The organism is Aestuariibius insulae, from assembly GCF_040783535.2.
GTDB classification, from domain to species: domain Bacteria; phylum Pseudomonadota; class Alphaproteobacteria; order Rhodobacterales; family Rhodobacteraceae; genus Aestuariibius; species Aestuariibius insulae.
In genome coordinates, this window is sequence record NZ_JBFONW020000006.1 from 114,007 (window position 1) to 169,087 (window position 55,081).

At 62.7% G+C, this 55,081-nt stretch carries 57 protein-coding genes (2 of these 57 running past the window's edge); 29 read left to right on the forward strand and 28 right to left on the reverse strand.

Going from position 1 to position 55,081, the window contains the following annotated elements; translation table 11 throughout:
- The 4 genes from AAD018_RS16320 to AAD018_RS16335 form a co-directional block, all read right to left on the reverse strand.
- On the reverse strand, positions 1-969 hold the 5' portion of the coding sequence (locus AAD018_RS16320) for a putative DNA modification/repair radical SAM protein (RefSeq protein ID WP_367315780.1). 261 nt of this gene lie to the left of the window's left edge; only the first 969 of its 1,230 coding nucleotides appear in the window; the start codon lies at positions 967-969; its stop codon lies off the left edge, out of view.
- An 82-nt stretch (positions 970-1,051) separates the two neighbouring features.
- Complete coding sequence (locus AAD018_RS16325) at positions 1,052-1,804, reverse strand: LamB/YcsF family protein (protein WP_367315779.1); 753 nt, start codon at positions 1,802-1,804, stop codon at positions 1,052-1,054.
- The gene (locus AAD018_RS16330; RefSeq protein ID WP_367315778.1) at positions 1,801-2,802 is read right to left on the reverse strand and encodes a 5-oxoprolinase subunit C family protein; all 1,002 of its coding nucleotides are present in this window, start codon (positions 2,800-2,802) and stop codon (positions 1,801-1,803) included. The genes AAD018_RS16325 and AAD018_RS16330 overlap by 4 nt, the downstream gene beginning before the upstream one ends.
- On the reverse strand, positions 2,799-3,536 hold the full coding sequence (locus AAD018_RS16335; RefSeq protein WP_367315777.1) for a 5-oxoprolinase subunit B family protein: 738 nt from the start codon (positions 3,534-3,536) through the stop codon (positions 2,799-2,801). Before AAD018_RS16335 ends, AAD018_RS16330 begins: the two co-directional genes overlap by 4 nt.
- 316 nt (positions 3,537-3,852) lie before the next feature.
- Between AAD018_RS16335 and AAD018_RS16340 the strand changes: the two genes are divergently transcribed.
- The 3 genes from AAD018_RS16340 to AAD018_RS16350 are packed head-to-tail and all read left to right on the forward strand — an operon-like array spanning position 3,853 to position 6,070.
- Positions 3,853-4,557: an ABC transporter permease gene (locus AAD018_RS16340; RefSeq protein ID WP_367315776.1), complete on the forward strand. Its 705-nt coding sequence runs from the start codon at positions 3,853-3,855 to the stop codon at positions 4,555-4,557.
- Complete coding sequence (locus tag AAD018_RS16345) at positions 4,551-5,264, forward strand: ATP-binding cassette domain-containing protein (protein ID WP_367315775.1); 714 nt, start codon at positions 4,551-4,553, stop codon at positions 5,262-5,264. The genes AAD018_RS16340 and AAD018_RS16345 overlap by 7 nt, the downstream gene beginning before the upstream one ends.
- On the forward strand, positions 5,264-6,070 hold the full coding sequence (locus tag AAD018_RS16350; protein ID WP_367315774.1) for an ABC transporter substrate-binding protein: 807 nt from the start codon (positions 5,264-5,266) through the stop codon (positions 6,068-6,070). Before AAD018_RS16345 ends, AAD018_RS16350 begins: the two co-directional genes overlap by 1 nt.
- 2 nt (positions 6,071-6,072) lie before the next feature.
- Here AAD018_RS16350 and AAD018_RS16355 read toward each other — a convergent pair whose 3' ends face one another.
- The 5 genes from AAD018_RS16355 to AAD018_RS16375 all read right to left on the reverse strand — a co-directional run bounded on the left by AAD018_RS16355 (position 6,073) and on the right by AAD018_RS16375 (position 10,556).
- Positions 6,073-6,564 carry a DUF6505 family protein gene (locus tag AAD018_RS16355; RefSeq protein WP_367315773.1) on the reverse strand — a complete coding sequence of 164 codons (492 nt, stop codon included), beginning with the start codon at positions 6,562-6,564 and terminating at the stop codon, positions 6,073-6,075.
- Positions 6,561-7,259, reverse strand: a complete 699-nt coding sequence (locus tag AAD018_RS16360; protein ID WP_367315772.1) for a biotin/lipoate--protein ligase family protein — start codon at positions 7,257-7,259, stop codon at positions 6,561-6,563. The genes AAD018_RS16355 and AAD018_RS16360 overlap by 4 nt, the downstream gene beginning before the upstream one ends.
- Positions 7,256-8,314, reverse strand: a complete 1,059-nt coding sequence (locus AAD018_RS16365) for an Mrp/NBP35 family ATP-binding protein (protein ID WP_367315771.1) — start codon at positions 8,312-8,314, stop codon at positions 7,256-7,258. Before AAD018_RS16365 ends, AAD018_RS16360 begins: the two co-directional genes overlap by 4 nt.
- 3 nt (positions 8,315-8,317) lie before the next feature.
- Positions 8,318-8,509: a DUF6494 family protein gene (locus tag AAD018_RS16370; protein ID WP_367315770.1), complete on the reverse strand. Its 192-nt coding sequence runs from the start codon at positions 8,507-8,509 to the stop codon at positions 8,318-8,320.
- Between the two features lie 97 nt (positions 8,510-8,606).
- The gene (locus AAD018_RS16375; protein WP_367315769.1) at positions 8,607-10,556 is read right to left on the reverse strand and encodes a 4Fe-4S binding protein; all 1,950 of its coding nucleotides are present in this window, start codon (positions 10,554-10,556) and stop codon (positions 8,607-8,609) included.
- A gap of 260 nt (positions 10,557-10,816) precedes the next feature.
- Here AAD018_RS16375 and AAD018_RS16380 point away from each other — a divergent pair, with 260 nt between their 5' ends.
- From AAD018_RS16380 to AAD018_RS16415, 8 genes are all read left to right on the forward strand, one after another.
- Positions 10,817-11,380 carry a DUF3305 domain-containing protein gene (locus AAD018_RS16380; protein ID WP_367315768.1) on the forward strand — a complete coding sequence of 188 codons (564 nt, stop codon included), beginning with the start codon at positions 10,817-10,819 and terminating at the stop codon, positions 11,378-11,380.
- The gene (locus AAD018_RS16385; protein ID WP_367315767.1) at positions 11,377-12,009 is read left to right on the forward strand and encodes a DUF3306 domain-containing protein; all 633 of its coding nucleotides are present in this window, start codon (positions 11,377-11,379) and stop codon (positions 12,007-12,009) included. The genes AAD018_RS16380 and AAD018_RS16385 overlap by 4 nt, the downstream gene beginning before the upstream one ends.
- Positions 12,006-12,617 carry a TorD/DmsD family molecular chaperone gene (locus AAD018_RS16390; protein WP_367315766.1) on the forward strand — a complete coding sequence of 204 codons (612 nt, stop codon included), beginning with the start codon at positions 12,006-12,008 and terminating at the stop codon, positions 12,615-12,617. Before AAD018_RS16385 ends, AAD018_RS16390 begins: the two co-directional genes overlap by 4 nt.
- 51 nt (positions 12,618-12,668) lie before the next feature.
- A complete protein-coding gene (locus AAD018_RS16395; protein WP_367315765.1) occupies positions 12,669-12,866 on the forward strand; it encodes a twin-arginine translocation signal domain-containing protein in 198 nt (65 codons plus the stop codon).
- A gap of 98 nt (positions 12,867-12,964) precedes the next feature.
- A complete protein-coding gene (locus AAD018_RS16400) occupies positions 12,965-16,015 on the forward strand; it encodes a formate dehydrogenase subunit alpha (RefSeq protein ID WP_367315764.1) in 3,051 nt (1,016 codons plus the stop codon).
- Positions 16,016-16,028: 13 nt separating this feature from the next.
- Positions 16,029-16,622: a formate dehydrogenase FDH3 subunit beta gene (gene fdh3B, locus AAD018_RS16405; protein WP_367315763.1), complete on the forward strand. Its 594-nt coding sequence runs from the start codon at positions 16,029-16,031 to the stop codon at positions 16,620-16,622.
- Positions 16,623-16,744: 122 nt separating this feature from the next.
- Positions 16,745-17,989: a formate dehydrogenase subunit gamma gene (locus AAD018_RS16410; RefSeq protein WP_367315762.1), complete on the forward strand. Its 1,245-nt coding sequence runs from the start codon at positions 16,745-16,747 to the stop codon at positions 17,987-17,989.
- A gap of 37 nt (positions 17,990-18,026) precedes the next feature.
- Entirely contained in the window at positions 18,027-18,158 is a 132-nt protein-coding gene (locus tag AAD018_RS16415) for a hypothetical protein (RefSeq protein WP_367315761.1), read from the forward strand.
- 266 nt (positions 18,159-18,424) lie between these two features.
- Here AAD018_RS16415 and AAD018_RS16420 read toward each other — a convergent pair whose 3' ends face one another.
- From AAD018_RS16420 to AAD018_RS16435, 4 genes are all read right to left on the reverse strand, one after another.
- On the reverse strand, positions 18,425-18,814 hold the full coding sequence (locus AAD018_RS16420) for a cytochrome-c peroxidase (RefSeq protein WP_412005304.1): 390 nt from the start codon (positions 18,812-18,814) through the stop codon (positions 18,425-18,427).
- On the reverse strand, positions 18,811-19,470 hold the full coding sequence (locus AAD018_RS16425; protein WP_412005315.1) for a cytochrome-c peroxidase: 660 nt from the start codon (positions 19,468-19,470) through the stop codon (positions 18,811-18,813). The genes AAD018_RS16420 and AAD018_RS16425 overlap by 4 nt, the downstream gene beginning before the upstream one ends.
- A gap of 140 nt (positions 19,471-19,610) precedes the next feature.
- Positions 19,611-21,596 (reverse strand): putative bifunctional diguanylate cyclase/phosphodiesterase, encoded by a 1,986-nt coding sequence (locus tag AAD018_RS16430; RefSeq protein WP_367315759.1) that lies wholly within the window; start codon positions 21,594-21,596, stop codon positions 19,611-19,613.
- 183 nt (positions 21,597-21,779) lie between these two features.
- Complete coding sequence (locus tag AAD018_RS16435; protein ID WP_367315896.1) at positions 21,780-22,826, reverse strand: ABC transporter ATP-binding protein; 1,047 nt, start codon at positions 22,824-22,826, stop codon at positions 21,780-21,782.
- A 205-nt stretch (positions 22,827-23,031) separates the two neighbouring features.
- Between AAD018_RS16435 and AAD018_RS16440 the strand changes: the two genes are divergently transcribed.
- The 3 genes from AAD018_RS16440 (at position 23,032) to AAD018_RS16450 (ending at position 26,255) form a co-directional block, all read left to right on the forward strand.
- Positions 23,032-24,276: an ABC transporter substrate-binding protein gene (locus AAD018_RS16440; RefSeq protein WP_367315758.1), complete on the forward strand. Its 1,245-nt coding sequence runs from the start codon at positions 23,032-23,034 to the stop codon at positions 24,274-24,276.
- 64 nt (positions 24,277-24,340) lie between these two features.
- Positions 24,341-25,372: a carbohydrate ABC transporter permease gene (locus tag AAD018_RS16445; RefSeq protein ID WP_367315757.1), complete on the forward strand. Its 1,032-nt coding sequence runs from the start codon at positions 24,341-24,343 to the stop codon at positions 25,370-25,372.
- A gap of 1 nt (position 25,373) precedes the next feature.
- A complete protein-coding gene (locus AAD018_RS16450; protein WP_367315756.1) occupies positions 25,374-26,255 on the forward strand; it encodes a carbohydrate ABC transporter permease in 882 nt (293 codons plus the stop codon).
- A gap of 647 nt (positions 26,256-26,902) precedes the next feature.
- On the opposite strand, the gene AAD018_RS16455 is transcribed toward AAD018_RS16450, so the two are convergent.
- Entirely contained in the window at positions 26,903-27,868 is a 966-nt protein-coding gene (locus tag AAD018_RS16455; RefSeq protein ID WP_367315755.1) for a cupin domain-containing protein, read from the reverse strand.
- A 135-nt stretch (positions 27,869-28,003) separates the two neighbouring features.
- Between AAD018_RS16455 and AAD018_RS16460 the strand changes: the two genes are divergently transcribed.
- The 6 genes from AAD018_RS16460 (at position 28,004) to trhA (ending at position 34,052) form a co-directional block, all read left to right on the forward strand.
- The gene (locus AAD018_RS16460) at positions 28,004-29,206 is read left to right on the forward strand and encodes a hypothetical protein (RefSeq protein WP_367315754.1); all 1,203 of its coding nucleotides are present in this window, start codon (positions 28,004-28,006) and stop codon (positions 29,204-29,206) included.
- A 95-nt stretch (positions 29,207-29,301) separates the two neighbouring features.
- A complete protein-coding gene (locus tag AAD018_RS16465) occupies positions 29,302-30,207 on the forward strand; it encodes a ring-cleaving dioxygenase (RefSeq protein WP_367315752.1) in 906 nt (301 codons plus the stop codon).
- Positions 30,204-30,842 (forward strand): alpha/beta hydrolase, encoded by a 639-nt coding sequence (locus AAD018_RS16470; RefSeq protein WP_367315751.1) that lies wholly within the window; start codon positions 30,204-30,206, stop codon positions 30,840-30,842. Before AAD018_RS16465 ends, AAD018_RS16470 begins: the two co-directional genes overlap by 4 nt.
- A 41-nt stretch (positions 30,843-30,883) precedes the next feature.
- Entirely contained in the window at positions 30,884-32,263 is a 1,380-nt protein-coding gene (gene rimO, locus AAD018_RS16475; RefSeq protein ID WP_367315750.1) for a 30S ribosomal protein S12 methylthiotransferase RimO, read from the forward strand.
- Between the two features lie 96 nt (positions 32,264-32,359).
- Positions 32,360-33,226 carry a hypothetical protein gene (locus tag AAD018_RS16480; RefSeq protein ID WP_367315749.1) on the forward strand — a complete coding sequence of 289 codons (867 nt, stop codon included), beginning with the start codon at positions 32,360-32,362 and terminating at the stop codon, positions 33,224-33,226.
- Positions 33,227-33,404: 178 nt separating this feature from the next.
- Positions 33,405-34,052 (forward strand): PAQR family membrane homeostasis protein TrhA, encoded by a 648-nt coding sequence (gene trhA / locus AAD018_RS16485; RefSeq protein WP_367315748.1) that lies wholly within the window; start codon positions 33,405-33,407, stop codon positions 34,050-34,052.
- Between the two features lie 15 nt (positions 34,053-34,067).
- On the opposite strand, the gene AAD018_RS16490 is transcribed toward trhA, so the two are convergent.
- Positions 34,068-34,814 (reverse strand): M48 family metalloprotease, encoded by a 747-nt coding sequence (locus tag AAD018_RS16490; protein WP_412005316.1) that lies wholly within the window; start codon positions 34,812-34,814, stop codon positions 34,068-34,070.
- A 107-nt stretch (positions 34,815-34,921) separates the two neighbouring features.
- On the opposite strand from AAD018_RS16490, the gene AAD018_RS16495 reads away from it, so the two are divergent.
- The 3 genes from AAD018_RS16495 to AAD018_RS16505 all read left to right on the forward strand — a co-directional run bounded on the left by AAD018_RS16495 (position 34,922) and on the right by AAD018_RS16505 (position 36,531).
- A complete protein-coding gene (locus tag AAD018_RS16495; protein WP_367315746.1) occupies positions 34,922-35,161 on the forward strand; it encodes a hypothetical protein in 240 nt (79 codons plus the stop codon).
- Positions 35,162-35,260: 99 nt separating this feature from the next.
- Positions 35,261-35,839 carry a nitroreductase family protein gene (locus AAD018_RS16500; protein ID WP_367315745.1) on the forward strand — a complete coding sequence of 193 codons (579 nt, stop codon included), beginning with the start codon at positions 35,261-35,263 and terminating at the stop codon, positions 35,837-35,839.
- The gene (locus AAD018_RS16505) at positions 35,836-36,531 is read left to right on the forward strand and encodes an EI24 domain-containing protein (protein WP_367315744.1); all 696 of its coding nucleotides are present in this window, start codon (positions 35,836-35,838) and stop codon (positions 36,529-36,531) included. The genes AAD018_RS16500 and AAD018_RS16505 overlap by 4 nt, the downstream gene beginning before the upstream one ends.
- Here the strand turns inward: AAD018_RS16505 and AAD018_RS16510 are convergent.
- Both AAD018_RS16510 and mce read right to left on the reverse strand, forming a co-directional pair.
- Entirely contained in the window at positions 36,528-36,812 is a 285-nt protein-coding gene (locus AAD018_RS16510) for a DUF1467 family protein (RefSeq protein ID WP_367315743.1), read from the reverse strand. The two genes, AAD018_RS16505 and AAD018_RS16510, sit on opposite strands and share 4 nt — an antisense overlap.
- Positions 36,813-36,869: 57 nt before the next feature.
- Positions 36,870-37,274, reverse strand: a complete 405-nt coding sequence (gene mce / locus AAD018_RS16515; protein ID WP_367315742.1) for a methylmalonyl-CoA epimerase — start codon at positions 37,272-37,274, stop codon at positions 36,870-36,872.
- 132 nt (positions 37,275-37,406) lie between these two features.
- Here mce and AAD018_RS16520 point away from each other — a divergent pair, with 132 nt between their 5' ends.
- Positions 37,407-38,123, forward strand: a complete 717-nt coding sequence (locus AAD018_RS16520; RefSeq protein ID WP_367315741.1) for a response regulator transcription factor — start codon at positions 37,407-37,409, stop codon at positions 38,121-38,123.
- A 6-nt stretch (positions 38,124-38,129) separates the two neighbouring features.
- Here AAD018_RS16520 and AAD018_RS16525 read toward each other — a convergent pair whose 3' ends face one another.
- The 3 genes from AAD018_RS16525 to aspS all read right to left on the reverse strand — a co-directional run bounded on the left by AAD018_RS16525 (position 38,130) and on the right by aspS (position 42,580).
- Complete coding sequence (locus AAD018_RS16525; protein ID WP_367315740.1) at positions 38,130-39,347, reverse strand: DUF1501 domain-containing protein; 1,218 nt, start codon at positions 39,345-39,347, stop codon at positions 38,130-38,132.
- 2 nt (positions 39,348-39,349) lie between these two features.
- Positions 39,350-40,729, reverse strand: coding sequence for a DUF1800 domain-containing protein (locus tag AAD018_RS16530; RefSeq protein ID WP_367315739.1), 1,380 nt, complete (start codon positions 40,727-40,729; stop codon positions 39,350-39,352).
- Positions 40,730-40,801: 72 nt separating this feature from the next.
- Positions 40,802-42,580, reverse strand: a complete 1,779-nt coding sequence (gene aspS / locus AAD018_RS16535) for an aspartate--tRNA ligase (RefSeq protein ID WP_367315738.1) — start codon at positions 42,578-42,580, stop codon at positions 40,802-40,804.
- Positions 42,581-42,747: 167 nt separating this feature from the next.
- On the opposite strand from aspS, the gene AAD018_RS16540 reads away from it, so the two are divergent.
- On the forward strand, positions 42,748-43,947 hold the full coding sequence (locus tag AAD018_RS16540; protein WP_367315737.1) for a class I SAM-dependent methyltransferase: 1,200 nt from the start codon (positions 42,748-42,750) through the stop codon (positions 43,945-43,947).
- On the opposite strand, the gene AAD018_RS16545 is transcribed toward AAD018_RS16540, so the two are convergent.
- On the reverse strand, positions 43,932-44,606 hold the full coding sequence (locus AAD018_RS16545; protein WP_367315736.1) for an HAD-IA family hydrolase: 675 nt from the start codon (positions 44,604-44,606) through the stop codon (positions 43,932-43,934). The two genes, AAD018_RS16540 and AAD018_RS16545, sit on opposite strands and share 16 nt — an antisense overlap.
- Before the next feature lie 250 nt (positions 44,607-44,856).
- Between AAD018_RS16545 and carB the strand changes: the two genes are divergently transcribed.
- Entirely contained in the window at positions 44,857-48,159 is a 3,303-nt protein-coding gene (carB, locus tag AAD018_RS16550; protein ID WP_367315734.1) for a carbamoyl-phosphate synthase large subunit, read from the forward strand.
- A gap of 196 nt (positions 48,160-48,355) precedes the next feature.
- On the opposite strand, the gene AAD018_RS16555 is transcribed toward carB, so the two are convergent.
- Positions 48,356-48,580 carry a hypothetical protein gene (locus AAD018_RS16555; protein WP_367315733.1) on the reverse strand — a complete coding sequence of 75 codons (225 nt, stop codon included), beginning with the start codon at positions 48,578-48,580 and terminating at the stop codon, positions 48,356-48,358.
- On the opposite strand from AAD018_RS16555, the gene AAD018_RS16560 reads away from it, so the two are divergent.
- Entirely contained in the window at positions 48,575-49,693 is a 1,119-nt protein-coding gene (locus AAD018_RS16560) for a beta-ketoacyl-ACP synthase III (protein ID WP_367315732.1), read from the forward strand. The two genes, AAD018_RS16555 and AAD018_RS16560, sit on opposite strands and share 6 nt — an antisense overlap.
- On the opposite strand, the gene arsH is transcribed toward AAD018_RS16560, so the two are convergent.
- Entirely contained in the window at positions 49,690-50,418 is a 729-nt protein-coding gene (arsH, locus tag AAD018_RS16565) for an arsenical resistance protein ArsH (RefSeq protein ID WP_367315731.1), read from the reverse strand. The two genes, AAD018_RS16560 and arsH, sit on opposite strands and share 4 nt — an antisense overlap.
- A gap of 81 nt (positions 50,419-50,499) precedes the next feature.
- Here arsH and AAD018_RS16570 point away from each other — a divergent pair, with 81 nt between their 5' ends.
- Positions 50,500-51,072 (forward strand): thymidine kinase, encoded by a 573-nt coding sequence (locus AAD018_RS16570; protein WP_367315730.1) that lies wholly within the window; start codon positions 50,500-50,502, stop codon positions 51,070-51,072.
- 2 nt (positions 51,073-51,074) lie between these two features.
- Here the strand turns inward: AAD018_RS16570 and AAD018_RS16575 are convergent, their stop codons facing one another.
- The 5 genes from AAD018_RS16575 to AAD018_RS16595 all read right to left on the reverse strand — a co-directional run bounded on the left by AAD018_RS16575 (position 51,075) and on the right by AAD018_RS16595 (position 54,237).
- Positions 51,075-52,022 carry a 2-hydroxyacid dehydrogenase gene (locus tag AAD018_RS16575; RefSeq protein ID WP_367315729.1) on the reverse strand — a complete coding sequence of 316 codons (948 nt, stop codon included), beginning with the start codon at positions 52,020-52,022 and terminating at the stop codon, positions 51,075-51,077.
- Positions 52,019-52,357, reverse strand: coding sequence for a tRNA-binding protein (locus AAD018_RS16580; RefSeq protein ID WP_367315728.1), 339 nt, complete (start codon positions 52,355-52,357; stop codon positions 52,019-52,021). The genes AAD018_RS16575 and AAD018_RS16580 overlap by 4 nt, the downstream gene beginning before the upstream one ends.
- On the reverse strand, positions 52,350-53,165 hold the full coding sequence (proC, locus tag AAD018_RS16585; RefSeq protein ID WP_367315727.1) for a pyrroline-5-carboxylate reductase: 816 nt from the start codon (positions 53,163-53,165) through the stop codon (positions 52,350-52,352). The genes AAD018_RS16580 and proC overlap by 8 nt, the downstream gene beginning before the upstream one ends.
- 38 nt (positions 53,166-53,203) lie before the next feature.
- On the reverse strand, positions 53,204-53,707 hold the full coding sequence (locus AAD018_RS16590) for a type III secretion system chaperone family protein (RefSeq protein ID WP_367315726.1): 504 nt from the start codon (positions 53,705-53,707) through the stop codon (positions 53,204-53,206).
- Positions 53,708-53,985: 278 nt separating this feature from the next.
- On the reverse strand, positions 53,986-54,237 hold the full coding sequence (locus AAD018_RS16595; protein WP_367315725.1) for an accessory factor UbiK family protein: 252 nt from the start codon (positions 54,235-54,237) through the stop codon (positions 53,986-53,988).
- A 95-nt stretch (positions 54,238-54,332) separates the two neighbouring features.
- On the opposite strand from AAD018_RS16595, the gene lgt reads away from it, so the two are divergent.
- On the forward strand, positions 54,333-55,081 hold the 5' portion of the coding sequence (gene lgt, locus AAD018_RS16600) for a prolipoprotein diacylglyceryl transferase (RefSeq protein ID WP_367315724.1). It continues 160 nt past the right edge of the window; 749 of the gene's 909 nt are visible here — the first part of the coding sequence; its start codon is at positions 54,333-54,335; its stop codon lies beyond the right edge, outside the window.

Below are 55,081 nucleotides of genomic sequence, written 5' to 3' on the forward strand. Positions count from 1 at the left end.
ATGCCGGTTCTGTAGCGCCCAGGACAGCTTCGGATCGACTGCGAGGTCCAGCATATCCCCTTGTTTTTCGGTAATCTCATCAGCTTCGAAGCCATAGAACCGCATCAGCCAATCCGCCTGATAAAGCCTGTGTTCGCGCATTAAAGGCGGTTTGATCAGCGGCAAGGCGGTCGAGGCGTCGGGGATCGGCGAGAAGGCGGAGTAATAGACCCGCTTGAGCTTGTAAGCGCCGTAAAGGCGGGTGGAGTTTTGCAGGATCGTGGCATCCGAAGCCCCATCAGCGCCAACAATCAACTGCGTCGATTGACCGGCGGGCGCGAACTTCGCCTTACGGCGACCGGTATGGGTTTTCTCTGAATATTCCGCCTTTTTCAGTCGCAGATCGCCCATGGCACGGCGGATCTGATCGGGGTCCTTTTCGGGGGCATAGGCTCTGACGCCCTGATCGGTCGGAAGCTCTACGTTAATTGACAGGCGATCGGCGAAGAGCCCCGCCTCTTCAATGAGTTCGGGGGACGCATCCGGGATCGTTTTGAGATGGATATAGCCGCGGAAAAGATGCTCCTGACGCAGCGATTTGGCGATGCGAACCATCTGCTCCATCGTGTAGTCGGGCGAACGGATGATGCCGGAAGAGAGGAACAGACCTTCGATGTAGTTGCGGCGGTAGAATTCCGTCGTCAGATGCACGACCTCGTCCGGTGTGAAGCGCGCGCGTTCGACGTTGGAGCTGACGCGGTTGATGCAGTAGGCGCAATCATAGATGCAAAAGTTGGTCAGCAGGATTTTCAGAAGGCTGATGCAGCGCCCGTCCGGTGCATAGGCATGGCAGATCCCGGACCCCTCGGTCGAGCCGAGACCTCCCTTGAGCGAATTACGTTTGGATGTACCGGAGGACGCGCAGGAAGCGTCGTATTTGGCGGCATCCGACAGGATCGCCAGTTTGTCTTGGAGCGTGCGCTTGGCCATGGCGTTCACTTTATGTTCACATGCCGTATGGCACAAGGTCGAGGTTGTCGCAGTGGTTTAAGAAAGGAGGAACAAAGTGGGCTTAAAGACGCGCGACGGTCACGTCGGCCGCTTCAAGTGCGTTTCGAACCGATCTGGCGATGGCCAGCGCCTCGGGTCCGTCTCCGTGTACGCAGATTGTATCGATTCGCGCGGGAATGCGATTGCCGCTGGCCGTCAGGATCTTACCGGTCTTGACCATGTCGACCATTCGGCTTGCCGCTTCGGCGGGATCGTGAAGCACGGCACCCGGCAATGATCGGTCGACGAGGGTTAAATCATCGTTATAGGCCCGGTCCGCAAAAATCTCTGCCGCCCATTGGCAGCCGAGATCCGTCAGGACAGGCTCCATCGCCGTGCCGGGAAGAGCGACGATGACAATGTCGGGATCGACCTTGAGCGCGGCCTCGAACAGCGTGCGGGCCAGCGCCTCGTTCTCGCAGGCCATGTTATTGAGGGCGCCGTGGATCTTGAAGTGACGGACTTGCCCGCCTGCTGCGCGGGCCATGCCTTGGGCGGCGCCAAGCTGGTAGGTCATTGCATTTACAAGCTCTTTCGCCGGGATCGGCAGACGGCGGCGTCCGAAACCCTTGAGATCGGCAAAGCCGGGATGGGCGCCGATGCCGACGCCTTTCTGAACCGCGAGCGCCATGGTGAGGGCCATGACATCGGGATCGCCTGCATGGAAGCCACAGGCGATGTTAGCCGAGGTCACGATGTCGAGCAGTGCCGCATCGTTGCCCATGGTCCAGGCGCCGAAGCTTTCGCCCATATCCGCGTTGAGATCGACTTTCATGGCTCCTCCCGCCCGGCTGTAATGCCGCTAATCAGCTGATATGACAGCAGATCCGGAATATCCCGCGGATCGCGCAGACGCGGGCCGATCTGCTTGGGAAGCGTCTTGCGACGCGCCATTTCAGTCCGGTGGAGGGTGAGCGCCTCCTCGCGGGAGACGAAGCGGAAGGTTAGCGGCTTACCCGGCGGCGTCTGAACGAGGCGCGGCATATCGGTAGGGATCACGGCCGCAATGCGGGGATACCCGCCGGTCGTCTGGCAGTCTGGCATCAGGACATAGGCGGTGCCGTCACCGGTGATCTGGATGTCGCCGGGAAGGGTCGCCTCGGAGAGGATATCGAGCTGGCCGTTGGCCTCAAAGCCCTTGGTATCGTGCGATAATCTGAGGGCGCTGCGGGTCGATCTGGGATCAGGCGTGAAGCGCGTGGCCTCGAATCGGACGCGCTCCTCTTTGGCGAAAAGGGCGGTCTGGACCGAGGAGAGGATGCGGATGGGGGCGTTCTGATCCGGACGGTTGGTATTAAGAACAAGGTCGGCGGTCGCGTTGGTTTTAGGGTCGTAGGGAAGGCGGTCTTCGGCTTGCAGGGGCTGGCCGATGCCTGCCTTGAGGTGAATCGAGCGGCTGCCGAGGACAAGATCGGTGCGGAAGCCACCTGCTATGTGGAGGTAACTGTAGATCCCGTCGCGGCCCGGCTGGAGCGTCAGCTCGGTCTCCGGAGGGAGGAAATGCGTGGCGTTCCAGGCCAGATCGGTCCGCATCGGCGCGCCGGAAAGTGCAATAATCGCAGGATGTTGGCCGGTGCGCAGCGTGATCGGTGTTGTTGCAAGCTCGATGGCGGCGGCGTCGGTGTCCTGCCCCAAAAGGAGCGCACCTTCAAGAAGCGCCAGAGGATCGACCGCGCCGCCTCGTGAGACGCCTCCGGCGAGTTGGCTGGGGCGGCCCCTGTCCTGCAGGGTTGCTCCGGGGCCGGCCTTGGTGAGTGTCAGATGCGCGGTCATGGTGCGGGCTCGTGGGTAGCGCCGCCCATGGGATCATCCCGTAGGCTCTTGATTTCATAAGCTGAAACAGAACGCCAGCGGACCTCGTCACCTGCGCTGAGGGGGAATGGACGCTCCGCCTTGGGCTGAAACGGGCGGAAGGCGGTTTGGCCGATATGACGCCAGCCGGTGGGTCCGGGGGCGGTGAAGAGCGTGATCTGGCGAACGGCGCAGACCAGTGCTCCGGCGGGGACCTTGGGGGTCAGGTCGGTCTGGCGGGGGAGGTTCAAATGCCCCGGCAGAGCGCCGAGATAGGGCTGGCCAGGGGCGAAGCCGATGGTCAGAACGCGCAAGGGGGCGGCCAGAATCTCGGTGGTGAGATCCGAGACAGACATATCTAAAAGAGCCGCCATTTCAGGTAGTTGCGGGCTAAGTTCCGGATCGAAAGCGGCGGGGATGTGCCAGAGTTTGCGGGTTTTGGGCAGGCCCTCGGCGTACCAGTCGACGGCTTTGACGCGAGCGCGGAGGGCTTCGAGAAGATCGTCTGGATCGGTGACGGTTGCGTCGCAGCAGACAAGGACGGAAGCGAGGGAGACGGAGGTCTCGGTGACGCCATCGGGGCGGTCCGCCTCAAGGGCCGATCGGAAGGCGATGGCGGCGGAATTTGCTTTAAGATCAAGGCGATCGGCAAAGCTGACCAGCACGCCTTCGAGGCCGAGCGGAGCGATGCGGGGGAAGTCGGTGGCGGGTGTCATCGCCCTCAGAATTGCCGAGCCGGGAGGGAAAGGCCAGTGCGGAGGCCGTCTGGTAGAGGCAACGACCGCAAGAGCCTGCGAATCGGTAGTTAACAAAGGCGATTTGCTGAGATCGGGCGTTCGGTATCGGGTCGGTATTACGTCGGTATCTGGTCGGTGGATTTTCGGCATGGGCCCGGGTTAACGATGCGTCCGCTCTCCGGCGCAACACCGCTCAACAATCCGCGCGGGATGAGCCTGATTGTTGAGGCGAACCGGCTGGCCTTGGGGCGCAGCTTCTGCGATGACGCGGCGGCCAAGGAGACCGGGGCGGGGAATGACCGAGATTTGGGAAGGGATGAAAGCGGCGGTCTGGCTGATCGTCACGCTCGACCCTGAATTGATCGACATCACGCTGCGGTCGCTGCAGGTGACGGTGACGGCGGTGGTGATTGCGAGCGCAATCGCTCTGCCGCTTGGTGCGCTGCTGGCGATCCAGCGGTTTCGGCACCGGCGGGCGACGATTGCGGTTCTGAACGCGCTGATGGGTCTGCCGCCTGTGGTGGTCGGGCTAATTGTTTACCTGATGCTGTCGCGGTCAGGGCCGTTCGGGGTGTTCGGGCTGCTCTTTACGCCGGCGGCGATGATCATCGCGCAAGTCATCATCATCACGCCGCTGATCGCGTCGATTGCGCATCAGGCGATCCGGGATCTGTGGGCTGAATATCACGACCTCATGATCTCGATGAACACGACGAAGGGGCAGCGCATCCGGACGCTGCTTTGGGACGGGCGGCGGGCGCTGATGACCGCCTCGCTTGCCGGGTTCGGACGGGCCATCGGAGAGGTCGGGGCGATCATGATCGTCGGCGGCAATATCGACAATGCGACGCGGGTTCTGACGACGGCGATTGCGCTGGAGACCGGGAAGGGCGATTTCGGGCTGGCTTTGGGGCTGGGGTTCGTCCTGATCGGGCTGGCGATCTTTGTGAACCTGGCGATCCATTGGGTCGGGCGCACGGAAAGCGAGGGGCGATGGTGACATCGATCCTTCCGCTGGAGTTGCGCGGCGCGGTGGTGCGGCGGCGGGGAAAGCGCCTGCTGGGGCCGGTCGATCTAACCGTGGGGTCCGAGGGGTTTACCATCGTCATGGGGCCGAACGGGTCGGGCAAGACAACCCTGATGCGGGCGCTGCACGGGCTGCAGCGGCTGACCGAGGGAGAGGCCGTCTGGGCCGCCGGAATGGAGGCCGTCCGCAAGCGGCAGGCTTATGTGTTCCAGCAGCCGGTGATGATGCGGCGGTCGGTGCGGGATAACCTTGCCTATCCGCTGCTTTTGCACGGGGCGAAGAAGGCTGACGCGCGTGCGGCGGCCGAAGGGTGGGCAGCGCGGATCGATCTGACCGAAGCGCTGGACCGGCCCGCGACGCAGCTGTCGGGCGGGGAGCGGCAGAAGCTGGCCTTGGCGCGGGCACTGATCCGCGAGCCGGAGCTTTTGTTTCTGGACGAGCCTTGCGCCAATCTCGACGGGAGAGCGACGCGGGATATCGAAGCACTCTTGAAGGTTGAGCACGAGCGCGGTACGCGGATCGTGATGGCGACCCACGATATGGGTCAGGCGCGCCGATTGGCGACCGACATCGTGTTCCTTTTAAACGGTAAAATTCACGAAATGGGACCGGCGGAGCCTTTCTTTGCGGGTCCGGCAACGCCCGAAGCCGGGGCGTTCCTGAAAGGGGATATCGTCTGATGAAACTGCCTGTCCTGTCCGCTGTTCTGGCTGCCGGTCTTGCCGTCTGTGCTGCGGCCGAGGAGATGAAGATGGCGGTGACGACCTCGTTCCACAATTCGGGACTGGCCGAGATCCTGCTGCCCGCGATTGAAGAGGAGACTGGGATCACCGTCGAGCTTCTCGTCGTCGGAACGGGTCAGGCGCTGCGGCTTGGCGAGGCGGGTGATGTCGATGCGATCCTCGTCCATTCGCGGGCGGCCGAGGACGCCTTTGTCGAGGCGGGATACGGCACGCATCGGCGGGAGATCATGTATAACGATTTCGTTCTAATCGGGCCGCAAGGCGATCCGGCGGGCGTCGCGAAGAAGGACGGGATCGTCTATGCGATGCAGGCTATCGCGATGGCCAAGGTGCCATTCGTCAGCCGGGGCGACGAAAGCGGCACGCATAAGCGCGAGCTGGATCTGTGGGAGCTGGCCGAGATGGATATCCCGCGCTTCGGCGACTGGTATCGCGCGGTGGGCGCGGGCATGGGCGCGGCGCTGAACACGGCGTCGGCGATGGACGCCTACATTCTATCGGACCGGGCGAGCTGGCTGAACTTTGGCAATAAGGGGAACCTGGCGGTCCTCTTCGACGGCGATGCGATGCTGTTCAACCAATATGCCTATATCCCGGTCAATCCCGCGCGGCATGATCATGTGAAGGCGGATCTGGCTAGGCAGGTCGAGGCCTGGCTTGTCAGCGAGAGTGCGGCGCGGTTGATCGACCTCTATACGATCGAGGGTGAAAAGCTCTTTACTTTCAACGCGCAGGGCAGCTGAGATCAGTGCTGGTGCGGCTCGTCGAGTGAGCCGTGGACGGCGAACTGGTCGAGCGTCGCCTCGGGCGCGTCGATTATGCTGAATGCCTCGCGCACGCCCGCCTCGGTCAGCTCGCGGCCCACGGTCAGGACGGTATTGGGCGCGTGGTCTTCGCAAAGCTCGATCATGTCGTTGATCTCTTGCGTCGCGGTCGGACGGGCGGCGTCCGTATCGGGCGCGCCATAATAGGCGACGAAGTGATGCGCGAGCAGCGCGATCAGGGTCTCGCGTTCATGCGGTTCGATCTGGGCGACGGCGACGAAGGTGACGCGGCCGAAGGTTTCGATGCCGAGCCAGCCGTTGGTGAAGGCCTGCTTGGCCTTGCCCGTCAGGTCTGCCTCGGACCAGTTGGAGAACTCGAAGCCGCCCGGGATGCACCATTCTCCGGTGCGGGCGGGCGAGTGGAAGACGCACTGGTCGCTTTCGTCGAAATGGATCGCGCGGGCGAGTTTCATGGCGTCTCCAGACAAGTCGTGAGCGGGATGAGGTGGGTGGTTTTGGCGTCCTTCAGGAGCATGCCGAAGTCTTCGTCGACGCCGGTAAAGGTGCCGGTGAGGCCGTTTTGGGTGATCTCCTCACCCAGCCCATGGGCGAGCGGGCGCCATTCGGAATGGAGCGGTCTGGTCCCCTCGTCGGTCCAGCGGTTAATCCAGACGAGGGTGTGGCGGACCCAAGCCTCGGTCAGGCGGGCGGGGTCCACGTCCGCGCAGCCTTCGGCATAGAGCGTGGTCTCGTCGGGGGTCGCGGGGCTGTCGTTTTCGGGCCAGAGCGGCAGGTGCAGACCGACGGTGAGCCAGTCCGGGATCTTTTGCAGGGCGCCGGTAGAGGCGGCGATGCGCAAGGCCCCGCACGCGCCGCCGTTAAGGCGGATCCCGCCAGTCCAATCGAGATGGACGGCCACTTCGGGCGGGGCGAGTGCGCCGAGCGCGTTCTGGAACCCGATGCCGCAAAGCGGCAGCATCGCCATCGCCTTGAGCAGCGGGACCTCGGGGGCAAAGACCATGGCCGCGCGCAGATCGGTATCGGTGATGGCGTGGGTGACGAGACCGGCATCGCAGCCGAGTGCGGCCTGTGCGCAGGCGCGCTCGAACGGGTCTGCGCCGGGGACCGCCTCGGCGCTGAAGAGCGGCGGAACGGTCAGCTGGGTCATGCGTGGCCGCCTGCGATGAGTCTGCGGGCGACGGCGCGGAAGCCCTCGGCTTGGGGGCTGTCCGGTTTGGAGACGACGATGGGCGCGCCGCCATCCGCCGCCAGCCGGATGTCGAGATGGAGCGGGATCTCGGCCAGAAGCGGGATGCCCAGCTTTTCCGCCTCAGCCGCGACGCCGCCATGGCCGAAGACATGCTCCTCGTGACCGCATTCGGAACAGATATGAGTCGACATATTCTCGATCATGCCCAGAAGTGGGGTCTGGAGCTGGTTGAACATGTCGATGCCCTTGCGGGCGTCCATCAGTGCGACGTCCTGCGGGGTGGAGACGATGATCGCGCCGTCGACCTCGGCCTTTTGGGCAAGGGTCATCTGGACGTCTCCGGTGCCGGGCGGCAGATCGACGATCAGCACATCGAGCGCGCCCCACTGGACCTGCATCATCATCTGCTGCAGCGCGCCCATCAACATCGGGCCGCGCCAGACGACCGCCTGGTCGTCGTTGGTCATTAGGCCGATCGACATCAGGGTGACGCCGTGATTGCGTAGGGGCAGGATCGTCTTGCCATCGGGCGAGGCCGGGCGGCCCGAGATGCCGAGCATCCGGGGCTGCGAGGGGCCATAGACATCCGCATCGAGCAGACCGACGCGGCGGCCTTCGGCGGCGAGCGCGCAGGCCAAATTGGCGGAGACGGTGGATTTGCCCACGCCGCCCTTGCCCGAGGCGATGGCAAGGATCCGGTCGACGCCAGGGATCTTTTCGGGGCCTTTCGGCTGCGCCGCTTTCTGCGGTTTGAGATCGGGCGGCGGCGGGGTCGAAGCGGTCATGACCGCCGACACGGAGGCGATGCCGTCCAGCGCTTTCACCTTGGCCTCGGCTTCGGCGCGGACGGGTTCGAGTTCCTTGGCGCGGCTGCCGTCGATGTCGAAGACGAAGCGCACGGCCCCGTCATTCACGGTCAGCGCGCGCACCATGCCGGCGGCGACAATGTCCTGACCGGTCGCGGGATCGGTCAGGGTCTTCAGCGTCTCGAGGACGTCGTCACGGGTGGTCACGGATCAGCTCTGCCCTTTGATGGTGCCGGTCACGACATGTTCCAGATCGAGACCGTCCACGGTCAGAACGACCTTCGCCTCGTAGGTTTTCCCGGCGCTGTCCGCGTCGCGCATCGCCCCTTCGATGGCCTGCTGCGAGGTGACGCCCACCTGCTTGAGGAACTTGCGCATGCTCATGTTGAAGTCTTCGTCCATCGGGCTTTTCCTTTTCTTTCGGTCGGTTGAGACCAGATCCGCACTCGCTACCCCGTACCATGGCAGGACATAAGGCCCCGGCGGGGGCGCGCCAGTGTCAGTGATCCTTGCGCTTGCTCAGGTAGTCTTCGGTCGTGCGGACCTTGGGGCGGTCGCCCGCGGCGAAGGGGTTATTGTCGGAGTGATATTGCGCGTTGATCCGGCACTTGTCGCACATCTGGATCATGCGCGCGGCCTCGGGGTTGGAGAACATCGAATGCTTGCCCGCGAGTTTCTCGGTGATGCGCTCGACCGTGGATTTGGAGCCGAAGAGCGTGCCGCATTCGATGCAGGCGAAGGGTTCTTCCTCGTAGAGCACCTTTTGATCGAAGGCCTCGTCGGTGAGGTTAAAGCGCGGCTCGAGCGTGATGGCCGTCTCGGGGCAGATATTGGCGCAGAGGCCGCATTGCAGGCAGGCATCCTCTTGGAACCTGAGCTGCGGCAGGTCGGGATTGTCGCCCAGCGCGCCCGAGGGGCAGAGAGAGACGCAAGAGAGGCAGAGCGTGCAGGCGTCGGTATCCACGAGGACGGCGCCGTAGGGGGCGCCTTCGGGCAGCGGCAGGATTTCGGCGCCGGGGTTGAGGGCCTTGGCCGCCATGCGGGCGACCTGACGGCGCGAGCCCATGGGCAGGACGGGATCGGCTGTGACGGGCGGCTGCGCATCCTTCAGCAGGTCGGTGAGCGCGTCGGGATCGGCAGGGTCGAGCAGGCGGACGGGCTGGCCCGCGATGGCTTCGGCCAGGGGGATCTGGCGGTCCAGCGCGTCGCGTTCGGTGCGGGGGGAGAGCAGCAGATCGACGGAGGCAAAGCCGCTGGCCAGAGCCGCGAGGATCTCGGCATGGCCAAAGCCGGAGAGCGCTTCGACCTCGAGCGGGATGACGTCTGCGGGCAGACCCGCGCCATAGCGGGCGGCAAGCGCGATCATCTCGCGGCCATGGGATGCGTCATGGACCAGAAGGCGCGGCGCCGTGCCGCCTGCCTTGCGGAAGGTGGAGGCGAGCGTCTGGACGCGGCGAAAGATCGTGTCGACGGGCGGCGCGTCGTAGGTAATGGCGCCCGACGGGCAGACGGCGGAGCAGCCGCCGCAGCCCGCGCAGATCATCGGATCGATAGCGACATGTTCCCCGGCGGAGGTGATGGCGCCGGTCGGACAGACGCCGATGCAGTTGGAACAGGCGGGCTTTTCTGCGCGGGAATGGGCGCAGAGCGATTCCTCGAGCCGGACATAGAGCGGCTTTTCGAAGGTGCCGATCATCTGGCCTGCCTCGAAAACGGCCTTGGCGACGGCAGGCTGGCTGCCGGGATCGGCGCGCAGGTAGCCCTCGCGCTTGGCATCGGCGGGGAAAAGCGGGGTGCCGCCGGTCAGATCGAGGATGAGATCGCAGACCGAGACGCCGCCATTCTTAGGCTCGGTGAAAGTCGGCGCACCGCGCCCGCCGGGGATGCGTTGCTGCAGGGCGTCGATGCGGACCTCGAACGCGCCCAGCGCGCCACTTGCGCGTTTGAGCGTGCCGAGAATCACGTCGACCTCGGCGGGCGGGTCGGTGTCGAGGCCATCGGTGAGCAGAGCCGTGACGCTGAGCGTCTGGGCCAGCGTTTCGGCGGCGGGCAGGACAGTCTCGGCGGTCCCGATGATGAGGCAGAGGCCTTCGGAGACGATATCGACAACGCGCGGGTCGGGGATGGCGATCAGCGCCTCGGCGGCGAGCGCGGCCATCTTGGGCGCAGTGGAGGCGGTGTCGTCGGTCCAGCCCGCGCGGTCGCGGATATCGACGAAGCTGGGGATCGGGGCGCCGATTTCGGCGGCGAGCTCCTCGAAGCGGGCGCGTTCCTGCTGGCAGGCGACGATCACGTCTCCGGCGGACAGAGCGTCGGCGGCGGCCGCGATTTCGCGGGTGCAGAGCGCAGTGTGGACGCCCTGGCAGGCAAGACCGGTCGCCTTTTCAATGCGGTCCGGGTCAATGGACTGACTGTCCAGACAAGTGCACAAAAGCAGACGGTTGGACATCGCGGGGCGGCCTTTTCAAGACGGGATTGATGGAGCGCGGCGGCTAGTAAAGCCACGTTTTGTCAAAATGGTAAACAGCACACCAGAAGGACGACGGGTCAAAGCAACACATAACCTGCGGTGGCGCGTCGGTTTGTCTCGCTCCCGTAGAAGTCGCTTATACGATAGTCGTAAAGGAACCGTTAACCTTAGTTAAGGGACTTGTGGTCCGACTTGTGTATAACGCAAGATAGCACCACTTTTATGTCAGGGGACATAGTTTGAAGACGGAACGACACAACGGGCAGACTCTCCCTCTTGGGATTGTACTCCGCCGTATACCGGGTGTGACCCGGTGGGCGGCGTGGAGCTGGCGTGCTGTCTCTGTGCTGCCGGGAGCGGCTGCCGCGGAGTGGAAAGAGCTGCGCCGGGATGGGGATGCGGTCGACTATCATGCCGCGACCGTGCCGTTGGAGCTGTTCCGGTCCGATACCGAGGCTTACCTGCATGGGCTGTCGGCCAAGGTGCCCTGCATCTATGTGGTGATGCGGCAGACGGGGGTTGCGGATCGTCCGCTAGAGATCGTGCTGGCCACCGCGTCGCCTTATGAGGCGCAGGATTACGCGGATAACGGCGACGATCTGGTGGAGAAGGTGCAGATGCCTGGCGGGCTGATTGCGCTGATCCGGGATTTCGTCGAGGCGCACCACGAGGACGAGGTGTTCATCAAGCGGCGCCGAGACAAGCATCGGACCGATGCGGTCGAGGATGGAATCGGGGATCCGAGGATCGCACAGATGACGGATGTCTATCGCTCTCCGGCGGGCAAGAAGGCGCGGGCATGACGGGGCGCACCGATTTCTGGTCGGCCCGCCGCGCGCGGGTCGAGGCCGAGGCGCAGGGGGAGGTTGCCGTTGCCGAGGCCCGGACGGAGGCCGAGCAGCTTGCCGCGCTGGAAGAGAAGACCGACGAGGAAATCCTCGAGACGCTGGAGCTGCCGGATCCCGATACGCTTCAGATGGGCGATGATGTGACGGCGTTCATGTCGAGGATGGTGCCAGACCGGATCCGCCGCCGGGCGCTGCGCCGTCTTTGGCGGACCAATCCGACGCTCGCCAATGTGGACGGGCTGGTCGATTACGGCGGAGACTTCACCGATGCCGCGACCGTGGTGGAAAATCTTCAGACCGCCTATCAGGTGGGCAAGGGGATGCTCGATCATGTGTTGAAAATGGAGGCAAAGGCGCAGAACGAGGCGGTGGATGACGCCGATTTGATGCCCGAAGACCACGAGTCCGACCCTGAGGTTGAAGATAACGTCGGGGAAATGGTGGACGAATCACCCGGAGATTGTGAACGTGGCGTCATTAACGAATTTGCTGACGACGCTTCCGTAACCAGTGCCGACGACGCCGAGGGCCCGAGCCCTCGCCGACGGATGCACTTTGCCTTCGACGAGGATGCGACCGCATGACAGCCGAACCCGCCCGGACGATCGAGGTTGCCGCAGAGGACCGGCTGCGCGCGGATCTCTACAATTATCTGGGGCTGATCCTGTCGGCTCCGGCGGATCGGGTGCTTCTGGATCAGACAGCCGCCTTGTCGGGCGATGACAGCGATCTGGGTCAGGCGATTGGATCGCTTGCTAAGGTTGCGAAGGTCAGCACGCCCCAGGGGGTGGAGCGGGAGTTCAACGCGCTGTTCATCGGATTGGGCCGGGGAGAGCTTTTGCCCTATGGCAGCTATTATCTGACCGGGTTCCTCAACGAAAAGCCGCTGGCGGCCCTGCGCGGCGATATGGCGGCGCGCGGGATCACGCGAGCGCAGAATGTGTTCGAGCCCGAAGACAACATCGCCTCTTTGATGGAGATGATGGGCGGCATGATCGCAGGCCGCTTTGGCACGCCAGCCGCGCTGGGCGATCAGAAGACGTTTTTCAACAAGCATATCGGGCCGTGGGCGGCGCATTTCTTCCAGGATCTGGAAGGGGCGAAGACCTCGGTTCTCTATGCATCGGTAGGACGTGTGGGACGAGTGTTCATGGAAATTGAGGCGGAAGCCTTCAGACTGACGACGGCCTGACGAGGCCGCAACGGCGGATCTGACCGCCTTGAAATGAGAAAGGGACGAGGGATGACAAAAGAGGTTAAAGACCGCGCGAAGAACCGCCGGGATTTTCTGAAGCTGGCGGGCGCTTCTGCTCCGGCGGCTGTGGTCGCGCTGAGCGCATCGGGTGCCGAGGCGGCACCGGAAGAGGCCGTCGATCTGACCTCCGATACGATGCAGGACACCGCGCATACCCGCGCCTATTTCGACAGCGCCCGCTTCTGACACGGCGCTGAGACACATGCGGGGCCGTCGATTGGGGAGACGCGCACCGACCTTAACTCACACCCAGCCAGCCCGGACGGGCAGCAAGGGAGGGATATATGCTACGGAAAAAGACAAACGGCGCACCCAGACACACGAGCCGCACCGGCCTTCTGTCTGATATCAAGGAGGCGACGGTCGATCGCCGCGCCTTCCTGCGCGGATCGGGTCTGGCCATCGGCGGCCTTGCCGCGATCAGCGCCACGGGCGGAACGGTCACACCGGCGACCGCCGCGACGGCCGCTTCGGGCGCGATCGAGACGATTAAGACGGTCTGCACGCACTGTTCGGTGGGCTGCACGGTCCTGGCCGAAGTGCAGGGCGGCGTCTGGACGGGTCAGGAGCCCGGCTGGGACAGCCCCTTCAACCTCGGCGCCCACTGCGCGAAGGGCGCTGCGGTTCGCGAGCACGCCCATGGCGAGCGCCGCCTGAAATACCCGATGAAGAAAGAAGGCGGTGAGTGGAAGCGCATCAGCTGGGAGCAGGCGATCGACGAGATCGGCGACGGCATGATGCAGATCCGCGAAGAAAGCGGGCCTGACAGCGTCTATTGGCTGGGTTCGGCCAAGCACAATAACGAGCAGGCGTATCTGTTCCGTAAGTTCGCCGCCTATTGGGGCACCAACAACGTCGACCACCAGGCGCGGATCTGCCATTCGACCACCGTTGCGGGTGTTGCGAATACATGGGGCTACGGCGCCATGACCAACAGCTACAACGACATCCACAAGTCCAAGGCGATCTTTATCATCGGCGGCAACCCCGCCGAGGCGCATCCCGTTTCGCTTCTGCATGTTCTGAAGGGCAAGGAAGAGAACAACGCGCCGCTGATCGTTTGCGATCCGCGTTTTACGCGCACGGCAGCCCATGCGGATGAATATGTCCGCTTCCGGCCCGGCACCGACGTCGCTTTGGTCTGGGGGATCCTCTGGCACATCTTCGAGAACGGGTGGGAGGATAAGGAATTCATCCGCACCCGTGTCTGGGGCATGGACCAGATCCGCGACGAGGTCGCCAACTGGACGCCCGAGGAAGTCGAACGCGTTACCGGCGCTCCGGGTGAGCAGCTGCGCCGCGTCGCCTTCACGCTGGTCAACAACCGCCCCGGCACCGTGATCTGGTGCATGGGCGGCACCCAGCACACCAACGGCAACAACAATACCCGCGCCTATTGCGTGCTTCAGCTGGCGCTGGGCAATATGGGCGTTGCGGGCGGCGGCACCAACATCTTCCGCGGCCACGACAACGTGCAGGGCGCGACCGACCTTGGCGTTCTGTCGCACACCCTGCCCGGCTATTACGGCCTGAGCGCCGGTGCCTGGGCCCATTGGGCGCGCGTCTGGGACGAGGATCTGGATTGGCTCAAAGGTCAGTTCCAGGCCACAAAAGACGCCGAGGGCAAGGATGCCAGCCTGATGAACCTCACCGGGATCCCGGTGTCGCGTTGGATCGATGGCGTGCTGGAGGATCCGGCGAATACGGACCAGCCTGACAAGGTGCGGGCGATGGTTCTCTGGGGGCATGCGCCGAATTCGCAGACCCGCATGAAGGAAATGAAGACGGCGATGGAACAGCTCGACATGATGGTCGTGATTGATCCCTATCCCACCGTCTCGGCCGTCATGCAGGATCGTACCGATGGCGTCTACCTGCTGCCGGCCTGTACGCAGTTCGAAACGCGCGGCTCTGTCACCGCGTCGAACCGGTCGATCCAGTGGCGCGACAAGGTTGTGGAGCCTCTGTTCGAAAGCCTTCCCGATCACGTCATCATCGCTAAATTCGCCAACAAGTTTGGCTTCGGCGACCGTCTTCTGCGCAATATCGAGATGGAAGATGCCGAGACGCCCAATGTCGAAAGCATCACCCGCGAGTTCAATCGCGGCATGTGGACGGTGGGCTATACCGGCCAGTCGCCCGAGCGCATCAAAAAGCACATGGCCAACCAGCATACGTTCGACAGAACGACGCTGCGCGCCAATGGCGGACCGGCTGATGGCGATTACTACGGGATGCCGTGGCCCTGCTGGGGCACGCCCGAGATGAATCATCCGGGCACGCCCAACCTTTACGACATGTCCAAGCCGGTTTCCGAAGGGGGTCTGACCTTCCGCGCCCGCTTTGGCGTCGAACGGGACGGCGACAATCTGTTGGCCGAAGGCGTTTATTCGGCGAACTCCGAGATCCAGGATGGCTATCCGGAATTCACCTATCAGATGCTGGTGGATCTGGGCTGGGACGGCGATCTGACCGACGAGGAGCGTCAGTCGATTGCCCGTGTCGCTGGGATCGTGACCCAGAATGTCATCGAGAACGAGGTCGGCAATTCCGACGATGGTGACAATCAGGACGGCATCACCTCGCCTTCCGGCAATCAGGCGTCGAACGAGGAGGTGGGCGAGCAGTCCATGTCGCCGTTCCCGTCCGACTTCAACGAGCGGGCGGCGGGCGTCAACTGGAAGACCGACCTGTCGGGCGGGATCCAGCGGGTTGCCATCGCGCACGAATGCGCGCCGTTCGGCAATGCCAAGGCTCGCGCGGTCGTCTGGACCTTCCCCGATCCGGTGCCGATCCACCGCGAGCCGCTTTATACCAACCGGCGCGATCTGGTGGCGGATTATCCGACTTACGAGGACCGAAAGTTCTACCGCCTGCCGACCATGTACGCGTCGATCCAGGAGCGGGACTTCAGCGAAGGCTTTCCGATCATCCTCACCTCCGGCCGTCTGGTCGAATACGAGGGCGGCGGCGACGAGACCCGGTCGAACCCGTGGCTAGCCGAGCTTCAGCAGGACATGTTCGTCGAGATCAATCCGCGTGATGCCAACAATCTGGGTGTGCGCGACGGCGCGCAGGTCTGGGTCGAGGGTCCTGAAAGCGGCAAGGTCAAGGTCATGGCGATGGTCACCGAGCGGGTGGGAGAAGGCGTTGCCTTCATGCCCTTCCACTTCGGCGGCCACATGGAGGGCGTGGATCTGCGGGACAAATATCCCGAAGGCGCCGACCCTTACGTGCTGGGCGAAAGCACCAATACCGCACAGACCTACGGCTACGATTCAGTGACCCAGATGCAGGAGACCAAGGCCACTCTCTGCAAGATCTCGGTCGCGTAAGGAGGAATGGGAAATGGCACGAGCTAAATTTCTCGTCGATGCGGAACGGTGCATCGAATGCAATGCCTGCGTGACCGCGTGCAAGAACGAGCACGAGGTCCCGTGGGGGATCAATCGCCGCAAGGTGGTCACCATCCAGGACGGCAAGCCGGGCGAACGCTCGATCTCGGTGGCCTGCATGCACTGTTCGGACGCGCCCTGCATGGCCGTCTGCCCGGTGGACTGCTTCTACCAGAACGAAGAGGGCGTGGTCCTGCACTCCAAGGATCTGTGCATCGGCTGCGGCTACTGCTTTTACGCCTGCCCGTTCGGTGCGCCGCAATTCCCGCAGGCCGGTAATTTCGGATCGCGCGGCAAGATGGACAAGTGCACCTTCTGCGCGGGCGGCCCGGAGGAAAACCACTCCCAGGCGGAATTCGCCAAATACGGGCGCAACCGGATCGCCGAGGGCAAGTTGCCGATCTGCGCCGAGATGTGCGCGACCAAGGCGCTGCTGGCCGGGGACGGCGACACGGTGTCCAACATCTACCGCGAGCGCGTCGTGGCTCGCGGCTTTGGATCGGGCGCCTGGGGTTGGGGCACGGCCTACGATCAAAAGGGCGGCTGAGCGCTGCCAGGGTTCGGGGCGTCCTTTCGAGGGCGCCCCTTTGGTTTTTTGTCTGACAGCCCAGAGACGGGCCGTCCGTTGATCTTACGACAGCTGTTCGCTTCCCACTTGAGGGGTCCGTCATGGTCCACAGATTGCTCGCTCTTCTTCTTGTTCTCTGCCTTGGTACGGGCGCTGTCGCGCAGGACGGCTTTACCCCGTCCGATCCGGACCGCGCCGCGACCGGAGGGGCGCAGACGCTGGAGGATATTCTCGCCCGGCAAGAGCAGCTTAACGTGGATGACAGTTTTCGCAGCGATCTGACCGGCGATCCGGAGGCGGCTGCGCCGACGACCGGTCAGCTGGGCACACGGGGCGGTGCGTCCGATCCCGATCTGTGGCGCGGTTTGCGCTATGATACGGCCGATGTGACCACGCAGGTGCGCGGGCCTGCGGCGACGACGCTGATCCAGGATGGCGGCATGCGCTGGCTGCAGCTTCGCGACGGGCCCGTGGCGGTCTATGGGGGCTATCTGCTTCTTGCGACGATTGCGCTGTTGGCCTTGTTTTACGTTATTCGGGGCCGGATCCGCATCGATGGGGCCAAGACGGGGCGCACGATCACCCGTTTTCAAGCGGTGGAGCGGTTTGGGCACTGGCTGCTGGCCGGGTCTTTCATTCTACTGGGGATCACGGGGCTGGTGTCGCTGTTCGGGCGCAAGGCGATTGCGGCCTTTCAAAGCGCCGACAATCCGGAAAACTACGAGCGGGCGCGCGAGGTCTATGCGACGCTCGCGCTGGCGTCGAAATGGATCCACAACAATGTCAGCTGGGCTTTCATGATTGCGCTGGTGCTGATCTTCGTGATGTGGGTCTGGCACAACCTGCCGGACCGGACTGACATCAAATGGCTGGCGCAAGGCGGCGGGATCTTCACCAAGCATCACCCGCCCGCCAAGAAGTTCAATGCAGGTCAAAAGCTGATCTTCTGGTCGGTCATCGTTCTGGGCACCTCGATCTCTGCCTCTGGTCTGTCGCTGCTCTTTCCGTTCGAGCTGCCGATGTTTGCGGCGACCTTTGACAAGATCAATGCGCTGGGCGTTCCGGGCTGGTTCGGTTTCGCGCCGCTTGAGACGGCTTTCGCACCGCATGTCGAGATGCAGTATGCGCAGCTTTGGCACGCGATCGTCAGCTTCGTGCTGATGGCGATCATCATCGCGCATATCTATATCGGCTCGGTCGGGATGGAGGGCGCCTATGACGCCATGGGCAGCGGCGAGGTCGAAGAACAATGGGCGCGCGAGCACCACAGCATCTGGGCCGAAAAGGTGCTGACAGAGAAGAGCGCGGCGCCGTCGGGGTCGGCTCAGGCAACGCCTGCGGAATGAGCGGGCGCGGCGGACGGAAACAAGGAGGACTGCCAGGATGAAAGCGATGTTTCTAGCCTTCGTGGCGATGGGGATCCTTGCCGTTGGAGCCGATCTGGCGCTCGACCGGATCGGGTTCTCAAGCTCGGATCGCGGGTCTGGCGCGGATGTTCGGCTGGACGACAGCTGACGCGTTGACCCGCGTTTGGCGGGGCTGCTGGGTATCGAGGGGGGCGGGCCTTGCGCTTGCGTCAGCCCGGTGGGGGTATTTGATGACGGAGTGTCGTCTTGGCCGTTTGGCGGCCAGACATGTCTGGTCCGTCGCGCCTGCTTCGACCGGAAACTTTTGATCTGGGAGAGAGGGTCGGATCCGGATCTGTGTGACCCATAAGTGAGATGGATCTTGGGCCACGATCCCGGGGGATCGCGGCTTGTCTTGAGGACTGCCCCCGGATGTCAGTCCGTTGTCTCGTAGGGCGGCGCGTCGGGCCATTCGACGAAGAGCTCCGATCCCGACATGCTTTTCAGAAACGCGACCAGATCGGTTTTCTCGGTCTCGCTTAAATCAAGCGGGCGCAGCAGGTCGGATTTGGTTCCCCAAACCTCCTCCTCGCTTCCGCCACCGCGATTGTAGAAGTCGACGACCTCCTCAAGCGTGCTCAAGCTGCCGTTATGCATGTAGGGTGCGGTGTAGACGAGATAGCGCAGGGGCGCCGTCCGGTACTTGCCCAGATCGGCCCGATCTTTGGTAACCGCGTAGAGGCCGGGATCGCGCAGCTCCGCAAAGATTTCCGGGTCCTCCACCTTCTTGCTTCTCAGCCGCTCGCGGAGCGCGATTTGCCTCAACGGTTCTTCCTTGAAAGATGGATGGGGAGGCACTCCGAGATTGTGGAACCCCTGATCCGTCGCCAATGGACCGTTGTGCAGGCGATGCATCCGGCCTTGCCTTCGAACAGATCCATTCCGCGAAGCGCCTCTTCGGACATCGCGGCCTCGTCACCGCGCATATAAAGGTCGAATGGGCTATCGTCGGAGATAAGCGACCGCTCGAACTCGGCAATGGCCTGGAAGGCGAGCGGAGCGCTCGGTGGCTCTCCAAAGGCGCGATCAAAGCGGTCGACATAGACCGGGATCTGCCGCAGCCGCTCTTCGGCCAGAAGATGGTTCATGTTTCCGATCAGCGCCGCGCCCATCGCGCCGCCGGCTTGCTTGTCGAGCGCACCTGCCTCGCCCGTCCAGAGCCAGCCTTTGGTCAGATACCCGCTATTGACGATTGTCGGCGAGTTTCGCCAGTGGACGTTTACGGGATATCCGCGCGATAGATCGAGTCCGTCGCCCCGCCCGAAGCTGGGATCGTGGCAAGTCGCGCAGGCTAGGGATCCGTCGCATGACAGACGCGTTTCAAAGAAGAGAAGGCGTCCCAGATTGAGGACGAAGGTGTCGAGTTCTCCTTCGCTGGCTGTTGGAACCGGTGAAGGAGGCCGAGGTTTTGCTGCGCAAATTCGGTGGAACCGGCGATCCCGCGCGAGATCGTTCTAGAAACCGTCTGCCTTGCGGTTGTCATCGCGCACCCCTTCAAGTGCTCATATTGACTTCGTGCTTTGACCCGGTGGGATGAGACGTCGTTGAACGGACCCTGTATCTAGGCCAGTCGCCCGACATCGATGGCGGGTTGCGGCATCTCGATGCCATTGCGGATCAGCACTTCAGCTCCTTCGGGTGGCTCCGGTCGTCCCCAGAGAAAGCCTTGGCCGAGGTTGCATCCAAAGCTTGTGACGATCTGGGCCTGAGCGTCGGTTTCGATCCCCTCCACCACGATCGTCATGCGCAAGCCGGTCGCGATATCAACGATAGCGTCGAAGATGAAACGCGCCTCGTCAGACCTTTCTATTTCGGTGATGAAGCTGCGGTCGATCTTGAGCTCGTCGGCGGGGATCTGGCGCAGATAGGCGAGGCTGGAATAGCCGGTTCCAAAATCGTCCAGCGAGATCTTGACGCCAAGCTCGGACAGCGCGGTCAGAATAGTCTCCACATCTTGCCAGTTGGTCAGCATCACGGTTTCTGTGATCTCGAGGGTCAACAAGGACGGATCCAGATCGAACTCCTCGAGAACCTTGGCCACCAGGCCGACGATCCTGTCACTTGCGAAATGAAGCGGCGAGAGGTTTACGCTTACCGTCAGCTTACGTTTGTAGAGCCTGTTCCATTGGGAGAGCTGCCGGCTCGCCTCTCGCAAGACGAAGAGGTCTAGATCAACGATGTGACCGGTTTCCTCTGCCAGGGGAATGAACTCGCCCGGAGAGATGACGGTGGCCTCGCGGCGCCATCTTATCAACGCCTCAAATCCCGAGACCGCGTGCGTTGCGAGATCGACCTTTGGCTGGAAGACGGGGAAAAACTCACCGTTGAGCAACCCGGCGGGGATTGCCTGGATCATCTCGCGGCGACGGCCTAACTGTTCTTCCAGTTCTGCACTGTAGCAAACGAGTTCCTGCTTGCTGCGATACTTTGCTTCGGCCAAAGCCAGCTCGGCTGCCCGGGCAAGCGCCTCGGACCAGTTATCGGCATCCTTCTGGATCTGGCTGCTTTGCGCGGCGCCGACGGAGAGAACGATGTGCAGGCTTGTTCCCGGAACGTCGACGGCGCGATCAAGACTATCAATAAAATCTGTCTGAATGTCGGCGTCGCAAATATCCGTGTCCTGCGGGATCAGAACACCGAACTCGTCCCCGCCCAGACGAGCCGCGATGCCATTGCGGGCGAGCGCCCAGTCCTCAAGGCGCGAGCCGACGGTCTGCAGGACAATGTCGCCGCCCGCATGTCCATATGCCTCGTTGATTGCGCTGAACCGTTCCACATCGATCAGGAGAAGCAGACAAGTGCGGTCGGACGCCGCGATTTGAGCGAGGACCTCGTGCAGGGCAACGCGATTGGGCAAGTTCGTCAGAACGTCGTTTCGGGTCAGAAATTCTGCCTGATGCTCCGCCTCTTCGCGGCGGCGCCGGGCTTTTACCTCGACACGGAGCAGGAAAAGCAGGCAGGCAACAACCAGATTGACGCCGATAATGGCGAAGGCAAGCCAATTGGAGACGATACCGATAACGGCTGATTGTCTCTCTATCTCAGTCTCCTGCGCGTTGCGGATAAGGTCGATATACCGGACGATCGCGATCCGCGAATCCTCTGATTGAGCACGAAATTCGGTTAGAAGTTGTGGCACTTCGGTATCGTCCGCAATCAGGCTGCGTTGGGCGATTTCGATCGAATCGGTAACCGCGAGATACATTCGTCGCGCCGCTTCCGGCTCCGGCCCCTCGTCCATGCTGCTGGCAAAATTGTCGGCTTGAAAGTAGAGCGCACCTAGTCTATTTTCCAGACTAGACCGCCAGTCGGGATACACATTGCCGAGCGACGCCCCGTAGAACAGTTCGCGTTCGAGGTTATGGATCCCGGTCAGGGCATAAGCCGCATCCTTCACACGAGGCCCTTGGGTGACCGTTTCGCTGACGAGGCTTTGCTCGAACGATTTCTTGATCTGGAAAACGATTGCGGTGCTCGCGATAGCGAAGAGGGCGATCAGGGCAAAGATGAACCACAGCGAAACAAAGAGTGACAGACTGCGGTTCATGAGAGCACGAAACGGTCCGATAGATCGGGGATCAGATGACCCGCCGTCCGGAGATTTGGAAAAAACTGATACCATCTACAGACAAGCCTCGCCATCGATGGCTTAGCCTTAGTCAGAAGAGATGAACGGATGGTGAACTTTAAGAGAACATTTTATTAAAACGCTTAGGAAGCTGGCGATGTCTTAGAGATGTTTGCCGGTTTGCGGATCGAAGAGATGACACTGCTCGGCCGGGATACGGGCCTGGATGGGATCGCCGATCGCGGCGCGAAAATCCTTGTCGGCTTTGACCGAAATAATCGTGCCCCCAGCCTTGGCGGTGACCATCGTCGCGTCCCCGAGAAGCTCCAGCGAATAGACGGGCGCGGAGAGCTCTCCCTGATCGGGGACGATCGAGGCATCCTCGGCGCGAAAGCCAAGCGTGACGGGCCCGTCATAGTCCGAGGGAAGGCCCGCGATCCGGACATTGGCCGCCTCAAAGACACCGCCCGAAAGGGTGCCTTCCATCAGGTTCATTGCAGGGCTGCCGATAAAGCCCGCCACGAAGATATTGGCGGGGGTGTCGTAGATCTCGGTCGGGGTGCCGACCTGCTGGACGATGCCCTTGGACATCACCACAACGCGGTCGGCTAAGGTCATCGCCTCGATCTGGTCGTGGGTGACGTAGATCGTCGTGACCTTCAGCTCGTGGCTGAGATTCTTGATCTGCGCCCGGGTCGAGACCCGTAGTTTGGCGTCGAGGTTCGAGAGCGGCTCGTCCATGAGAAAGACGTTGGGCTCGCGCACGATGGCGCGGGCGAGCGCGACCCGCTGGCGCTGACCGCCCGAGAGCTCTGCCGGTTTGCGGTGGAGAAAGTCGTCAAGCTCCACCATGGCCGAGGCGCGTTTGACGCGGGCATCATGTTCGGCTTCGGGGATCTTCCGGACCTTCAGGGGAAAGCGGATGTTGTCGTAGACGTTCATGTTCGGGTAGAGCGCGTAGCTTTGGAACACCATCGCCACGTCCCGGTCCTTGGGATCGAGATCGTTGATGCGGGTTCCGTCGACGAGGATCTCGCCGTCGGTCACATCCTCGAGGCCCGCGATCATGCGCATCGTCGTGGTCTTGCCGCATCCCGACGGACCGAGCAGGACCAGAAACTCGCGATCCGGAATTGTCAGGTCGAACTTGTCGACGCCGACAAAGGAGCCCCATCTTTTGGTGACGTTCTTGAGCTGGATTTCGGCCACGCGCGGCTCCTTCGGCATTCCTGTCGATCCCGGCAGCCTAGGGGGCCGCGATTACCGCTGGCAAGAGCAAACCCGTACCGGACGCCGCCCGCAAAATCTGTTGCAATCGCATGGCCCCTGTCGCAGCCTTGGCCGATATGCCGGGCATGCCCCTTCGGGCCCGAAACGATCCGGTCAAAGCAATGTCACCAACGGGAGTACTGGTATGTCGAAGATGAACACCCTGATCGGGGCAAGCGCCCTGGCTCTGACGGCCGGGATGGCCTTTGCCGAAGGCCATGGCTGCGGGATTGAAAATGGCCGGATCAGCATCCTGTCCAATGACTTCCCGGCCTTGCGGGCAGTTGTCGAGCGGGCGCAGACCTGCGCGACGGACGGGATCGAGTTCAGCGCCAACCAGACGACAGAGCACAAGGACATCCAGGTTGCCGCGCTATCGGCGAACCCGTCCGAATACACGGCCGCCGTGGTCGCCAACGGATCGATCCTGCCGCTTCTGAATGAAGGGCTGATCCGTCCGCTGGACGATCTGATCGCCGAGCATGGCCAGAGCCTGAGCCCGACCCAGATGATCACCATCGACGGGCAGGTGATGGCCATCGCCTTCATGGCCAATGCGCAGCATCTCTTCGTGCGCACGGATATCCTCGAGCAGGCCGGCGTCGAGATCCCGACGACCTATGAGGAGGTAATCGAAGCCTCCGCCGCGATCGAGGATGCGGGGATCATGGACGATCCCTTTGCCATGAACACGCAGGTGGGTTGGAACCTCGCCGAGGAATTCGTGAACATGTATCTGGGCTATGGCGGGGAGTTCTTCGAGCCGGGCACCGCGAATGTCGCGATCAACAACGAAGCCGGAATTGCCGCGCTCGAGATGCTCAGATCGCTCAACGAATATGCCGATCCCGATTTCCTGACCTTCGATTCCAACGCGACCTCGGCGCTGTGGGAATCGGGCGAGATCGCCATCGCCACCATGTGGGGCTCGCGCGGGGCGACGATCCTCGACGAGGAAGGCTCCACCGATGAGGTCACATCGGCGACGCAGCTTGTCGGAGCGCCCACGGTCGGTGGCGGCGAGCGCCCGGCCTCCACGCTTTGGTGGGACGGCTTTACCATCGCCTCCAACATCTCGGACGAGGATGCCGAGGCGACCTTTATCGCCATGGTGAACGGCATCGATCCGGCAGTGATGGATGGCAATATGGACGCCGCCGTCTGGCTGATCGAAGGCTACCAGCCGGGACCGGCTGCCGAAGGCGTGGCCGCGACTGCGCAATCGAGCACCGCGCCTTATCCGATGCTGCCTTATATGGGCCTTCTGCACACGGCGCTCGGCAATGAGCTGGCCGACTTCATGCAAGGCAGCGAAAGCGCCGAGCAGGCGCTGGCCGATACCGAAGCGGCCTACACCACGGCCGCCCGCGAGCAGGGCTACCTTCAGTAAAAGCTGACCGAAGGGGCGGCGCGTCCGCCCCTTCGACCCTTCCCCAAGGCCCGGCGGACCGTCCATGACCCACGGCACCTTCCTCAAGTTCATCTTTCCGTCGCTGGCCGCGATGCTGCTTTTCATCGCGCTGCCCATCGTGTCGGTTGTGGTCCAGTCGCTCCATGTCGAGCATGAGCAGGTCCTGATCACGACGGAAAACTGCGGCCCCTTCGGCTGCACCCCGTCCACAACCATCGACCAGGAGGCGACGCAGGCCCTGCGCGACGCAGAGCCGCTAGGACGGTTCAACGGGCTGGGCACGTATTTTAACCGCAGCCATCTGGCGACGACCGAGATCGGCATCGCCTGGCGCGCCTCGGATAGCCTCGGCGAGTTCTTCGGGCGGGTCATGAACCTGCCCTTCTATAAGGCGCTGGCCTTCACGCTGGCCTATACGTTCATCGTCACGCCGCTGGTGCTGATCCTGGGTTTGATGATCGCGCTCGCGGTCAATGCGTTGCCGCGGATCGTGAAGGGCCCGACGATCTTCTTCACGCTGCTGCCGATGATCGTGACGCCCCTGATCGGCTCGCTGATCCTTTTCTGGATGATCGATGCGCGCGGCATCCTTGGGGCATCGCTGCAGAACCTGTTTGACGATCCGAACCTGTCGCTCAAGGCCTCGCCGACGCTGACCTGGATCACGCTTTTCGTCTATGGCGTCTGGCACTCGGCGCCCTTCGCCTTCATCGTCTTCTATGCAGGCCTTCAGACCGTGTCCGAGGAAACGCTGGAAGCGGCGATGATCGACGGCGCCTCTCGCTGGCAGCGCGTCCGGCATGTGACGATCCCGCATCTGATGCCGCTTGTCATCTTCATCACGCTGATCCAGCTGATGGACAATTTCCGCGTTTTCGAGCCCATCGTCGGCTTCTCGGCGGAGGCGAACGCGACCTCGCTCTCCTGGATCATCTTCGACGATCTGAGGAACGAGGCCGGCGCGCTTTTCGGCTCGGCTGCAGCGACATCGGTGCTGACGATCATCGGCATCGCGATCCTGTTGACCCCTGTCGTCGTCCGCACCTGGCGCGACTTCAACCGGAAGGCGGTCTGACATGGCCTCAAAGGCGCAGGCCCGTTCGCAGACGCTGGTGGTCTTCTCGACCGCCTTTATTCTCCTCTGGCTGATCGTCGCGGCCTTCCCCTTCCTCTGGACGCTTTGGGGCAGCTTCAAGGTGCAGGGCGACTTCTTCTCCAAGGCCGACTGGACCAACGCCTTGTATGGCACGCGCACGGTTGCCGAGACCGGCGCGGCCTTCACCGGGCAAGCCTATGAAGGCGCCTGGGTGCAGGAAGAGTTCTGGCGCGCGGCGCTGAATACGATCGTGGTCGTGGTCTTCGTCGTGATCATCTCGCTGACCTTCGGGACACTGGGCGGCTACGCGCTGGCGCGGTCGGGCTACAAATACGCCTTCTGGATCCTGATGGCCGCGCTGATCTTCCGCGCCATGCCGCATATCACGCTGGTCTCGGGCTACCTGCTGCCGTTTTTCGAATGGGGTGTCTGGGGGCGGCTCTCGACCTCGATCATCGTGCTGGTCGCGATCAATCAGCCCTTCACGCTTTGGATGCTGCATTCGTTCTTTCTCAACATCCCCAAGGATCTCGATGAAAGCGCGATGGTCGATGGCTGCACCCGGTTCCAGGCCTTCCGCCACGTGATCGTGCCGGTGATGTGGCCGGGCGTGATCACGACGGGGCTCTTCTCGTTCCTGCTGGCCTATAACGATTTCACGGTGACGGCACTGCTGCTGAGCCAGGAGAACCACACGATGGTGCCCAAGATCGCCAGCTTCCTCGGTTCGGTCCAGGTCGAGGGCAACGTGATGTTTGCGGTCGCTTCGGTTGTCTCGGCGACGGCGCCATTGTTCCTGCTGGTGATGTTCTTCCAGCGCCAGATCGTCAGCGGATTGACCGCGGGCGCTGTGAAAGGGTGAGGCGCGCCCGGAACTCTCTCCAGTGGAGAGAGTTCAGCGCCGAACGGGCGGAGCTCCAGACCCACACCCCTTCATCTGGCTAAAAATACTCGATTTCTCCGTCGCAACCGGCGCCAGCATCTGGCCTCTAGCGCCTCGCCGGGGACGGTGGGCGGGGCGATCCGCTCAGCGGGAGCGCCGGTCCCGTCCCTCATCCCGACCACCGCTCCGAGACCTGTCTGTTGACCTGCCGAAGCCACCAAGCCAGCGCTACCGCCGAGACCCCCGCAATGGCGGGGGCTAGCGAACCCCTAAATATTTCAAGGAATTGCGTGTATCGATTGAGGGCCACAAAGACGATCCCGGCATTGAAGAGCCTTCGATGCATGCGCGGAGCCGCACATCATTACCGCAGGAAGCAGTGACGCCATCCATCGAATCAGACCAAGAATGGCAATAACCACCCCCAGAGTCAGACAGAAATCGATGGCAAATCGTGTTAGCGCTTCGCGGACCTTCGGTGAATGACACCGGCCTGCACCTCGTCAAGCACTCCGTTCCGAACCAGACGTCCTGGATCGAAAATAATATACCCTTCAAACTCCCCAGTGGCGTTCAAGAAAAGCTATATTGCTCCCACGGAAGGCGTTGAGAAGCTTGAACGGCACTCAACTTAGCCAGCTCGGTCCAGCCGGATCATCCGTTCCCACGATGTGATAAAGCGTCGCCTCCCCCGTCATCGAGGGAACGGCGCTGTGATCCAACCCGCCAGGCACACTCATCGTGTCGCCGGGGGCGAGTGTCGTCTCGCCGCCCTCCCAGCGGATGCGCCAGTGGCCCTTGACCGGCATCAGGACCGAGGCGCGGTCGTGCGAGTGCATCGTCTCGGAGGCGGAGGAGCGGGTCACCAGATCGACCTCGAAGCCGGGCTTGTCGCGGATGATCCCGGTCTCTCCGATCACCTTCACCGGCGTGTCCTGGGATAAGGCCGCCATGTCGAGATAGCGCCGGACGCCGTAGCCCACGACCTGCATCGGCGTCATCTCGGGATAGTCCTTGAGTGCCTCGTTGGTGAGCACCGGCATCGGCCCGACGCCGTCCGGCAGGCTCTCGCCCTTTTTGCTGTCGTATAGCTTTCCGTTCTCTCCAAGGACCAGGCCGTGGGCTTGGGCATCCTCAATGACCTGCGGCGCCCAGATCACGCCGCCGCCCGCATCATCGCCGCCCAGGATCGCCATGATCATCCCGTAATCGGTGCCGATATTTTCAAACCCCCGGAAGATGCCGGTGGGGATATTGATGATATCGCCTTCCTCCAGCACCACCTCACCCGCATCGCCCCAGCGGCCCCAGAAGAAGCGCCAGCGCCCGCTCAGCACAAAGAACACCTCTGCCGTCCGGTGCGAATGTAGAGAGTTGCGGCAATGGGGCGGCTGCCCCGCTGCGCCGATGTTGAAGCCGTGAGGTTCGGCGATATGGACGTGCTGGTCGGGGCTTTCTGAGACGCCGCCGCCGATGATCGTGAAGTTCTCCTTCCGGTCCGACCCAGGCGTGTGGGCGTCGATGAAGGCGGTCCGGCACGGCACCAGATCGCCATAGCGCACGATGCGGTCGGTCAGGTCAGCGGGGGTCATGTCGTCGTCCTCGTCACGTCGGGAAACCGGGAGCGCCAGATTACCGCAATCGGGGTCACGCGAAAGGTCTCTTGCGATCCGGTGCGAAATACGGTCCTTCACGCTCAATCCATACGAGAAACCCGCAGGCCGCAGATGACCGACACCGAGGCGCCCACCCCATCCAGTCCCGGCTGGCGCCCGACGCTTGTTGAGGACAAGCGTGAGGGCGGCATGGCGCAGCCCGAAGCGGCGGCGCGGGCGATCACGGCCTTCAAGGGTAGGCGCGGGCCGGACGCTCCGGATGTCGAAAGCGTCTGGGCGATCCATGCCGAACGCTCGCAGCGCCCGTTCGCCGAGGCGCTGGCCTCGGGGGACACGGAGGTCCTTCTCGACTTTCTGCGCGACATTCATGCGACGCCGACTTTCACCGGCTACGATTTCTATCGGAATATGAAGCAGATCCTCGATGCCAAGGTGTCCCATCGCCGAAAGCAGGCCACCACCATCCACGCGACCCTGCTGCGAACCGCCGCGGCTGTCGGCGCCCTGCGGCATTACAATCCCGAGCAGACCGAGAACATCCCCTATCTCCACGAGGATCATCTGGCCGAGACCGTTCCGGCCGTCGCGGAGAGGCTTGGCCTGTCCGGTCCGGTTCCGCTGACATCGCCAGGCTCCTGGGGGCTGAGGACGACGCTGGGGCCTCTCACGCTGCGCGAGGCGATTTCGCTCGGCTATGTGCGGGAGATCCGCGATCACCTGGCCGAGATGGAGGCGCTGGCGGGCCGGACCTATGGCCGCATCGTCGAGATCGGTGGCGGTCTGGGACGGGTCGCCTTTCATGGCGCGCGCGATCTGAGGCTTCGCTATGACATCATCGATCTGCCTTTGGTGAGCCTGACGCAGTTTCTCTTTCTCGAAGGAAACGGCATCACGACCGAGCTTTGGCCGCATCAGGCGGCACCCAGATCCCGCTGGCGGTGGCCTTTGGCGAAGGATGCACCGACCGAGGGGGATGAAAAGCGGGGAGACGTTGCGGTGCATGACGCGCTTAGGCCTCTGACCGCAGAGATGTTCCGGCAGGACGGGGAGGAGCCGCCGCTTTTCGTGAACTTCGACAGTTTTGTCGAAATGTCGCGGGCAGCGCAGGACGGGTATTTCCAGCTTATCGCGGAGACCGGGGGCGATCTGCTGTCGGTCAATCACGAGGCCGCCAATCCGATGGGGCAAACGCGCAATCCGCAGAACTGGGATCTGAGCCGGATCACCTCACTTGGCTTGCGCGCGGGACCTCGCCGCGCGTTCTGGGAGCGGGACGGCTATGTCACGCAGTACTTTCTGGCGTCGCGCATCTGATCCGCTGTGCGCTTACGCACCGGGCCGGTGAGGATGTGCGGATTTTTGTTTTCTGCGGAGAGACATATCTCCTGACCTGAAAAGGAGATCATCTTATGACCCAATCCGCTCTTCCCGGCCTGCATCACGTCACCGCCATTTCGGGGCCGCCGCAGGCCAACGTCGATTTCTTCACCAAGGTGCTGGGCCAACGGCTCGTGAAGAAGACCATCAACTTCGATGATCCGGGCACCTATCACCTCTATTACGGCAATCAGACCGCCGATCCCGGCACGATCCTGACCTTCTTTCCTTTCGTCGGCGCCCGTCCCGGGCGGCCGGGGGCGGGAATGGCGAGTGCCTATGCTTATGCGACCTCGGATCTGGATGACTGGGTCCGGGAGCTGTCGGCGCGGGGGGTCGAGATCGAGGGACCGGTCGAGCGCTTTGGCGCGCGAGTCGTAACGTTGCGCGATCCTGACGGGGCGGCGGTCGAGCTGATCGGGGTGCCCGGTGCGGGGACGCCAGCGGAGGGCGGATTCTATTCCGCTACTCTACACGAGGCGGATCTTGAGCCGACGCAGCGGCTCATGACCGATGTTCTGGGCTATGAGGAGGCGGGTCACGAGAGTGGGCCGGAGGGAGAGAGGCTCCGGCTGAAAGCGCCGGGGGATGCGCGGGGTGCCGTGCTCGATCTGGTGCGCAGCCAAAGCCGGGGTGTGTCCGGTGCGGGTACGATCCATCACATCGCTTTCCGGGCCGAGGATGACGACACGCAGCTGGCTTGGCGCGAGAAGCTTCTGAGCCAGGGCTATGACGTGACGCCCGTGATCGACCGGCAGTATTTTAACGCAATCTATTTCCGCGAGCCCGGGGGCGTCCTGTTCGAGATCGCGACCGATCCGCCCGGTTTCACCCGCGATGAAGAGCTTGCGCATCTGGGCGAAGCGCTCAAACTGCCGGAGCAATACGAAGCTATGCGGCCCCGCATCGAGGCCGCGCTACCGGAGATCCGCGTATGATCCTTGCAGGCACGACCGCCGCGCCCCGTTTGGGCGCGGTTCTTCTTCACGGGCGCGGCGGATCAGCGGCCGATATCATGGGGCTGGCCGATGCGGTCGGCACCGATGACATGCGGTTCGCCGCGCCCGAGGCGGATGGCAATTCGTGGTGGCCGACCTCGTTCCTTGCGCCTGCCGACGAGATCGGACCGTGGCTTGCGCGAGGGATCGAGGCCGTGGAGGCTGCGGTTGCGGCGCTTGAGAGCGAGGGGCTGGAGCGTCACCGGATCGCGGTTCTGGGGTTCAGTCAGGGCGCGTGCCTTGCGCTGGAATATGCGGCGCGGCGGGGCGGTCTGCATTCGGTTGCCGCCTTGTCCGGCGGTTTGCTTGGGACCGGAGATGCCCGCACCGGGCCGCGCGAGGCGCTTTACGGGTATGGCGAGAAGCTCTTCAACTATGAGACCGACCTGACGGGCACCGCCGCCTATCTGGGCTGCCATGAAGACGATCCGCATATTCCGAAGGCGCGCGTGTCTCATAGCGCAACGGTGCTGGAGGGACTGGGGGCAGACGTCACGCTGGATCTGCTACCGGGGGCTGGACATGGGATCCTGCCGCGCGAGATTACCGCCGTCCGGGCGCTTTGGGCCGCATGAGAGCCCTACCGCCTGCGGTGGATCTGGCTTAGACGGGCGCCATGTCCGCCAATCCGCCCGATCTGCGCCCTGACCGCGCCAATGCCCGCCTTGAGAGGGACCTCTCCACAGTGCGGCCCAAGGGGCAGCCGACGATCGGGATGGTGTCGCTGGGCTGTCCGAAGGCCTTGGTCGACAGCGAACGCATCCTGACCCGGCTGCGCGCCGAGGGGTATGCGATCTCGCCCGATTATGACGGGGCCGACGCGGTCATCGTGAACACCTGCGGCTTTCTCGACAGTGCAAAGGCGGAGTCGCTCGAGGCGATAGGAGAGGCGTTGACGGAGAACGGGCGGGTTATTGTCACCGGCTGTCTGGGCGCCGAGCCGGACTATATCACCGGCGCGCATCCGTCGGTTCTGGCCGTTACGGGGCCGCATCAATATGAGCAGGTGCTAGACGCGGTGCATGACGCCGTGCCGCCCGATCCCGATCCGTTCGTCGATCTGTTGCCCGCCGCCGGGGTCAGCCTGACGCCGCGCCATTACAGCTATTTGAAGATCTCGGAAGGGTGCAATCACAAGTGCCGGTTCTGCATCATCCCCGATATGCGGGGCCGTCTAGCCTCTCGGCCCGCCCATGCGGTGATCCGCGAGGCCGAAAAGCTGGTCGAGAATGGCGTGAAGGAGTTGCTGGTTATCAGCCAGGACACTTCGGCCTATGGGCTGGATCTGAAGCATAAGACCGAGCGAGGCCACCGCGCCCATATCACCGATCTGGCCCGCGATCTGGGATCGCTCGGCGCATGGGTGCGTCTGCATTACGTCTATCCCTACCCCCATGTGCGCGATCTGATCCCGCTGATGGCGGACGGGCTGGTGCTGCCTTACCTCGACATTCCGTTCCAGCACGCGCATCCGGACACACTCAAGCGGATGGCCCGCCCGGCGGCGGCGGCGCGGACGCTGGACGAGATCGCTGCCTGGCGAGAGATCTGTTCCGGGATCACTCTGCGCTCCACCTTCATCGTGGGCTATCCGGGCGAGACCGAGGCGGAGTTTCAGACCCTCCTCGACTGGATGGACGAGGCGCAGCTCGACCGGGTGGGATGCTTTCAGTACGAGAATGTTGAGGGCGCGCGGTCCAACACGCTGCCGAATCATGTCGCCCCTGAGGTCAAACAGGACCGCTGGGAGCGCTTCATGCAGAAGGCGCAGGCGATTTCAGAGGCCAAGCTGGAGGCGAAGGTCGGGCAGACCCTTGAGGTGATCGTCGATCAGGTCGAGGACGATGCCGCGACCTGCCGGACGATGGCCGATGGGCCTGAAATCGATGGCCAGCTTTTCGTCGACGAAGGCCATGCCGATCTGACCCCCGGCGATATCGTGACCGTGGCCGTGGACGAGGCGGGAGAGTACGATTTGTGGGGTCGTCTCGTCTGAGACATTTGTGCCCCTCGACAGCGGCGCGTCTTCCCGAAATAGTAGCGATATTGAATTCTGGTTTTTCCTTTATCGTGCGATTACTGGGAGATATGTATGCTGGCTTCTCTCCGAGGCGTGTTCACTGTCGCAATCTTAGGTTGTGGTCCTGTCTGGGCCGAAGGGCATGGCGGGTCTGAGGACACGCTGAGGGCGCTGACCGATGCGCTTGTCCGTGCCGCGCCGTCTGAAATCACGGTCACGCCTGAGCCCGAAGACGACCGGATCCAGATCCGGGGACCCGACACCGGGCCGCATTTCGTCTTTCCGACGGTTTTACACAATCGCCTCAGTCTTCTGACGCCTCAGCAAAGGGAGATCGAGGTCGCGGATTTTGCGGCTTCGGTTCTGGCCGACCCGTCCGGAAGCGATCTTTTGACCGCATTTTCACCCGATCAGATTTTGCCGACACTTCGCCCCAGCCAGATGATCGAGACGATTACGGCGGGAGATGACAGCCCGCGCGAGTTTCCGGTCGGCCCCTTTCTGCCGGGGCTGAGCGTGTTTTTCATGGTAAACACGCCTCAGGCTGCGCGCTTTATGACGCGCGCCGATCAGAACCGGGTGGGTCTGGACGATGCCGCTTTGATCGAACGGGCGCTTGAAAATCTTGCAAGCGAGGCGGAGCGCGTCGAGATCGTCAATCTCAGACCGCCCTACCGGCTGGTTCTGGATGGCGCGTTTGAAAATGCGCTGTTGTTGCACGAGCCGCTCTGGATCGAGCTGGAGATGCAGTACGGACCGCTTCTGGTTCTGGTATCGGACCGGCATGATGTCGTCTTCAGTCCCGCCGAGAACCGGCGATCCTTTGCACGGATGGTCGAATATCGCGATGATCTTGGCCGGCTCGGGGCGATCGCGATTTCGGGTGATATTCTGCTGCGTCAGGCCGGGATGTGGAGCTATGCCGATCCGGTGAACTGATTGGGACTCGGTTGAAGCATCGGTTGCCGTTTGGTCATTCCACCGGGCGGCGCTGTATTTCCTGGCGATTTCGCCGATGTGATCTTGAGAGGCGCCGAATGCCGTTGGCCCTGCGGCGGGGTCATCTTATCTTAAGGCGTAAGGGGTAGTCTTACCTTGTGTTTTCGCCGGAGAGTTTATGCCGCTTCACGATGTCTATCCCGCCTATCCCCGGCCTGATCGTATTGCAGACGGGATTGTTCATGCACTTGGCATAGTAGGGAGTATCACAGGGGTGATCCTGCTTGTGGCGCTCGGCTGGGCTCATCTGTCCGGCGAAGAGCTGGCGGGGATTGCGATCTATGCGACAGCGATCATCGCGGCGTTCATCGCCTCTGGCCTCTATCACATGACCCCGTGGGAAAACCTGCGCCCGACCTTCCGGCGCTACGATCATGCGACGATTTTCCTTAAGATCGCAGGGACCTATACGCCGTTGGTCGTTCTGATCGGCAGCGTCTTCAGCTATGTCGTCCTCGGGGTGGTCTGGGCGCTCGCCCTTTTTGGAGCGGCGCGCAAGATCTATTTCTGGCGCAACCCCGCGACCGGACATTCCAAGATCTATCTCGCGCTTGGCTGGATGAGCGTCCTGCTGATCTGGGCGATGTTCCAGTCATTGCCGCTGGCCGCCGCGATCCTCGTCGTCGCGGGCGGCTTGATCTACAGCGCCGGGGTCTGGGTCTATGCCAATCCGGATATGCGGTTCTCACAGGCGATCTGGCACAGTTTCGTGCTGGCCGGGTCGGGCTGTTTCTTTGCCGCGATCAGTGTCGGCGCCCTCGCCTGACGAAAGCTTTGATCTTTAGAGCTGCGCTGCGGTCTGCTGCACGATCCGGACCCGGTCGGCATTGGGCGGGTGTGTCCCCAGGAACCGGTCGCCGGGATCGGGGATCCGCGCGAAGAAGGCTGCGCCTCGCAGCGGATCGTAGCCTGCGCGCGCGGCGATCCGCGTGCCTAGCTCGTCGGCCTCAAGTTCGAACTCTTTGGAGAAACTGCGCGCCCCGACCGCCGCGCCGAGCTGCTGCGCGGTGCGGACGGCATTGCCGCTGTCGCCGAGCGAGCTGGCCAGACGCCCGAACACCTCGGCGCCCAAATTCGCCGCCTGCCGCTGGCGGGCCAGATGGCCGCGGATGTGGTGGGCGGCTTCGTGGCTCATGATGAAGGCGATCTCGTCCTGATTGCGTGTGTCGGCGATCAGAGGAAGCGTGAAGACGATGATCGGACGCCCGTTGCGATCGAGGGTCTGAAGGGCATTGGCCGGAATGCCGGGGCGGTCATCGACGACGATCTGGAAGTCGCAGTTCGAGCGGGGCGCCTGCTGGCGGCAGACCGCCTCTGCCACCGGTTCGACCCGGCGGACCACCGCCACGAAATTACGCGCGGCCGTTTGGCTGTCGATCCGGTCCGCCTGCGGCTGGACGACGCGTGTGGACTGGCTGGGCGCCGGTTGAGGCGCCGCGCCACCGGGAGCGGTCGTGGTGACGACGACCGGGCTGCAAGAGGCCAGAAAAAAGAGGCCCACAAGGCCCGCGATCCAGGATGTCTTCATCATGCGCTCCGATGTCTCGAGAAGGGAGTCTAGCACCTTCAGCCGGACAGACCAGCGGTCAGAAGCACGTTGTTGCATCTGTGCTGTGGCCGGATAGGGTTGGGTCCATGTTTACGATCGAACACGATTTCGACGCCACGGTGATCACGCTCGTCGACGAGGGGGGAACCCCTTTGAAGGAGGATGTGGCGATCAACGCCTTTGAGGATTGCGTGACGCTCGAGCAATTCGATACCCGGCGCAACGAGACGGTGACGATCACGCTTTCCATGACGCAGCTTCGGGATCTGTCGGCAGCGCTGGATCTGCCCGAGGGGGTCTACCGGATCGTGCGGCCCAGGGAATGAGCGGTCACCGGATGGGCGCACTTTCCGGGAAATCTTTGCCACGGCCCTGAACATTGCGAGGCTGAGGCTCTACATCTGGGGTCCAGATGTGAGGATCCGATGCCAGACGCCAACCCCGCCGCCCTTGATTTCCTGCTGTCCCGCCGGTCGCGGCCGGCCAAGACGCTGCGCCCGCCGGTTCCGGACCGGGAGGCGCTGGACCCGATCCTGACCGCGGCAGCGCGCACGCCCGATCACGGCAAACTGGAGCCCTGGCGATTCATCGTGCTCGAGAAACCAGCGCTGGTCCGTCTGGCCGGTTTGGTCGAGAGGCGCGGCGCCGCGCTTTCGCGGGATCCGGAGGACATCGCGAAGGCGGCGGCGCAATACGGCAATGCCGATCTGGCGGTGGCCGTCATCGCCTCTCCCAAGCCATCGCCCAAGATCCCGGAAATCGAGCAGATCCTGAGCGCGGGGGCTGTGTGCCTTTCGCTGCTCAACGCCGCGCTTGCCGCGGGCTGGGGGGCGAACTGGCTGTCAGGCTGGCCGTCGCATGATCCGGAATTCGTCCAGCAGGGATTGGGGCTTGCGCCCGGCGAGACGGTTGCGGGCCTGATCCATCTTGGAACCGAGACGACTGCCCCGCCCGAGCGGCCACGTCCCGATCTTGCGGCGATCACCACCTGGATGACCGAATGATTGTAACGGATTTTAGCCGCGCACTGGGGCAGCTTTTCGATCCGAGGTTCCGGCGTGTTCTTTTGCTGGGCCTTGGTCTGACGGTTGCTCTTTTTGTGGCGGTCTTCGCGGCTCTGCTGGGTTTGATCGAATGGCTGACCGGCGAGACCACGACGCTTCCATTTGTCGGAGAGGTCACTTGGGTCGGCGAGTTCCTGTCCTGGGGGTCGGTCGCCTTCATGCTGATCGCGTCGATCTTTCTGATGATCCCTGTCGCCTCGGCGATTACCTCGTTCTTTCTGGGCGATGTCGCCCGCGCGGTGGAGGAGGAGTATTATCCGCATTTGCCCCCTGCTCCGGGCTCGCGTTTTGCCGATGATCTGCGCGACACGGTAAATTTTCTAGGCGTTCTTGTCGCTGTGAACGTGGTGGCTGTTATTCTTTGCCTGATCTTCGCGCCCTTTGCGCCCTTCATCCTGTACGGGACCAATGGATATCTGCTGGGGCGGGAATATTTCACGCTGGTCGCGCGCAGGCGGCATTCGGACGCCGAGGCGCGGACGCTCAGGCGGGTGCATTCCGGACAGATCTGGATTGCCGGGATCCTCATGGCGATCCCGCTAACGATCCCGATCGTCAATCTGTTCATTCCGGTGCTGGGGGCCGCGACGTTCACGCATCTCTATCACCGGGTGGCCGGCGATATGGCCTAGTTCGAGACTTCGGGCGTGGACATCCGGTTGAACCAGTCGAAGTCGCGCACGGTGATCATGCCCGACCAGATGACGCCTGCCACGACCGCCCAGACAAGGAGGGCCCAGATCGTGACGATCCTGGCCTTGCGTCCAAGCTGAGGATCGGACGGCGCGGAGGCATGGGTGCCGGGCACAATCTCTCCGTCATCGCCCTGGGTCCGCAGGTTGAGCGGCAGGACAATGAAGAGGATCATGAACCAGATGACCGCAAAGAGGACGAGGGCAGAGACAGGACCCATGATGTGACCTTGTTGAGCGTTCCCCGCCCTGGCGGCACGGAAACGGGAGGGGGGATGTCAGATTTCTTCAAGCTCGATCAGGCAGCCGTTGAAATCCTTCGGGTGTAGAAAGAGGACCGGTTTGCCGTGGGCGCCGATCTTGGGCTCGCCGGTGCCGAGAATGCGCGCGCCATCGGCCATGAGCTTGTCGCGGGCGGCCGCGATGTCGTCGACCTCGTAGCAGATATGGTGGATCCCGCCGGACGGGTTCTTGTCGAGAAACCCCTGGATCGGGCTGGCCTCCCCGAGGGGATAGAGAAGCTCGATCTTGGTGTTGGGCAGGTCGATGAAGATGACTGTGACGCCGTGATCCGGTTCGTCCTGAGGCGCGCCGACATCGGCGCCCAGCGCGCCGCGGTATTGAGCGGCGGCGGCCTCCAGATCGGGGACGGCGATGGCGACATGGTTGAGGCGACCGATCATGGCGGATCCCTTGGCGAATGGCTGGCCGGGTTTTCGCCCGCCCGTCCGGCGGACGCAAGGGCGGTGCGACGTTAACCCCCGGTTAGGTATGATTCCCTTAGAAAGGTCGCAACTCTGAGGGAGGCTGCTACGATGGACGATCTGAACGACTTCATGATCCACCGACCCCCGACACGGGAGCGACCACTGCTGGGCGTGACTATCCTTGTCGTGGAAGACAGCCGGTTCGCCTGCGAGGCGCTGCGTCTGCTGTCGATCCGAAGCGGGGCGCGGATCCGGCGCGCGGACAGCCTGTCTTCGGCGCAGCGGCATCTCAAGGTCTATCGCCCAACGGTTGCGATCATCGACGAGGGGCTGCCGGACGGCTCCGGCGCCTCGCTGATCGCTAGCCTTCATGCGGAAGCGGCGCGGATCCCGGTGATCCTGGGTTCGAGCGGGGACGAAGCGGCGCGCGCTTCGGCGATTGAGGCGGGCGCTGACGGCTTCATTGCCAAGCCCATCGCGCGCCTTGCGGAATTTCAGCAGGCGATCCTAGAGCATCTGCCGGATGCATTCTGCCCGCCGGGGCCTCGTTTACTGGGCGAGGAGGAGATCATACCCGATCCAATCGCGATGAGTGACGACATGGCCCATGCCGCCAACCTGCTGTCGACACGCTGCGATCCGGAGACAATCGCCTATCTCAGGCAGTTCCTCGACAGCATCGCGCAAAGCGCTCAGGACCGGCCGATGGGCGATGCGCTGGCCGATCTCGCCGCCGCGCGCAGGCAAGGCCTGTCCGAGATGGGTGCCGTAGAGGCGCTGTCGCATGTTGTGCAATCTAAACTGTCGGACTCGAAGGTGATCTGACGGGGGTTAGGCGATCAGCTTGAGGTCGGGACCCAGATCGAGCCCCGGGAAGATCGCGTCTTCGAGCACGGCGCGATCGAGCCCGAACAGCCCGCGCATCGCCCAAGCCGCCCCGGCGCGCACGTCGCGGGTCGGCATGAGATCGCGGCCTGCATAGAGATCGGGCAGGTTCAGCCCCGGCCAGTCGCCGAGGATCTGACCGCCGCGCACGGCGCCTCCAGCAAAGAGCATCGCGCCGCCCGTCCCATGATCGGTTCCGCCCGTGCCGTTCTGCTTGGCGGTGCGGCCGAACTCGGTCAGAGCAAGAACCGCTGTCTTGTCCCAGACGGGACCCAAGCCTGCCTTGAGCGTGAGGATCGTATCGCTGAGCCGGGACAGCGCACGCGGCAGGCTTTTGGCCTGGTTGAAATGCGTGTCCCAGCCATTGAGCGAGAACGCAGCGACCCGCGTGGATCCCCGAAGGCGGTTCGCGGCAAAGCGCGCGACTTTGACATGTCCGCTATTGGGCTTGATCTGCTCCATCATCGGATCGCTCATCATCATCTCGCTAGCGGAGGTTTCGGCCTCGCTGTCGATCTTGAGCTGTTCAGCTATGGCGATCGCATCGCTGGAGGCTGCGTGAAAGAGCGGATCATTCTCGTAAACCAACTCGAGCAGCGTTCTGGCCTGCGGAGACAGGGACAGCTGCGCATCTGGCGACCAGCGCGAGATCGGAGCGTCTCCGGAGGTAACGATCAGGTCCTCGCGCCCGATGGCGAAGGTCGTCTCGCTCTCGACGCCGGGAACGGTCTGGAGCATGCGGTTCAGCCAGCCGTCACGACCGCGCGGGCCGGGGAGCTGATCGGTTCCCGCCTCGAGCATGTCCTGCCCGTCGAAATGACTGCGCTTGTCACGGTAGGGCGTTGAGACCGCGTGCATCGCGCCGAACTCCCCGGCCTGCCAAAGCGGATAGAGCGACATGAGGGCGGGATGCAGCGCGAAAAAGCCGCCCAGATCGCCGCCATCCTCGACCGCATCGCGGGTCAGATCGCCGCGCGTGCGGTAGAAGGCCTGGTCTCCGTAAGGGCGGATCACGTCGATCCCGTCCATGCCGCCGCGCAGGATGATGACAACAAGGCGCGCATCCCACGGGGCAGAGGCCAGCGCCATTGGTGCCAGAAGCGGGCTTGCGGCGGCTGAGCATCCTAAGGCCAGTCCAGAGCTGAGAAAATGGCGACGATCCATGTTTATCTCCTCTGGAAATCGGGGGAAGACAGGACGATCCCGATCCCCTCGGCGGGGGTTTCGGCGGCTCCGGCAGCAAAGACGACCGCCTCGCTGGCCTGCTGGCCAAGGGCGGTCCTGACAAAATCGCGCGGGTCGGGCAGCGCGTCTGTCACCTGGGACGGAGCCTTCATGGACCATCCGATCCGGCCCGCCATACCTTGGGGCGTGATCCAGGACGCTGGATCCTCGGGCCAGCCATCCGGGCCGGAAGGTCCTGCTATCGACTGGCCCATGACCTGCATGGGACCGGCGAAGATCTGATCCACAGGCTTGCGGTCCAGCGCGGTCAGATCCGCGGCCCTTACGCCGAGAGCCCGCAGCGTGCTTTCCATGAAATCGCGCGGCGGCTTGACCTTTTTCAGCTCCGGCGACCAGGCGTCGGGATGCTCCAGAAGCTGGGCGGTCATGACCAGAAGATCACCCTCAGTATCCCGAAACGCGGCGGTCAGGGTCTGGACCAGATCCTCGCTTGGCTCATCCGAGACGAAGTGGCGCGCCATCTTTTCCGATAGGTGGCGGGCGGTGGCCGGATGGCGGGCGAGATCGTCCAAGGCTTCGAACACGTGATCGACCGAGGGGGCGCCGCCTCCGTAGGAGCTGCCCAGAACCGTCTCGGCGCCGGGTTCGACGAAATTCGTGCGGTAGACGAAGCCCTCTTCCTGAGTGAAGGCCATCCCGGTGAGAAGTTCGGCGAGTTGCCGAACGTCGGATTGCCCGTAGGGCCCGTCCACCCCCAGCGTATGCAACTCGAGCAGTTCGCGGGCGAGATTCTCGTTCAGGCCGCCGCCGCGCCGCTTGGCGCGTTGGCTGTTCGGTCCAAAGGACCGGTTCTGATCGAGATAGGACAGCATCATCGGATGGGTCATCGCCGCGCGCAGCATGTCCGAAAATCGACCCGTCACATGCGGGCGGATCGCCTCTTCGGCAAACACCGCGACCAGATGTGCGGACATCGGCCCGCTCGATTTGACGGTGAAATGATCGGCCCAGAAGCGTTCGAGCCGTTCCCTCAACCCGTCCTCCGTCGTTGCCGCCCGCGCCATTCGGCGCATCAGGAAGTCCCGCTGCCTGCGGCGTGCCTGCCGCTGAAGGGCGCGCATCGCCTCGTGAGCGGCCTCTTCCTCGGGCGTGCCCCGGACGCGGTTGCGGGCCTGTGTGGCGCGTTTGTAATCAAGGAGGGACGGATCGACGGTGAGGAAAGTCGGCATCGGGATCGCCTCGCCAATACGGTCGGGACCCGTCAGAAGACGCACCATCTCGTCCGGCGAAGCGGGCGGCGCGATCCGGGGCGACAATCCGGTTCCGAACCGGATCGACGCAAGATGGGATGTGAACGGCATGGCATCCTCTGAAGATGTCAGACCTTGAGTATAAGGGCTCGGGGCCGCTCAAAACACCCCTGCGGCAAGAGGTCAGTCCTCTTTGGGCAGGACTCTGAGCGAGAGCTCGCGCAATTGCTCGGGCAGCGGATCGGACGGAGCGTCCATCATGAGGTCCTGTGCCTGCTGATTCATCGGGAACATGATGACCTCGCGGATATTGTCCTCATCCGCCAGAAGCATCACGATCCGGTCGATCCCTGCCGCGCAGCCGCCATGGGGAGGCGCGCCGTATTGGAAGGCGGTGACCATCCCGCCGAAGCGCTTGTTCACCTCCTCTTTGCCATAGCCCGCAATCTCGAAGGCGCGGTACATGATCTCGGGTCGGTGGTTCCGGATCGCGCCGGAAACCAGCTCGTAGCCGTTGCAGGCGAGGTCGTATTGGAAGCCGAGCACATCAAGCGGATCGCCGTCCAGCGCCTCCATCCCGCCTTGAGGCATTGAGAAGGGGTTGTGTTCGAAGTCGATCGCGCCGGTCTCGGCGTCCTTTTCGTAGATCGGGAAGTCCACGATCCAGGCGAAGGCGAAGCGGTCTTTGTCAGTGAGGTTGAGCTCGTCGCCGATGACGGTGCGGGCGCGGCCTGCGACAGCCTCAAAGGCAGAAGGTTTGCCGCCGAGGAAGAAAGCGGCGTCGCCCACGCCGAGACCGAGCTGCTGGCGGATTTCCTCAGTGCGCTCGGGGCCGATATTCTTGGCGAGGGGGCCTGCGGCTTCCATACCGTCAGAGCCCTCTCGCCAGAAGATATACCCCATCCCCGGCAGGCCCTGGCTTTGAGCGTAGCTGTTCATCCGGTCGCAGAACTTGCGCGAGCCGCCGCCGGGGGCGGGGATGGCGCGGATCTCGGTGCCGTCCTGCTCGAGCAGTTTGGCGAAGATCGCAAAGCCCGAGCCGCGGAAGTGATCGCTGACGATCTGCATCTTGATCGGGTTGCGCAGGTCGGGCTTGTCGGTGCCGTACCAGAGCGCGGCGTCGCGGTAGCTGATCTGAGGCCAGTCGGTATCGACTTTCCGGCCGCCGCCGAATTCCTCGAAGATGCCAGCGATGACTGGCTGGATCGTGTCGAAGACGTCCTGTTGGGTGACGAAGCTCATCTCCATGTCGAGCTGGTAGAAATCGGTGGGCGAGCGGTCGGCGCGGGGATCCTCGTCGCGGAAACAGGGCGCAATCTGGAAATATTTGTCGAAGCCCGACACCATGATGAGCTGTTTGAACTGCTGCGGCGCTTGGGGAAGCGCGTAGAACTTGCCGGGATGCAGGCGCGAGGGCACGAGGAAGTCGCGCGCGCCTTCGGGGGAGGACGCGGTAATGATCGGCGTTTGAAATTCGCGGAAGTTCTGGTCCCACATACGTTTGCGGATCGAGGCCACGACGTCCGAGCGCAGGATCATGTTGCGCTGCATGACCTCGCGGCGCAGGTCGAGGTAGCGGTGCCGCAGGCGGGTTTCCTCGGGATATTCCTGATCGCCGAAGACCATGAGCGGAAGCTCTTCGGCGCGGCCCAGAACCTCGATATCGCGGACAAAGACCTCGATCTCTCCGGTCGGGATCTTGGAATTGATGAGGCTCTCGTCGCGGGCCTTCACCTCGCCGTCAATGCGGATGCACCATTCGGAGCGGACCTTTTCGACCTCGGCAAACACCGGCGAATCCGGATCGCAGATGAGCTGCGTCATGCCGTAATGGTCGCGCAGATCGATGAAGAGGACGCCGCCGTGATCCCGCACGCGGTGCACCCAGCCGGAGAGACGCACGGTATCGCCGACATTGTCCTTGGTCAGATCTGCGCAGCTATGGGTGCGGTAGGGATGCATGTAGGACCTCCTCGGGGGTCAGTGCGGATCGCGGCCCCTAACACCGTCTTGCATCGGCAAAGTCAAGCCGATCCGGTCTCTGGACAAATCCCTGCCAACGCCGACAATCATCTTCGGCCTGCCGGACAGGACGATCGGCATGGAATTTATAGAAAGGACGGCGGCCTATGTGGACGCGGGCGTTTGACACCGTGATGCGCAGCTTCATCCAGGGCGGCGCTCTCGAGATCACGTATGCAGACGGACATATCGCCCGATACGGCGATCCGTCAGAGCCGATCCGGATCACGTTCAGCGATCCGCATTTGCCGCGCAAGATCCTGCTGTCGCCTGATATCGCAATCGGCGAAGCCTATATGGACGGCCGGGTGAGCATCGCGCAGGACGATCTGCGCGGGTTCCTGCAGCTGGTGATGCATAGCCGCTCGGCCTTGCGATATGATGGTCTGATGCGCTGGCGCAACCGACTGGCGGGGCCTGTGCAGCCGCTGATCGACCGCTTTTCACCGCTGAGATCCAAGGACAACGTGGCGCATCATTACGATCTGTCGTCGGATCTTTACGATCTATTTCTGGACGAGGACCGGCAGTATTCCTGCGCTTATTTTCGCGATCCGGGCATGACGCTGGAGGCAGCGCAGGAGGCCAAGAAGCATCACATTGCCCGCAAGCTGGGCGTGAGGGATGGCGACCGGGTGCTGGATATCGGGTGTGGATGGGGCGGCATGGCGCTGACGCTCGCGCGTGATTACGGAGCGCACGTTACTGGCGTAACATTGAGCGAGGAGCAACATGCGATCGCTCGGCGCCGCGTCGAGGAGGCGGGCCTGGCGGACCGGATCGACATCCGGCTGATGGATTATCGCGACGTGACAGAGACATTCGATCGTATCGTGTCGGTCGGGATGTTCGAACATGTCGGGCGACCCCAATATGGCACCTACTTCTCCCATATTCACGATAGTCTCGCGGAAGGCGGCGTGGCGCTTGTCCATACGATTGGAAATCTGACCGCTCCGCGTGCGACCAGCCCCTGGATCCGAAAGTACGTTTTTCCGGGCGGTTATCTTCCCTCCACAAGTCATATCGCCGAAGCGGTGGAGGGAAGTGGGCTGATGTTCGCGGATCTCGAGGTGCTGCGCGGCCATTATGCGCAGACGCTGGCGCATTGGCAGACGCGGTTCGTCGCCCGGATCGATGAGGCGCGAACCCTCTATGACGAGCGGTTCTGCCGGATGTGGCGCTACTATCTCACCGCGGCAGAACTGGGGTTCCTAATCGACCGGCTGGCCGTGCTTCAGTGCCAGTTGGTGCGCGACAAGTCCGCTGTGCCAGCGACGCGCGACTACCTTTATTCAGCGGCCTGAGGCTGGTTCAGCAACTCTGGCCCCAACGGTCCGTCCGGGATGATCGTGCCTTCGGGGAAGTTGCGGCCTCGCGCATCCCCGCCGGGGAAGGCCACGCAATCGATCCCGGCTGCAAGGGCAGCCTCAGCGCTTTCGGGCGTATCCTCGATCGCGAGCGCGTCCTCGGCCTTGAGGGACAAAGCTTGGAGTGCGTCCTGGTAGATGTCGGGTGCAGGCTTGCTGTTCTCAACCTTCCCGCGCTCGCCGATATAGTCGAAATCGGCGGCGTCGATCCCACCTAGATTGCTCAGGATGAGATCGATCTGCTCCTGACCCGTCGAGGTCACGAAGCCCAGTTTGAGCCCGCCCCGCTTGGCGGCATCGATCAAGGCGAGCACCCCTTCGCGCGGCTGAAGGCCTTCTTCACCGACGATCCGCTTGAAATGAGCGACCTTGCGCGCGTGGATTTCATCGGCATCGACACTTTGCGAGCGTGCGTCGGCATAATCCCGGACGCGCCGCTTTCCGCCCGGCGTCTTCAAGAGCTCGCGATATTCCGTCTCGCCCCAGTTCCAGCTGAGCCCGGCCTCGTCGAAAGCGGCATTGAACGCCCGTCGCTGCATGTCTGAGGTTTCTGCGAGGGTACCGATCGCACCGAAGAAAAGAGCTTTGTGGGTCATCGTTTCCACCTTTCACCGATTGATGTCTTAATGAGAACTCGGGATTGTAACGCCTGTTCCGGGATCGCGGCGCAAATCCGCATGGACTTCATCTATGCCAATCGGGAGCGACCTGCGCTTTGCGGAACAGTCCATTCGCAAAGCTGGCAGCCAAGCTACCGGTCAGATGATCTTCTCGTAGGGATGGTCCCTTGCGCCCCGGCTGCCACGATCTATAACGCGACGGATTTGCGCGTTTAGGGGTCCGGTCATGCCGAAGAGAACCGATATTCAGTCAATCATGATTATCGGCGCGGGGCCCATCGTGATCGGGCAGGCCTGCGAGTTCGACTATTCGGGAGCTCAGGCCTGCAAGGCGCTGCGCGAGGAAGGCTACCGGGTCATCCTCGTGAACTCGAACCCGGCGACGATCATGACGGATCCGGGGCTGGCGGATGCCACCTATATCGAGCCGATCACCCCCGAGGTTGTCGCCAAGATCATCGAGAAGGAGAGGCCCGATGCGCTGCTGCCCACAATGGGCGGGCAGACAGGGCTGAATACGTCGCTGGCGCTCGAGGAGATGGGCGTGCTCGACAAATTCGGCGTGGAAATGATCGGCGCCAAGCGCGAGGCCATCGAGATGGCCGAGGATCGCAAGCTTTTTCGAGAGGCCATGGATCGGCTGGGTCTCGAGAATCCCAAGGCGACCATCGCGAACACGATGGAAGATTGCATGGGTGCGCTTGAAACCATTGGTCTTCCCGCGATCATCCGCCCGGCCTTCACGCTTGGCGGCACCGGCGGCGGCATCGCCTATAACCGCGAAGAGTACGAGCAGATCTGCAAAGGCGGTCTTGATGCCTCCCCGGTCAACCAGATCCTGATCGACGAGAGCCTTCTGGGTTGGAAGGAATACGAGATGGAGGTCGTGCGCGACCGCGCCGACAATGCCATCATCGTCTGCTCCATCGAGAATGTGGATCCGATGGGTGTTCATACGGGCGATTCCATCACTGTCGCGCCGGCGCTGACGCTGACGGACAAGGAATACCAGATGATGCGGACGGCTTCGATTGCCGTTCTGCGCGAGATCGGGGTCGAGACCGGCGGATCGAACGTGCAGTGGGCCGTGAACCCTGCAGATGGCCGTATGGTCGTGATCGAGATGAACCCGCGGGTATCGCGCTCGTCGGCGCTGGCGTCCAAAGCGACGGGCTTTCCTATCGCGAAGATCGCAGCCAAGCTGGCGGTGGGCTATACGCTGGACGAGCTCGACAACGATATCACCAAGGTCACGCCTGCTTCGTTCGAGCCGACAATTGACTATGTTGTCACCAAAATCCCGCGCTTTGCCTTCGAGAAGTTTCCGGGCGCCGAGCCGACGCTGACCACCGCCATGAAGTCGGTCGGTGAGGCGATGGCCATCGGGCGAACAGTCCACGAAAGCCTGCAGAAGGCGCTGGCGTCGATGGAGACGGATCTTACGGGATTCGACGAGATCGAGATTGAAGGGGCAGACGATCCTTCACATGGGGAGAGCACTGTTGTCGCCGCCTTGTCGCGGCAGACGCCGGACCGGCTGAGGACGATCGCGCAGGCCATGCGGCACGGGCTGAGCGATGACCGGATTCAGCAGGTCACGTCTTTCGACCCGTGGTTTCTGGCTCGCATTCGCGAGATTGTCGATGCCGAAGAGAGCATCCGCGAGGGGCTTCCTTCCTCGGAGGAAGAGATGCGGCGCGTGAAGATGATGGGCTTCACGGATGCGCGGATTGCGGCCCTTACGGGCAAGACCGAGGCCGAGGTCCGCAAAGCTCGGATCAGTCTTGGCGTCACCGCCGTCTTCAAGCGGATCGACACCTGTGCGGCCGAGTTCGAGGCGCAGACGCCTTACATGTATTCCACCTACGAGATGCCTGTGATGGGCGAGGTCGAGAACGAGGCGCGGCCTTCGGATGCGAAAAAGGTCGTCATTCTGGGCGGTGGGCCCAACCGGATCGGCCAAGGGATCGAGTTCGATTACTGCTGCTGTCACGCATGTTTTGCCCTTAGCGACCAGGGCTATGAGACCATCATGGTCAACTGCAATCCGGAGACGGTCTCAACCGATTACGACACGTCTGACCGCCTTTATTTCGAGCCTCTGACCTTTGAACATGTGATGGAGATCCTGACGACGGAGCAGGAAAATGGCACGCTGCATGGCGTAATCGTGCAGTTCGGCGGACAGACGCCGCTCAAGCTGGCCAATGCTCTGGCCGATGAGGGGATCCCGATCCTGGGAACGACGCCCGATGCCATCGATCTCGCTGAGGATCGCGAGCGGTTTCAGAGACTTCTTCAGGATCTCGGCCTGAAGCAGCCGCGCAATACCTTGGCCCGGACCGATGCCGAAGCGCTTACGGCCGCAGAAGAGATCGGATTCCCGCTTGTCATACGGCCCTCCTACGTTCTGGGCGGCCGTGCGATGGAGATCGTTCGCGATCAAGCCCAGCTTGAGCGTTATATTTCGGATGCGGTTGTCGTCTCAGGGGAGAGCCCGGTTCTGCTCGACAGTTATCTGGCAGGGGCGACCGAGGTCGATGTCGATGCGATTTCTGATGGCACCGACACCCATGTGGCGGGTATTATGCAGCATATCGAGGAGGCGGGCGTTCATTCGGGCGACAGTGCCTGTTCCCTTCCTCCCCACAGCCTGCCGAGCGATATCGTGGAGCAGCTGATCGAGCAGACGAAGGCATTGGCGACAGCCCTGAAGGTACGCGGGCTGATGAATGTGCAATTCGCGGTCAAGGACGGCGAGATCTTTTTGATAGAGGTCAATCCCCGCGCTTCGCGCACGGTGCCGTTTGTCGCCAAGGCCACGGATTCGGCCGTTGCGGGTATTGCGGCGCGGATTATGGCAGGTGAGCCGCTGTCGACCTTCCCTGAACGCGCGCCCTACCCTGAAGCCGAGGATCCGATGACGGTCTTGCCGTTGGGCGATCCGTTCACTCTTGCTGATCCGAAGACGCCTTGGTTCTCGGTCAAGGAAGCGGTGCTGCCTTTCGCTCGCTTCCCCGGTGTCGATACGATCCTTGGTCCCGAAATGCGGTCGACCGGGGAGGTCATGGGCTGGGATCGGTCTTTCCCGCGGGCCTTCCTCAAAGCGCAGATGGGCGCGGGTGTGACCCTGCCAACCGAGGGGCATCTCTTCATCTCGATCCGGGATGCCGACAAGACAGACCAGACGCTGGAGGCTGCGCGCCTGATCTCGGGTCTTGGTCTGTCGATTCTCGCGACGAGCGGAACGGCGGCTTGGCTTACCGAGAATGGGCTGACAGCGGAGCGCGTCAACAAGGTTTACGAGGGCGGGCGAACGATTGCGGACCGGATGAAGGACGGCGATGTTTCGCTTGTCTGGAACACGACCGAGGGCACGCAGGCGGTGGAAGACAGCCGATCGATCCGGGCGATCGCCCTCTATGATCGAATCCCGTACTACACGACCGCGGCGGGCGCCCATGCCGCCGCTCTCGCGATGCAGGCGCGCGACGAGGATGACCTGCATGTGCGGAGCCTTCAGGGCTGAGATCGTCGAAATTCTAGGGCTGTATTATCCGCGATCTGGCGGACGAAGACAGGTTTGTCCACGGTCCAAAGTCGTGTCTGTTTTTCAATAACAGTGTCTAAACCCGGGGTATACGATGGGCTACCGCTCAGAAAGAACCGGGCATCACCGCCGGGTTTATAGCGCTGCCTGCGAAGTTCCGCTGTAACTCGGCGTGTCAGTAAGCCGCACGCAGATGCGGTGACACCTTCGATCCGGTCAAGGTCGTCAGGGCGGCCCCCCAGTGCCCCATGGCGATGGATCGATCAGCACCGTCCGGTTCGCCACTCCCCGGACGGTGCGACCTTCCTTCTTCGCTCCAGTGCACGCCCAGCCCGCCCCCGGTCTTGACCTGAATGGCGATCTGGTATGGAACGCCGACAGGTAGGAGACGTCCATGCATAGCGTTGCAATCACCGGAACCGGTGTGTTCACCCCTGACGCCGTCATCACGAACGACGAGCTGGTCGAAAGCTTCAATGCCCACGCGGATCTCTATAACGACGCGCATGCGGATAAGATCGCGGCAGGCACGGTCGAAGCCAAGCCTCATTCCTCGTCGGATTTCATCACGCAAGCCTCGGGGATCGAGCAGCGCTATGTCATCGACAAGGACGGCGTGCTGGATCCGGCGCGGATGTATCCCCGCTTTCGTGACCGGTCCGACGACGAGCCGTCGCTCATGGCCGAGATCGCCCGGGATGCGATCGCAAAGGCGCTGGCGCAGGCCGGAAAGAGCGCGGGCGATGTCGATGCGGTCATCTGCGCGGCCTCGAACATGGAGCGGGCCTATCCTGCGGTGGGCGTCGAGATTCAGGATCTGATGGGGATTGGCGGCTTTGCCTTTGATATGAACGTCGCCTGTTCATCGGCGACCTTTGGCATTCAGACGGCGGCGGACATGATCCGGTCAGGATCGATCCGGTCGGCCGTCGTGGTCAATCCAGAGATCTGTTCGGCCCATTTGGAATGGCGAGACCGCGATTGTCACTTCATCTTCGGCGATGTCGCGACGGCCACGCTTTTGGAACGCGAAGACCTGACGGACGGCCCCTATTTCAAAGTGCGCTCGACCCGATGCGCGACGCAGTTTTCGAACAATATCCGCAACAATAACGGATATCTGCGACGGACGCGCGATCAGATGGAAGATCGGCGCGACATGCAGTTCATGCAGAACGGGCGGAAGGTTTTCAAGGAAGTGCTGCCGCTCGTCAGCCAGCATATCGCCGATCATATGGAGGACGAAGGGGTCAGCGCCGCAGACCTCAAACGCCTGTGGCTCCATCAGGCCAATAAGACGATGAATGACTATATCGGCAAGAAGGTCCTGGGTCGCGCGCCAGAGCCGGGAGAGCAGCCGAACATCCTTCAGGATTATGCCAACACGTCATCTGCCGGATCGATCATCGCGTTCTCGAAATATTCGGATGATCTGAGCCCGGGCGAGAAGGGGCTCATCTGCTCGTTCGGCGCTGGCTATTCAGTCGGTTCGGTTCTGGTCGAGCGCGCTTAGCTTTGCGCGGTTGACGCGCCAACCCGTTCGCGGGCCTTTTCGGCGCTTTCGACGCGTTCGGAGTAGCGATCAACGAGGCCGTCAGACCGCGCCCGTGTCATCCACGTGAAGCGTGTCAGTTCCTCGCAGACATCGACGATGCGATTGTAGAGTGAGCCGGGCTTCATGCGGCCGTTTTCAAACTGCATCCACGCCTTTGGCACCGAGCTTTGGTTCGGGATCGTCACCATGCGCATCCAGCGGCCGAGGATGCGCATCTGATTGACGGCGTTGAAGCTTTGCGAACCGCCCGAGACCTGCATGACGGCCAGCGTTTTGCCTTGCGTGGGGCGCACTCCGCCCATCGAGAGAGGCAGCCAATCGATCTGGGTCTTCATGAGGCCCGTCATGGCACCGTGCCGTTCCGGGGAAGACCAGAGCATCCCTTCGGACCATGTGGCGAGCTTTCGAAGTTCCGCGACTTTGGGATCGGTGTCGCTGGCGGCATCGGGGAAAGGCAGGTCGCGGGGATCGAAGAGCTTTGTCTCGCAGCCCATCACTGTCAGAAGCCGCTGCGCCTCTTCCGCCGCGTAGCGAGAGTAGGACGCGTCTCGCAGCGAGCCATAAAGAAGGAGGATGCGCGGAGGATGCCCGGGATCTTCCGGTGCAACCAAGCCTGCGGGATCGGGGATTTGAAACGCCTCGGGGTCTAGATTGGGCAGATCGGACAGATCAGGTCGGGTCATGAGCGCTCCTGTGGCGGCCGAAGTCAGACAGACCAAAGGCAGCCTTGCACTTCAAGCCTCTTCGCGGCACATCCCCCGCCCATGGCTAAGCTGTACTTCCATTACTCCACCATGAATGCCGGGAAATCGACACTGCTGTTGCAGGCCTCCTACAACTACGTCGAGCGCGGCATGACGACCTACCTGATGACGGCGGCTTTCGATACGCGTGCCGGTCGGTCCAAAATCGCCTCTCGCATCGGGATTGAAGCGGACGCGGATACGTTCAACAAGGAGACGGATCTTTTCGAGCGGATCCGGGCCAATCCATCCGATTGCGCCTTTGTCGATGAGGCCCAGTTCCTGACCGATGCGCAGGTCTGGCAGCTTGCGCGCGCGGTCGACGATCTGGGCGTGCCTGTCATGTGCTACGGGCTGCGCGTCGACTTTCAAGGCAAGCTGTTCCCTGGATCCGCCGCGCTTCTTGCGCTTGCGGACGAGATGCGGGAGGTGCGCACGATCTGCCATTGCGGGAAGAAGGCCACGATGGTCGTGCGGCAGTCTGAAAGCGGTGAAATCCTGACCGATGGTGCTCAAGTACAGATCGGCGGGAATGAGAGCTATCTGTCGCTGTGCCGAAAGCACTGGCGCGCGGCGATGGAGGCGGCGGGCTGACCCTAGACCGCGTTTGGCAAAGGACGGCCTTCCCAAAAAGCTTTGAGGTTCTCGACGGCCATGAGACCCATCGCCTCGCGGACTTCGAGCGTCGCGGTGCCAAGGTGAGGCAGCAGGACGATGTTCTCCATGGCGAGAAGGGGCTCGGGGACCTTCGGCTCAAATTCGTAGACGTCGAGACCGGCGCCCGCGATCTGACCGGTTTGCAGCGCAAGGATGAGGGCGGCTTCATCAACGATGTCGCCGCGCGCGACGTTGATGAGGACGGCCCCCGGCTTCATTGTGGCCAGAAGGTCGGCGTTGATCATGTGATGAGTGTCGGGCGTGGCGGGCACCGCGACCAGAAGAACGTCGGCGACCTTCGCGACCTCTTCGGCGGTCGCGAGCTGGCGCATCCGGGCGCCTGCGCCTTTGCGCGACCGATTGTGGAAGACGACATCCATCCCGAATCCATACACTGCGCGTTTGGCGACCGCTTGCCCGATCCGTCCCATCCCGATGATGCCGAGCGTCTTACCGCCCAGATGCAGGCCAAGCATCTGTGTCGGATGCCAACCCTCCCACCGACCGGAGCGCACAAGGCGCTCCCCCTCCCCGCCGCGACGGCAGGTCATCAGGATCAGCATCATCGCGATATCTGCAGTCGCATCTGTCACGGCGCCCGGCGTATTGGTCACAACGACCTCGGCGGCGCGGGCGGCTTCGACGTCGATATGGTTATAGCCGACCCCGAAATTGGCGAGGATGTCGCAGCGCGCGCCTTCCGCGAAGGCTTTGGCGCTGAAGGCATCGCCCAGGGTCGGAAGGATCGCGTCATAGACCTGAAGCGCGGCCTTGGCGCCGGTCTCGGTCAGAGGCTCGATCTCTTCGCGGACGGTGAGGTCGATATCGTGCGGGATCGCCGCGAGAACCCGGTCGGGCAGCGCGCGGGTGACAAGAAGTTTCGTCAATGCATCCGTCCTCCGAGGGGAACGTCCTGATCGGGCGAGATCAGGACGACATCGCCCGACTTGTCCGGCAGGCCGAGGACTAGCACTTCGGAGCGGAACTTACCGATCTGGCGGGGCGGAAAGTTGACGACGGCCATGACCTGTCGCCCGACCAGTGTGCCCGGATCATAATGTGCCGTGATCTGGGCTGAGCTTTTCCGCTCTCCGATCTCTTCGCCGAAATCGATCCAGAGCTTGATCGCGGGTTTGCGCGCCTCTGGATAGGGTTCGGCTTTGACAACGCGCCCGACCCGGATGTCGACCTTGAGGAAGTCATCGAAGGAGATCTCACCCATGGCTCAGCTCCCGCGAGCGGTCGGCGGCGGCGGCAACGGTGCGTTGCATCAAAGGCGGCAGGCCATCGGTCTGGTCCATCAGGACGTCGAGGCCCGCCTGCGTCGTGCCGCCAGGAGAGGTCACATCGACCCGAAGTTGGGAGACATCCTTGCCCGAGGCAAGCGCCAGAGCGCCCGCTCCGGCAACGGTGACCTGCGCAAGTTCTGCGGCCAGTACCTCGGGGAGACCCTGTGCCATGCCGGCGGCGGTCAGCGCCTCGATCATGTGGAATACATAGGCGGGGCCGGACCCACTAACGCCGGTAACGGCATCCATCTGATCCTCACTCTCGAGCCGGACAACACCGCCGACGGCCTGCAATAGCGCCTCCGCCCGGCTGAGGTCGTCCAGGCTGCACCGGTCATTCCCGATCATTGCCGTGATCCCCTGGCCGATGGCTGCGGGTGTGTTGGGCATGGCGCGTACGATCGGTGTTTCGGCTCCGAAGATGCGTTCATAAAGGCGAAGCGGGGTGCCTGCGGCCACCGAGATCACCAACGTCTTGCCACCTCCAAGTGAGGAGACCGCAGGCAGGGCCTCGTTCATCATCTGGGGTTTGACTGCGATAATGAGAACCGCTGGATCCTCCGGCGCTGTTTCGCCCACAGTGACGCCTGTCGCGCGGAGCTCGTCCGAAGGAGCGGGATCGATCACCCGGACGGCAGAGGCCGGAAGCCCGCCTGCGAGCCAGCCGGACAGCATGGCCAGTCCCATCTTGCCGCCGCCCAGCAGAACCAGCCCCCGGTCAGCAATATCGTCCATGTTCATTTGATCGAGCCCCGTGCGTTCAGTCGCCGGGACAAGGTTTAGGCGCGGCCGTAGGCCTCTGCAATGGCGACCTGAATCGCATCCGCAGGCGCCCGCTCGCCCCAAGTCACGAGCTGGAATGCGGGATAGAAGCGCTCAGCGCTCATGACGGCGCAATTGATCATCGTGTCGATCTGATCGGGCCCGGCAATCTGATCGCCAGCAAGAACGAGCCCGTAGCGGTAGACCATGAGCTTGTTGGCTTCCCAATAGGTGAAGGCCCCGGCCCAGCAGCGATCATTGACGATATTGAGCGCCTCGTAGAGCTGCGGCAGTCGCTCGTCCGGCGGCTCCATCTCAAAGGTGCAGATCAAACGGAGCGTTTCGTCAAACGAGGACCAGGCGAGCGTGATCGAATAAGTGCGCCATTGTCCTTCGACCGCCATGGCGATCTGATCATCGGCGATGCGTTCGAACTCCCAGTCGTGGTGTTCGGCGATGTGCTCGACAAGGTCGATGGGGTGAATGTCGTCGGCTTCGATGAACTGCTCGGACAGCGCCATGATGGCCTCCTGATATGCTTGCGCGGGATCCGCTTCGGGACCCACCAGCGCTAGGTGCCTGTTCAAGGATCGGGGTGTTTTCCCTCTTTCCTCACAAGATATGGTGGTCAGGCCATGACCGCCTGTAAAGGCATTTCTTGTGGAAAAGTAGAATTAGATGGGGGTGCTTTGGGAAACCGCCGTAAAAACAATCGCTTCGGCGGTCCGCCAGATCGCGCGGGGCGCGGTCCGGGCGCCATTTGGCGCGCCGGATGACACAAAAGATTAACGAAAAAGCCTTATTTCTTCGGCTTTTTTGTCTCCAGAGCCGCGATGCGCGCTTCGAGAGCCGCGTTTTCCTCGCGCGCCTTCTGCGCCATTGCCCGAACCGCTTCGAACTCTTCACGCGTAACGAAGTCCCGATCGGCCAGCCATCGGTCGATCATCCCCTTCATGGCGGTTTCAGCCTCGCCGCGCGCGCCTTGGGCCACGCCCATCGCGTTTGTCATCAGCTGAGAGATGTCGTCAAAGATCTTGTTGCGGGTCTGCATGTCGTCGCTCCGTCCTGGGTTGCCTCTTATATGGGGCCCCCGGGTCCGTCTCTCAAGGTTGACTTCACCATCGGCCCTCGGCACGACAGGCGGCGATGTTAGCCGCGATCTCCTTCCCCACTGTCTCTCCGGACTTGTTCTCGCTTGAGATCTTCGGCTGGACATTCGCTCTCAAATGGTACGCTCTCGCTTATATCGTAGGTATCCTGCTGGGCTGGCGACTGACGGTGATAGCTGTGCGTCGTCCCCAGATCTGGGGGGCGGACGGGCCGCCGATGACCTCCGAGCATCTGGACGATCTTCTGACCTGGATGATCCTAGGAATCATCGCCGGAGGTCGCCTTGGCTACGTCCTGTTCTATCAGCCCGGCTATTACCTCGCTAATCCGCTGGAGATACCGGCCGTCTGGCAGGGCGGCATGGCCTTTCACGGCGGATTTCTGGGAGTTTGCGTCGCCCTTGTCGCCTTCACGCGCAGGCACGGGATCCCGCTTTTGTCATCGGCCGATCTGATCGCGCTGGCCGCGCCGCCTGCCCTGTTGTTGGGACGGATCGCAAATTTCATCAATGCCGAGTTATGGGGGCGTCCCACCGATCTGCCATGGGGCGTGATCTTCCCAGGCGAGGCGGCACAAAGCTGTCCCGGCCCCGTCGGGTTGGTCGACGGTCTATGCGTGCGGCATCCTTCCCAGCTTTACGAGGCCGCTCTCGAAGGGCTGGTCCTTTTGGTTCTGTTGGTCTGGCTGGCCTTCCGGTCGGGCGCGCTCCGGCATCCGGGGCGGATCACCGGGATTTTCCTTCTGGGCTACGGGATCAGCCGCTTCCTTGTGGAATTCGTGCGACA

Excerpts from the sequence above, each read along its gene's own strand:
- AAD018_RS16325 (WP_367315779.1), bottom strand. The coding sequence starts at position 1,804 with ATGAAAGTCGATCTCAACGCGGATATGGGCGAAAGCTTCGGCGCCTGG.
- AAD018_RS16330 (WP_367315778.1), bottom strand. The coding sequence starts at position 2,802 with ATGACCGCGCATCTGACACTCACCAAGGCCGGCCCCGGAGCAACCCTG.
- AAD018_RS16335 (WP_367315777.1), bottom strand. The coding sequence starts at position 3,536 with ATGACACCCGCCACCGACTTCCCCCGCATCGCTCCGCTCGGCCTCGAA.
- AAD018_RS16340 (WP_367315776.1), top strand. The coding sequence starts at position 3,853 with ATGACCGAGATTTGGGAAGGGATGAAAGCGGCGGTCTGGCTGATCGTC.
- AAD018_RS16345 (WP_367315775.1), top strand. The coding sequence starts at position 4,551 with ATGGTGACATCGATCCTTCCGCTGGAGTTGCGCGGCGCGGTGGTGCGG.
- AAD018_RS16350 (WP_367315774.1), top strand. The coding sequence starts at position 5,264 with ATGAAACTGCCTGTCCTGTCCGCTGTTCTGGCTGCCGGTCTTGCCGTC.
- AAD018_RS16355 (WP_367315773.1), bottom strand. The coding sequence starts at position 6,564 with ATGAAACTCGCCCGCGCGATCCATTTCGACGAAAGCGACCAGTGCGTC.
- AAD018_RS16360 (WP_367315772.1), bottom strand. The coding sequence starts at position 7,259 with ATGACCCAGCTGACCGTTCCGCCGCTCTTCAGCGCCGAGGCGGTCCCC.
- AAD018_RS16370 (WP_367315770.1), bottom strand. The coding sequence starts at position 8,509 with ATGGACGAAGACTTCAACATGAGCATGCGCAAGTTCCTCAAGCAGGTG.
- AAD018_RS16375 (WP_367315769.1), bottom strand. The coding sequence starts at position 10,556 with ATGTCCAACCGTCTGCTTTTGTGCACTTGTCTGGACAGTCAGTCCATT.
- AAD018_RS16385 (WP_367315767.1), top strand. The coding sequence starts at position 11,377 with ATGACGGGGCGCACCGATTTCTGGTCGGCCCGCCGCGCGCGGGTCGAG.
- AAD018_RS16390 (WP_367315766.1), top strand. The coding sequence starts at position 12,006 with ATGACAGCCGAACCCGCCCGGACGATCGAGGTTGCCGCAGAGGACCGG.
- AAD018_RS16395 (WP_367315765.1), top strand. The coding sequence starts at position 12,669 with ATGACAAAAGAGGTTAAAGACCGCGCGAAGAACCGCCGGGATTTTCTG.
- AAD018_RS16400 (WP_367315764.1), top strand. The coding sequence starts at position 12,965 with ATGCTACGGAAAAAGACAAACGGCGCACCCAGACACACGAGCCGCACC.
- fdh3B (WP_367315763.1), top strand. The coding sequence starts at position 16,029 with ATGGCACGAGCTAAATTTCTCGTCGATGCGGAACGGTGCATCGAATGC.
- AAD018_RS16410 (WP_367315762.1), top strand. The coding sequence starts at position 16,745 with ATGGTCCACAGATTGCTCGCTCTTCTTCTTGTTCTCTGCCTTGGTACG.
- AAD018_RS16415 (WP_367315761.1), top strand. The coding sequence starts at position 18,027 with ATGAAAGCGATGTTTCTAGCCTTCGTGGCGATGGGGATCCTTGCCGTT.
- AAD018_RS16430 (WP_367315759.1), bottom strand. The coding sequence starts at position 21,596 with ATGAACCGCAGTCTGTCACTCTTTGTTTCGCTGTGGTTCATCTTTGCC.
- AAD018_RS16440 (WP_367315758.1), top strand. The coding sequence starts at position 23,032 with ATGTCGAAGATGAACACCCTGATCGGGGCAAGCGCCCTGGCTCTGACG.
- AAD018_RS16445 (WP_367315757.1), top strand. The coding sequence starts at position 24,341 with ATGACCCACGGCACCTTCCTCAAGTTCATCTTTCCGTCGCTGGCCGCG.
- AAD018_RS16450 (WP_367315756.1), top strand. The coding sequence starts at position 25,374 with ATGGCCTCAAAGGCGCAGGCCCGTTCGCAGACGCTGGTGGTCTTCTCG.
- AAD018_RS16455 (WP_367315755.1), bottom strand. The coding sequence starts at position 27,868 with ATGACCCCCGCTGACCTGACCGACCGCATCGTGCGCTATGGCGATCTG.
- AAD018_RS16460 (WP_367315754.1), top strand. The coding sequence starts at position 28,004 with ATGACCGACACCGAGGCGCCCACCCCATCCAGTCCCGGCTGGCGCCCG.
- AAD018_RS16465 (WP_367315752.1), top strand. The coding sequence starts at position 29,302 with ATGACCCAATCCGCTCTTCCCGGCCTGCATCACGTCACCGCCATTTCG.
- AAD018_RS16470 (WP_367315751.1), top strand. The coding sequence starts at position 30,204 with ATGATCCTTGCAGGCACGACCGCCGCGCCCCGTTTGGGCGCGGTTCTT.
- rimO (WP_367315750.1), top strand. The coding sequence starts at position 30,884 with ATGTCCGCCAATCCGCCCGATCTGCGCCCTGACCGCGCCAATGCCCGC.
- AAD018_RS16480 (WP_367315749.1), top strand. The coding sequence starts at position 32,360 with ATGCTGGCTTCTCTCCGAGGCGTGTTCACTGTCGCAATCTTAGGTTGT.
- trhA (WP_367315748.1), top strand. The coding sequence starts at position 33,405 with ATGCCGCTTCACGATGTCTATCCCGCCTATCCCCGGCCTGATCGTATT.
- AAD018_RS16490 (WP_412005316.1), bottom strand. The coding sequence starts at position 34,814 with ATGAAGACATCCTGGATCGCGGGCCTTGTGGGCCTCTTTTTTCTGGCC.
- AAD018_RS16495 (WP_367315746.1), top strand. The coding sequence starts at position 34,922 with ATGTTTACGATCGAACACGATTTCGACGCCACGGTGATCACGCTCGTC.
- AAD018_RS16500 (WP_367315745.1), top strand. The coding sequence starts at position 35,261 with ATGCCAGACGCCAACCCCGCCGCCCTTGATTTCCTGCTGTCCCGCCGG.
- AAD018_RS16505 (WP_367315744.1), top strand. The coding sequence starts at position 35,836 with ATGATTGTAACGGATTTTAGCCGCGCACTGGGGCAGCTTTTCGATCCG.
- AAD018_RS16510 (WP_367315743.1), bottom strand. The coding sequence starts at position 36,812 with ATGGGTCCTGTCTCTGCCCTCGTCCTCTTTGCGGTCATCTGGTTCATG.
- mce (WP_367315742.1), bottom strand. The coding sequence starts at position 37,274 with ATGATCGGTCGCCTCAACCATGTCGCCATCGCCGTCCCCGATCTGGAG.
- AAD018_RS16520 (WP_367315741.1), top strand. The coding sequence starts at position 37,407 with ATGGACGATCTGAACGACTTCATGATCCACCGACCCCCGACACGGGAG.
- AAD018_RS16525 (WP_367315740.1), bottom strand. The coding sequence starts at position 39,347 with ATGGATCGTCGCCATTTTCTCAGCTCTGGACTGGCCTTAGGATGCTCA.
- AAD018_RS16530 (WP_367315739.1), bottom strand. The coding sequence starts at position 40,729 with ATGCCGTTCACATCCCATCTTGCGTCGATCCGGTTCGGAACCGGATTG.
- aspS (WP_367315738.1), bottom strand. The coding sequence starts at position 42,580 with ATGCATCCCTACCGCACCCATAGCTGCGCAGATCTGACCAAGGACAAT.
- AAD018_RS16540 (WP_367315737.1), top strand. The coding sequence starts at position 42,748 with ATGTGGACGCGGGCGTTTGACACCGTGATGCGCAGCTTCATCCAGGGC.
- AAD018_RS16545 (WP_367315736.1), bottom strand. The coding sequence starts at position 44,606 with ATGACCCACAAAGCTCTTTTCTTCGGTGCGATCGGTACCCTCGCAGAA.
- carB (WP_367315734.1), top strand. The coding sequence starts at position 44,857 with ATGCCGAAGAGAACCGATATTCAGTCAATCATGATTATCGGCGCGGGG.
- AAD018_RS16560 (WP_367315732.1), top strand. The coding sequence starts at position 48,575 with ATGCATAGCGTTGCAATCACCGGAACCGGTGTGTTCACCCCTGACGCC.
- AAD018_RS16555 (WP_367315733.1), bottom strand. The coding sequence starts at position 48,580 with ATGCATGGACGTCTCCTACCTGTCGGCGTTCCATACCAGATCGCCATT.
- arsH (WP_367315731.1), bottom strand. The coding sequence starts at position 50,418 with ATGACCCGACCTGATCTGTCCGATCTGCCCAATCTAGACCCCGAGGCG.
- AAD018_RS16570 (WP_367315730.1), top strand. The coding sequence starts at position 50,500 with ATGGCTAAGCTGTACTTCCATTACTCCACCATGAATGCCGGGAAATCG.
- AAD018_RS16580 (WP_367315728.1), bottom strand. The coding sequence starts at position 52,357 with ATGGGTGAGATCTCCTTCGATGACTTCCTCAAGGTCGACATCCGGGTC.
- proC (WP_367315727.1), bottom strand. The coding sequence starts at position 53,165 with ATGAACATGGACGATATTGCTGACCGGGGGCTGGTTCTGCTGGGCGGC.
- AAD018_RS16590 (WP_367315726.1), bottom strand. The coding sequence starts at position 53,707 with ATGGCGCTGTCCGAGCAGTTCATCGAAGCCGACGACATTCACCCCATC.
- AAD018_RS16595 (WP_367315725.1), bottom strand. The coding sequence starts at position 54,237 with ATGCAGACCCGCAACAAGATCTTTGACGACATCTCTCAGCTGATGACA.